The sequence below is a fragment of the Streptomyces sp. NPDC086077 genome, assembly GCF_040686175.1.
In the GTDB taxonomy this organism is placed as follows: Bacteria; Actinomycetota; Actinomycetes; order Streptomycetales; family Streptomycetaceae; genus Streptomyces.
Genome location: NZ_JBFBJT010000011.1, coordinates 1 through 57,320, shown reverse-complemented (window position 1 = coordinate 57,320; position 57,320 = coordinate 1). Strand labels below are relative to the sequence as shown.

The 57,320-nt window shown below is 72.8% G+C and carries 49 protein-coding genes and 2 pseudogenes (1 of these 51 running past the window's edge); 25 read left to right on the top strand and 26 right to left on the bottom strand.

The window, feature by feature from the left end:
* The 3 genes from AB0O67_RS05510 to zapE all read right to left on the bottom strand — a co-directional run.
* Window positions 1-714, bottom strand: the 5' portion of a protein-coding gene (locus AB0O67_RS05510; RefSeq protein WP_365446465.1) for a SulP family inorganic anion transporter. 741 nt of this gene lie to the left of the window's left edge; 714 of the gene's 1,455 nt are visible here — the first part of the coding sequence; its start codon is at window positions 712-714; the stop codon falls past the left edge of the window.
* An 8-nt stretch (window positions 715-722) separates the two neighbouring features.
* Window positions 723-1,304 (bottom strand): carbonic anhydrase, encoded by a 582-nt coding sequence (locus AB0O67_RS05505; RefSeq protein ID WP_365446463.1) that lies wholly within the window; start codon window positions 1,302-1,304, stop codon window positions 723-725.
* A gap of 412 nt (window positions 1,305-1,716) precedes the next feature.
* Window positions 1,717-2,817, bottom strand: a complete 1,101-nt coding sequence (gene zapE, locus AB0O67_RS05500; protein WP_365446461.1) for a cell division protein ZapE — start codon at window positions 2,815-2,817, stop codon at window positions 1,717-1,719.
* Window positions 2,818-2,924: 107 nt separating this feature from the next.
* Between zapE and AB0O67_RS05495 the strand changes: the two genes are divergently transcribed.
* The 4 genes from AB0O67_RS05495 (at window position 2,925) to msrB (ending at window position 6,290) form a co-directional block, all read left to right on the top strand.
* On the top strand, window positions 2,925-3,701 hold the full coding sequence (locus AB0O67_RS05495) for a pyrimidine reductase family protein (protein ID WP_365446459.1): 777 nt from the start codon (window positions 2,925-2,927) through the stop codon (window positions 3,699-3,701).
* Between the two features lie 152 nt (window positions 3,702-3,853).
* Window positions 3,854-4,327, top strand: coding sequence for an indole-3-glycerol phosphate synthase (locus AB0O67_RS05490; protein WP_365446457.1), 474 nt, complete (start codon window positions 3,854-3,856; stop codon window positions 4,325-4,327).
* Window positions 4,328-4,456: 129 nt separating this feature from the next.
* Window positions 4,457-5,848 (top strand): UDP-N-acetylmuramate--L-alanine ligase, encoded by a 1,392-nt coding sequence (murC, locus tag AB0O67_RS05485; RefSeq protein ID WP_365446455.1) that lies wholly within the window; start codon window positions 4,457-4,459, stop codon window positions 5,846-5,848.
* Between the two features lie 13 nt (window positions 5,849-5,861).
* A complete protein-coding gene (gene msrB, locus AB0O67_RS05480) occupies window positions 5,862-6,290 on the top strand; it encodes a peptide-methionine (R)-S-oxide reductase MsrB (protein WP_365446453.1) in 429 nt (142 codons plus the stop codon).
* 28 nt (window positions 6,291-6,318) lie between these two features.
* Here msrB and meaB read toward each other — a convergent pair whose 3' ends face one another.
* The 10 genes from meaB to AB0O67_RS05430 all read right to left on the bottom strand — a co-directional run bounded on the left by meaB (window position 6,319) and on the right by AB0O67_RS05430 (window position 18,069).
* Window positions 6,319-7,320, bottom strand: a complete 1,002-nt coding sequence (meaB, locus tag AB0O67_RS05475; protein WP_365446451.1) for a methylmalonyl Co-A mutase-associated GTPase MeaB — start codon at window positions 7,318-7,320, stop codon at window positions 6,319-6,321.
* Window positions 7,317-9,491 carry a methylmalonyl-CoA mutase gene (gene scpA, locus AB0O67_RS05470; protein WP_365446449.1) on the bottom strand — a complete coding sequence of 725 codons (2,175 nt, stop codon included), beginning with the start codon at window positions 9,489-9,491 and terminating at the stop codon, window positions 7,317-7,319. Before scpA ends, meaB begins: the two co-directional genes overlap by 4 nt.
* Entirely contained in the window at window positions 9,491-11,293 is a 1,803-nt protein-coding gene (locus AB0O67_RS05465; RefSeq protein ID WP_365446447.1) for a methylmalonyl-CoA mutase subunit beta, read from the bottom strand. The genes scpA and AB0O67_RS05465 overlap by 1 nt, the downstream gene beginning before the upstream one ends.
* Window positions 11,294-11,412: 119 nt before the next feature.
* Complete coding sequence (locus tag AB0O67_RS05460; protein WP_365446445.1) at window positions 11,413-12,099, bottom strand: GntR family transcriptional regulator; 687 nt, start codon at window positions 12,097-12,099, stop codon at window positions 11,413-11,415.
* A 47-nt stretch (window positions 12,100-12,146) separates the two neighbouring features.
* Window positions 12,147-13,148, bottom strand: a complete 1,002-nt coding sequence (locus tag AB0O67_RS05455; RefSeq protein WP_365446443.1) for a proline racemase family protein — start codon at window positions 13,146-13,148, stop codon at window positions 12,147-12,149.
* An 11-nt stretch (window positions 13,149-13,159) separates the two neighbouring features.
* A complete protein-coding gene (locus AB0O67_RS05450) occupies window positions 13,160-14,056 on the bottom strand; it encodes a dihydrodipicolinate synthase family protein (protein ID WP_365446441.1) in 897 nt (298 codons plus the stop codon).
* Window positions 14,046-15,491: an FAD-dependent oxidoreductase gene (locus AB0O67_RS05445; protein ID WP_365446439.1), complete on the bottom strand. Its 1,446-nt coding sequence runs from the start codon at window positions 15,489-15,491 to the stop codon at window positions 14,046-14,048. Before AB0O67_RS05445 ends, AB0O67_RS05450 begins: the two co-directional genes overlap by 11 nt.
* Window positions 15,484-15,834: a (2Fe-2S)-binding protein gene (locus AB0O67_RS05440; RefSeq protein ID WP_365446437.1), complete on the bottom strand. Its 351-nt coding sequence runs from the start codon at window positions 15,832-15,834 to the stop codon at window positions 15,484-15,486. Before AB0O67_RS05440 ends, AB0O67_RS05445 begins: the two co-directional genes overlap by 8 nt.
* The gene (locus AB0O67_RS05435; protein WP_365446435.1) at window positions 15,831-16,982 is read right to left on the bottom strand and encodes an FAD-binding oxidoreductase; all 1,152 of its coding nucleotides are present in this window, start codon (window positions 16,980-16,982) and stop codon (window positions 15,831-15,833) included. The genes AB0O67_RS05440 and AB0O67_RS05435 overlap by 4 nt, the downstream gene beginning before the upstream one ends.
* 94 nt (window positions 16,983-17,076) lie before the next feature.
* On the bottom strand, window positions 17,077-18,069 hold the full coding sequence (locus AB0O67_RS05430; RefSeq protein WP_365446433.1) for an undecaprenyl-diphosphate phosphatase: 993 nt from the start codon (window positions 18,067-18,069) through the stop codon (window positions 17,077-17,079).
* A gap of 168 nt (window positions 18,070-18,237) precedes the next feature.
* Between AB0O67_RS05430 and AB0O67_RS05425 the strand changes: the two genes are divergently transcribed.
* The 3 genes from AB0O67_RS05425 to AB0O67_RS05415 all read left to right on the top strand — a co-directional run bounded on the left by AB0O67_RS05425 (window position 18,238) and on the right by AB0O67_RS05415 (window position 21,346).
* Window positions 18,238-19,401, top strand: coding sequence for a SpoIIE family protein phosphatase (locus AB0O67_RS05425; RefSeq protein WP_365446431.1), 1,164 nt, complete (start codon window positions 18,238-18,240; stop codon window positions 19,399-19,401).
* Between the two features lie 118 nt (window positions 19,402-19,519).
* Window positions 19,520-20,230: a response regulator transcription factor gene (locus AB0O67_RS05420; RefSeq protein ID WP_365446429.1), complete on the top strand. Its 711-nt coding sequence runs from the start codon at window positions 19,520-19,522 to the stop codon at window positions 20,228-20,230.
* A 3-nt stretch (window positions 20,231-20,233) separates the two neighbouring features.
* Window positions 20,234-21,346 carry a HAMP domain-containing sensor histidine kinase gene (locus tag AB0O67_RS05415; protein WP_365446427.1) on the top strand — a complete coding sequence of 371 codons (1,113 nt, stop codon included), beginning with the start codon at window positions 20,234-20,236 and terminating at the stop codon, window positions 21,344-21,346.
* A 214-nt stretch (window positions 21,347-21,560) separates the two neighbouring features.
* Here the strand turns inward: AB0O67_RS05415 and AB0O67_RS05410 are convergent, their stop codons facing one another.
* Window positions 21,561-23,033 (bottom strand): HAMP domain-containing sensor histidine kinase, encoded by a 1,473-nt coding sequence (locus tag AB0O67_RS05410; RefSeq protein ID WP_365446529.1) that lies wholly within the window; start codon window positions 23,031-23,033, stop codon window positions 21,561-21,563.
* 14 nt (window positions 23,034-23,047) lie between these two features.
* Window positions 23,048-23,815, bottom strand: a complete 768-nt coding sequence (locus AB0O67_RS05405) for a response regulator transcription factor (RefSeq protein ID WP_365446425.1) — start codon at window positions 23,813-23,815, stop codon at window positions 23,048-23,050.
* A 92-nt stretch (window positions 23,816-23,907) separates the two neighbouring features.
* Between AB0O67_RS05405 and AB0O67_RS05400 the strand changes: the two genes are divergently transcribed.
* The 6 genes from AB0O67_RS05400 (at window position 23,908) to AB0O67_RS05375 (ending at window position 29,076) form a co-directional block, all read left to right on the top strand.
* Complete coding sequence (locus AB0O67_RS05400; protein ID WP_365446423.1) at window positions 23,908-25,245, top strand: ferredoxin reductase family protein; 1,338 nt, start codon at window positions 23,908-23,910, stop codon at window positions 25,243-25,245.
* 27 nt (window positions 25,246-25,272) lie between these two features.
* Window positions 25,273-25,671 (top strand): FMN-binding protein, encoded by a 399-nt coding sequence (locus tag AB0O67_RS05395; protein WP_365446421.1) that lies wholly within the window; start codon window positions 25,273-25,275, stop codon window positions 25,669-25,671.
* Between the two features lies 1 nt (window position 25,672).
* On the top strand, window positions 25,673-26,395 hold the full coding sequence (locus tag AB0O67_RS05390) for an FAD:protein FMN transferase (RefSeq protein ID WP_365446419.1): 723 nt from the start codon (window positions 25,673-25,675) through the stop codon (window positions 26,393-26,395).
* A 178-nt stretch (window positions 26,396-26,573) separates the two neighbouring features.
* Window positions 26,574-27,728, top strand: coding sequence for an ABC transporter ATP-binding protein (locus AB0O67_RS05385; RefSeq protein WP_365446527.1), 1,155 nt, complete (start codon window positions 26,574-26,576; stop codon window positions 27,726-27,728).
* The gene (locus tag AB0O67_RS05380; RefSeq protein WP_365446417.1) at window positions 27,725-28,411 is read left to right on the top strand and encodes an ABC transporter permease subunit; all 687 of its coding nucleotides are present in this window, start codon (window positions 27,725-27,727) and stop codon (window positions 28,409-28,411) included. Before AB0O67_RS05385 ends, AB0O67_RS05380 begins: the two co-directional genes overlap by 4 nt.
* On the top strand, window positions 28,408-29,076 hold the full coding sequence (locus tag AB0O67_RS05375) for an ABC transporter permease (protein ID WP_365446415.1): 669 nt from the start codon (window positions 28,408-28,410) through the stop codon (window positions 29,074-29,076). Before AB0O67_RS05380 ends, AB0O67_RS05375 begins: the two co-directional genes overlap by 4 nt.
* A gap of 7 nt (window positions 29,077-29,083) precedes the next feature.
* On the opposite strand, the gene AB0O67_RS05370 is transcribed toward AB0O67_RS05375, so the two are convergent.
* Genes AB0O67_RS05370 through AB0O67_RS05355 form a run of 4 tightly spaced genes read right to left on the bottom strand, consistent with a single transcriptional unit; the run spans window position 29,084 to window position 33,105 of the window.
* Window positions 29,084-29,683 (bottom strand): ATP/GTP-binding protein, encoded by a 600-nt coding sequence (locus AB0O67_RS05370; RefSeq protein WP_365446414.1) that lies wholly within the window; start codon window positions 29,681-29,683, stop codon window positions 29,084-29,086.
* A complete protein-coding gene (locus AB0O67_RS05365; RefSeq protein WP_365446412.1) occupies window positions 29,670-30,095 on the bottom strand; it encodes a DUF742 domain-containing protein in 426 nt (141 codons plus the stop codon). Before AB0O67_RS05365 ends, AB0O67_RS05370 begins: the two co-directional genes overlap by 14 nt.
* A gap of 35 nt (window positions 30,096-30,130) precedes the next feature.
* The gene (locus AB0O67_RS05360; protein WP_365446410.1) at window positions 30,131-30,607 is read right to left on the bottom strand and encodes a roadblock/LC7 domain-containing protein; all 477 of its coding nucleotides are present in this window, start codon (window positions 30,605-30,607) and stop codon (window positions 30,131-30,133) included.
* Window positions 30,604-33,105, bottom strand: a complete 2,502-nt coding sequence (locus AB0O67_RS05355) for an ATP-binding protein (RefSeq protein WP_365446525.1) — start codon at window positions 33,103-33,105, stop codon at window positions 30,604-30,606. The genes AB0O67_RS05360 and AB0O67_RS05355 overlap by 4 nt, the downstream gene beginning before the upstream one ends.
* Before the next feature lie 499 nt (window positions 33,106-33,604).
* On the opposite strand from AB0O67_RS05355, the gene AB0O67_RS05350 reads away from it, so the two are divergent.
* Window positions 33,605-34,564 carry an ABC transporter substrate-binding protein gene (locus tag AB0O67_RS05350; RefSeq protein ID WP_365446408.1) on the top strand — a complete coding sequence of 320 codons (960 nt, stop codon included), beginning with the start codon at window positions 33,605-33,607 and terminating at the stop codon, window positions 34,562-34,564.
* 387 nt (window positions 34,565-34,951) lie between these two features.
* On the top strand, window positions 34,952-36,751 hold the full coding sequence (locus AB0O67_RS05345) for a S8 family serine peptidase (RefSeq protein WP_365446406.1): 1,800 nt from the start codon (window positions 34,952-34,954) through the stop codon (window positions 36,749-36,751).
* Between the two features lie 106 nt (window positions 36,752-36,857).
* Here the strand turns inward: AB0O67_RS05345 and AB0O67_RS05340 are convergent, their stop codons facing one another.
* A complete protein-coding gene (locus AB0O67_RS05340; protein ID WP_365446404.1) occupies window positions 36,858-37,508 on the bottom strand; it encodes a ScbR family autoregulator-binding transcription factor in 651 nt (216 codons plus the stop codon).
* A gap of 191 nt (window positions 37,509-37,699) precedes the next feature.
* Here AB0O67_RS05340 and AB0O67_RS05335 point away from each other — a divergent pair, with 191 nt between their 5' ends.
* The 3 genes from AB0O67_RS05335 (at window position 37,700) to AB0O67_RS05325 (ending at window position 40,547) form a co-directional block, all read left to right on the top strand.
* Window positions 37,700-38,602, top strand: a complete 903-nt coding sequence (locus AB0O67_RS05335; RefSeq protein WP_365446403.1) for a ScbA/BarX family gamma-butyrolactone biosynthesis protein — start codon at window positions 37,700-37,702, stop codon at window positions 38,600-38,602.
* Between the two features lie 67 nt (window positions 38,603-38,669).
* Window positions 38,670-39,317 carry a ScbR family autoregulator-binding transcription factor gene (locus AB0O67_RS05330; protein ID WP_365446401.1) on the top strand — a complete coding sequence of 216 codons (648 nt, stop codon included), beginning with the start codon at window positions 38,670-38,672 and terminating at the stop codon, window positions 39,315-39,317.
* Window positions 39,318-39,341: 24 nt separating this feature from the next.
* The gene (locus AB0O67_RS05325) at window positions 39,342-40,547 is read left to right on the top strand and encodes a damage-control phosphatase ARMT1 family protein (RefSeq protein ID WP_365446399.1); all 1,206 of its coding nucleotides are present in this window, start codon (window positions 39,342-39,344) and stop codon (window positions 40,545-40,547) included.
* Here AB0O67_RS05325 and AB0O67_RS05320 read toward each other — a convergent pair.
* Together AB0O67_RS05320 and AB0O67_RS05315 are read right to left on the bottom strand one after the other, a co-directional pair.
* Window positions 40,507-41,785: pseudogene (locus tag AB0O67_RS05320) on the bottom strand (cytochrome P450). The gene AB0O67_RS05325 and the pseudogene AB0O67_RS05320 sit on opposite strands and share 41 nt — an antisense overlap.
* A complete protein-coding gene (locus tag AB0O67_RS05315; protein ID WP_365446397.1) occupies window positions 41,782-42,576 on the bottom strand; it encodes an alpha/beta hydrolase in 795 nt (264 codons plus the stop codon). Before AB0O67_RS05315 ends, AB0O67_RS05320 begins: the two are co-directional and overlap by 4 nt.
* A gap of 173 nt (window positions 42,577-42,749) precedes the next feature.
* On the opposite strand from AB0O67_RS05315, the gene cyc2 reads away from it, so the two are divergent.
* On the top strand, window positions 42,750-44,915 hold the full coding sequence (gene cyc2 / locus AB0O67_RS05310) for a germacradienol/geosmin synthase Cyc2 (protein ID WP_365446395.1): 2,166 nt from the start codon (window positions 42,750-42,752) through the stop codon (window positions 44,913-44,915).
* Window positions 44,916-45,105: 190 nt separating this feature from the next.
* Window positions 45,106-45,714, top strand: coding sequence for a PDZ domain-containing protein (locus AB0O67_RS05305; protein WP_365446393.1), 609 nt, complete (start codon window positions 45,106-45,108; stop codon window positions 45,712-45,714).
* On the opposite strand, the pseudogene AB0O67_RS05300 reads toward AB0O67_RS05305, so the two are convergent.
* A pseudogene (locus AB0O67_RS05300) lies at window positions 45,707-46,320 on the bottom strand (metallophosphoesterase); the annotation flags it as partial. The gene AB0O67_RS05305 and the pseudogene AB0O67_RS05300 sit on opposite strands and share 8 nt — an antisense overlap.
* 168 nt (window positions 46,321-46,488) lie before the next feature.
* On the opposite strand from AB0O67_RS05300, the gene AB0O67_RS05295 reads away from it, so the two are divergent.
* Together AB0O67_RS05295 and AB0O67_RS05290 are read left to right on the top strand one after the other, a co-directional pair.
* Window positions 46,489-47,616 (top strand): aminopeptidase P family protein, encoded by a 1,128-nt coding sequence (locus tag AB0O67_RS05295; RefSeq protein WP_365446391.1) that lies wholly within the window; start codon window positions 46,489-46,491, stop codon window positions 47,614-47,616.
* Between the two features lie 46 nt (window positions 47,617-47,662).
* A complete protein-coding gene (locus tag AB0O67_RS05290) occupies window positions 47,663-48,616 on the top strand; it encodes an aminoglycoside phosphotransferase family protein (protein ID WP_365446389.1) in 954 nt (317 codons plus the stop codon).
* Between the two features lie 95 nt (window positions 48,617-48,711).
* On the opposite strand, the gene treZ is transcribed toward AB0O67_RS05290, so the two are convergent.
* A complete protein-coding gene (gene treZ / locus AB0O67_RS05285) occupies window positions 48,712-50,457 on the bottom strand; it encodes a malto-oligosyltrehalose trehalohydrolase (protein WP_365446387.1) in 1,746 nt (581 codons plus the stop codon).
* A gap of 173 nt (window positions 50,458-50,630) precedes the next feature.
* On the opposite strand from treZ, the gene AB0O67_RS05280 reads away from it, so the two are divergent.
* From AB0O67_RS05280 to AB0O67_RS05270, 3 genes are all read left to right on the top strand, one after another.
* Complete coding sequence (locus AB0O67_RS05280) at window positions 50,631-51,182, top strand: FHA domain-containing protein (protein ID WP_365446385.1); 552 nt, start codon at window positions 50,631-50,633, stop codon at window positions 51,180-51,182.
* 194 nt (window positions 51,183-51,376) lie between these two features.
* A complete protein-coding gene (locus AB0O67_RS05275) occupies window positions 51,377-52,780 on the top strand; it encodes a M14 family zinc carboxypeptidase (protein WP_365446383.1) in 1,404 nt (467 codons plus the stop codon).
* Window positions 52,777-53,196, top strand: coding sequence for an SSI family serine proteinase inhibitor (locus tag AB0O67_RS05270; protein ID WP_365446381.1), 420 nt, complete (start codon window positions 52,777-52,779; stop codon window positions 53,194-53,196). The genes AB0O67_RS05275 and AB0O67_RS05270 overlap by 4 nt, the downstream gene beginning before the upstream one ends.
* Window positions 53,197-53,340: 144 nt before the next feature.
* On the opposite strand, the gene AB0O67_RS05265 is transcribed toward AB0O67_RS05270, so the two are convergent.
* Together AB0O67_RS05265 and treY are read right to left on the bottom strand one after the other, a co-directional pair.
* Complete coding sequence (locus AB0O67_RS05265; protein ID WP_365446379.1) at window positions 53,341-54,594, bottom strand: M14 family zinc carboxypeptidase; 1,254 nt, start codon at window positions 54,592-54,594, stop codon at window positions 53,341-53,343.
* Window positions 54,595-54,838: 244 nt separating this feature from the next.
* The gene (gene treY / locus AB0O67_RS05260) at window positions 54,839-57,190 is read right to left on the bottom strand and encodes a malto-oligosyltrehalose synthase (protein ID WP_365446377.1); all 2,352 of its coding nucleotides are present in this window, start codon (window positions 57,188-57,190) and stop codon (window positions 54,839-54,841) included.
* Between the last annotated feature and the right edge of the window lie 130 nt (window positions 57,191-57,320).

Here is a 57,320-nt window from a genome sequence, read left to right as displayed (position 1 = left end):
GACGGCCGGGCTCGCCAGCTCGGCGAAGGCGCCCGCGCCGGGCGGCTGGATCGAGTCGATCAGGCCGTTCACCTCGACGGTGGAGACCGGGGGGTCGAAGGCGAGGGTGGCGAGCGTGGCCAGGGCGACCGCGGCGAGGGCACCGGGCACCGCGCGCACCTTCTCCGGCAGCCGCTTCCACGACACCATGACGGCGATCGTCGCCGCTCCCATCGCCACGGAGGCCAGCGCCGTGGTGCTGCCCACGGCCAGCACGACGGCCTCGGGCAGACCGGCGATCTTCTCGATGCCGGACGTGGGGGCCTTCATGCCGGCCGCCGCGTACAGCTGGCCGGCGATGATCACCAGGCCGATGCCGGCCAGCATGCCCTCCACGACCGAGACCGAGATGGCCCGGAACCAGCGCCCCAGCTTCAGGGCGCCCATCACGAGCTGCAGCAGACCGGCCGCGAGCACGAGCGCCCCGAGCACGGGCAGCCCGAACTCGGTGACCGCCTCGTAGACCAGCACGGTCATGCCCGCCGCCGGGCCGGACACCTGGAGGCTGCTGCCCGGCAGCAGACCGGTGACGATGCCGCCGACGATGCCGGTGATCAGGCCGAGTTCGGCCGGGACACCGGAGGCGACGGCCACACCGACGCACAGCGGCACGGCGACGAGGAAGACGACGACGGAGGCTGCGAAGTCCTGCCTTAAGTAGGGGTACTTGGTCATTGCGGGCCTCACAGGGCCTCGAACGCGTCGTTGCCGGCGTGGTGTTCGCGGACGGCGCCGGTGTGCACCTCGTAGTACCAGCCGCGCAGCCGCAGCCGGCCGTCCGCCAGCCGCTGCTCGACGCACGGGTACGAGCGCAGCCGCAACAGCTGGGCCAGGACGTGGTTCTGCACGGCCTCGGCGACCGTCGGGTCGGTCGGGTCGGCGGCCTCGGGCTGGTCGGCGGCGTGCGCCAGCCAGTCCCGCACGGCCGGCACGGCGTCGAGGTCGTCGCCGCGCACCAGCGCGCCGACGGCACCGCAGTGCGAGTGGCCGCAGACCACGACGTCCCGGACGCCGAGCACCTCCACGGCGTACTCGATGGTGGCCGCCTCCCCGCTGGGGCGGCCGGAGGTGTACGGGGGAACGATGTTGCCCGCGGTGCGCAGCTCGAACAGCTGGCCGGGGCGGGCGCCGGTGATCAGGGCAGGAACGACCCTGGAGTCGGAGCAGGTGATGAACAGGACTTCAGGGGACTGGCCCTGAGCCAGCGGAGCGAACTCCTCAGGGCGCTGTCCGAACGTGCGGGCGTTGTCGATGAGGGGCTGCATGACGTGCTGATTCCTCCTGGCGCGCAGTGGGGGCGCGTCGGACGTGCATGACAGGGTGACGTGGGGGACCGCTTCTGCTCCAGGCGGCCGGCCTCGGCGACCGGTCTCAGCGGCCGAAGACCTGGAACGCGGTCGGGGAGGGGGCGGTCGAGGGTCTCGACACGTGGTCGTACGCGGCGCTGGGCGCGACCGCGTCGGATTCGGCCCACTCGCGTATTCGGAACATCGGGCCTCCCTCGGGTTCGGTCACACCTCTAGCCTGCACCAACGGTTGGTCAACAGCTGGTCAAGAAAGACATTAACCCTGCAAAGTTGCTTGCAGGGTTAACTTGGCGTTTCGAGCCGAAGAGAGCCTCAAAAGTGAGGTTGAGCTGGCGTGATCCGTCCCTCTGACACCGGCGACGGCGTGGCGTCAGAGGCCCGCTGTCAGGCGCTGGGCGTCCCGGGCCAGCGCGGTGAGCCGCGAGATGGCCCGGAAGTACTTCTTGCGGTAGCCGCCCCTCAGCATCTCCTCGCTGAACAGCTGGTCGAAGGGCAACCCCGAGGCCAGGACGGGAACTTCACGGTCGTAGAGCCGGTCCGCGAGCACCACGAGCCGCAGCGCCGTCGACTGGTCGGGAACGGGCCGCACGTCGGTCAGGCAGACCGCCCTGAGGCCGTCCGTCAACGCGCCGTACCGGCTGGGGTGGACGCGGGCGAGGTGGTCGAGCAACCGCGGGAACGCGTCGAGCGAGGCGCCCTCGGTGGCCTGCGCCACTCGTGTCACCTGCTCGTCGGTGAACGGCGCCGGGGCCTTCGGCAGGCCGCGGTGGCGGTAGTCCTCGCCGTCGATGCGCAGGGCGCGGAAGTGGGCCGACAGGCCCTGGATCTCGCGCAGGAAGTCGGCCGCCGCGAACCGGCCCTCGCCGAGCTTGCCCGGCAGGGTGTTCGAGGTGGCGGCGAGCGCGACGCCCGCGTCGACCAGCTTGCCGAGCAGGGTGGAGACCAGGACGGTGTCGCCGGGGTCGTCCAGCTCGAACTCGTCGATGCACAGGAGGCGGTGGCCGGAGAGCGTCTGGACGGTCTGCTGGAAGCCGAGGGCGCCGACCAGGTTGGTCAGCTCCACGAACGTGCCGAACGCCTTGTGGGCGGGTTCGGCGGGGGTCGCGTGCCACAGGGAGGCGAGGAGGTGGGTCTTGCCCACCCCGTAACCGCCGTCGAGGTAGACGCCCCGGGGCCCGGCGGGGGCCTTCGGCGCCTTGGCCCTGCCGAAGCCGAAGAATCCCCGCCTGTCGCTGCCGGGGGCCGCGCCGAGGCCGGCCGCGAAACCCTCCAGGACCCCTACCGCCTCGGTCTGGCTGGGCTGGTCGGGGTCCGGGATGTACGTGCTGAAGCGCACCGAGTCGAAGCGGGGCGGGGGCACCATCTCGGCCACCAGGCGGTCCGCGGGGACGTGCGGCTCCCGCGTGCAGAGGGAGAGAGTGGCGGCTTCGGCGGCTATGGGGCTTCGGCCGGCTGCGGTGGAGGAGGACACGCTTACCCATGCTAAAGGGTGGGGCGGGGGCGGTTCCGGCCCGGCCCCACGCGCGGGGCCCCCGGGGGGCCCGGATGGATCGCCGCCCGCGTGGAACACTTCTCGGCATGCGACGCCTCTTTCCTGTGACCGACACGACAGTGGACCCGGCCGACCGCGAGTGGGATCTCGCGGAGCTGGCGGAGGCGTACGCCTACCCCGCGCCGCCGGCGGGGGAGCCGGTTGCCTGGCTGCGGGCCAACATGGTCTCCACGCTCGACGGGGCCGCGCAGCACGACGGCAGGTCGCAGCCCATCTCCAACGCCACCGACATGCGGATCTTCGGCACCCTGCGGGCGCTCGCGGACGTCGTGATGGTCGGTGCCCAGACGGTCCGCCAGGAGGGATACCGCCCGGCACGCGTGCGTGCGGAGTTCACGGCGGCGCGCGAGGCGGCCGGACAGGAGCCCGTGCCCGCGATCGCGGTGGTCAGCGCCGGCCTGGACCTGGACTTCTCGCTGCCGCTGTTCACCGCGCCCGTGGTGCCCACGCTGATCCTCACGGGCGCGGCGGCGGCCCCGGAGCGGGTGGCCGCGGCCGAGAAGGCCGGCGCGCGGGTGGTGGTCGCCGGCGACGGCGTCGGCGTGGAGCCCGCACGGGCCGTACGGGCGCTCGCCGGGCTCGGTCACACCCGGCTGCTCACCGAGGGCGGGCCACGGCTGCTGGGGCAGCTGGTGGCGGCCGGGGTGCTGGACGAGCTGTGCCTGACCGTCTCCCCGATGCTCTCGGCCGGGGGCGCGCAGCGGATCGCCGGGGGTCCGGCGGTGACTGTCCCGCAGCGGTTCGAACTGGCGTCCCTGCTGGAAGAGGCCGGTTTTCTGTTCACCCGTTACCGTCGGTCATGAGACCGGCGGAACATGACGTTCCGCTTGGCTCGCGACGGGCACACTAAGACGCGCACTACCCGTGCGATCACGGGGCAGGATGGTTTCCGCAGGGCCGCACGGCCGACGGAGGACGGAGGGCCGACCGGCCCTCGGAGGAGAAGGGGCGCCTGGTGTTCACAAGCGTTTTGATGATCGAGAAGGCCCTCACGTCCGCCGACGTGGAGTTCGTCACCACCTTGCACGGGGACGAGCCGGTCGCCTTCCATGTGCTGCTCCAGCCGCGTGGTGAGCAGGCGGACCGGCTGCTGCGGGCCATCGACGACCTCGCGCTGGGGGAGCTCGACGAAGCGGCGCGGGAGGGGGAGACGCCGGAGGGGGAGGCGGCCAGGAGTGAGGGGCAGCGGGCGCTGGACGTGTCCCTGCAGGCCCTGCGGGCCTCCGGCAGCGCGGCGGAGGGCCGGCTGATCGAGGACCATCCGCTGGACGCGCTGAAGGGCGTGGTCGAGGAGGTGGGGGCCGACGAGGTGATCGTGCTGACGGATCCCCACTACGTGGAGGAGTTCTTCCATCGGGACTGGGCTTCTCGGGCCCGGCACAAGGTGGGGGTACCGGTGCTGAAGCTGTTCTCGCACAGCAAGGCCTAGGTGTGGAGGGCGGTGACGCGACGACTCCGCCCCCTTACAGGGCGCCCCGCGCCCTACGGAATAGGCTGGGGCCGCGCTCCCTCACCGGTGGCGCGCTGCTCGTCGTAACGGATCTTGGGGAGAACACGCATGGCACCCGGCCTTCCTACCGCCATGGACCGACCGCACTTCATCGGCATCGGTGGGGCCGGGATGTCCGGTATCGCGAAGATCCTGGCGCAGCGGGGGGCCAAGGTCGCCGGCAGTGACGCCAAGGAGTCGGCGACCGCGGAGGCGCTGCGGGCCCTGGGCGCCACCGTGCACATCGGGCACGCGGCGGAGCACCTCGCGGACGACGCCAGCTGTGTCGTGGTGTCCTCGGCGATCCGGTCCGACAACCCGGAGCTGGCCCGCGCGGCCGAGCTGGGCGTCCCGGTGGTGCACCGGTCCGACGCGCTGGCCGCCCTGATGGACGGGCTGCGGCCGATCGCCGTCGCCGGAACGCACGGCAAGACCACGACCACCTCGATGCTGGCCGTGTCGCTGTCCGCGCTCGGGCTGCGGCCGTCGTACGCGATCGGCGGTGACCTGGACGCGCCCGGATCCAACGCGCTGCACGGCGACGGCGACATCTTCGTGGCCGAGGCGGACGAGAGCGACCGCAGCTTCCACAAGTACGCTCCCGAGGTGGCGATCGTGCTCAACGTCGAGCTCGACCACCACGCCAACTACGCGTCGATGGACGAGATCTACGAGTCCTTCGAGACCTTCGCCGGGCGGATCGTGCCCGGCGGCACGCTGGTGATCTCGGCCGACCAGGAGGGCGCGCGGGAGCTGACGCGGCGGGTCGCGGCCTCGGGCGTCAAGGTCGTGACGTACGGCTCGGCGGACGACGCCGACGTGCGGGTGCTGTCGGTCCTGCCGCAGGGGCTGAAGAGCGAGGTCACCGTCCTGCTGGACGGCCGTGAGCTCACCTTCGCGGTCTCCGTCCCCGGCCGGCACTACGCGCACAACGCGGTCGCCGCCCTCGTGGCCGGCGTGGCCCTCGGCATCCCGGCGGCGGAGCTGGCGCCGGCGCTGGCCGCGTACACCGGGGTGAAGCGGCGGCTGCAGCTCAAGGGCGAGGCGGCCGGGGTGCAGGTGATCGACTCCTACGCCCACCACCCGACCGAGATGACCGCGGACCTGGAGGCGATGCGGGCGGCCGCCGGCGACGCGCGCATCCTGGTGGTCTTCCAGCCGCACCTGTTCTCGCGGACGCAGGAGCTGGGCAAGGAGATGGGCCAGGCCCTGGCCCTCGCGGACGCCTCCGTGGTGCTGGACATCTACCCGGCCCGTGAGGACCCGATCCCGGGCGTCACCAGCGAGCTGATCATCGAGGCGGCCCGGGCCGCGGGCGCGGACGTGACGCCCGTGCACGACAAGGGCGAGGTGCCCGAGGTGGTGGCGGGAATGTCCGGGCCGGGCGATCTGGTTCTCACCATGGGCGCGGGCGACGTCACCGACCTCGGACCGCGCATCTTGGACCGCCTGCCGAAGTGAGGGGCTGACACCCATGTCGTACGACGTCGAGAAGCCGGACGAGCAGTGGCGCGTGGAACTGACGCCGGCCGAGTACGCCGTGCTGCGCCAGGCCGCGACGGAACCCGCGTTCACCGGTGAGTACACCGACACCAAGACCAAGGGCGTGTACTCGTGCCGCGCCTGCGGTGCCGAGCTGTTCACCTCGAACACCAAGTTCGAGTCGCACTGTGGCTGGCCGTCCTTCTACGACCCCAAGGACAGCGACGCGGTGGAGCTGGTGCAGGACCGCTCGCACGGCATGCTGCGCACCGAGGTGCTGTGCGCGCGCTGCGGATCGCACCTCGGGCACGTGTTCGACGGTGAGGGCTATCCCACACCGACGGACCAGCGGTACTGCATCAACAGCATCTCGCTGCGGCTGGCCCCGGAGGACGAGGCCGAGAAGCCCGACGAGAGCTGACGAGAGCTGAGGGGGTACGGGCCCGTGCTCACGCAGGAGTGACCGGGTCCCCCGTGCCGCCCTCGAACGCCCGCAGGATCCGTTCCGCCGCCAGCGTCGCCGTCACCTCGCCGTCCCGGACCTGACGCTCCAGGTCCGGCGCGAGGGCGCGCACGGCCGGGTGGGCGTGCAGGCGGCCCAGCAGATCGTCGCGGACCATCGTCCAGGTCCAGTCGACCTGCTGGTCACGGCGTTTGGCGGCGAGCCGGCCGGTGGAGTCGAGCAGCGAGCGATGCTGTTCGAGGCGCTCCCAGACGGTGTCCAGACCGGTCGACTCGCGGGCGCTGCAGTGCAGCACCGGCGGCGTCCAGAAGGCGTCCCCGCCGTGCATCAGCCGCAGCGCGCCCGACAGTTCACGGGCGGCCGCCCGGGCGTCGCGCTCGTGCGGGCCGTCCGCCTTGTTGACGGCGAGCACGTCGGCCAGCTCCAGGACACCCTTCTTGATGCCCTGCAGCTGGTCGCCGGTGCGGGCGAGAGTGAGCAGCAGGAACGAGTCGACCATGTCGGCGACGGCGGTCTCGGACTGGCCCACGCCGACCGTCTCGACGAGGACCACGTCGTGGCCCGCCGCCTCCATCACCACGATCGACTCGCGGGTCGCCTTGGCGACGCCCCCGAGGGTGCCGGCCGTGGGGGAGGGGCGGACGAAGGCCGCGGGGTCCACGGCCAGCCGCTCCATCCGCGTCTTGTCGCCCAGGATCGAGCCGCCGGTCCGGGTCGACGACGGGTCGACGGCGAGCACGGCGACCCGGTGGCCGAGACCGGTCAGCATGGTGCCGAACGCGTCGATGAACGTCGACTTGCCGACTCCCGGCACCCCGCTGACGCCGATCCGCCGCGCCTTCCCGCTGTACGGCAGCAGCTCGGTCAGCAACTGCTGGGCCGACGCCCGGTGCTGCGGCCGGGTGGACTCGACGAGCGTGATTGCGCGTGCCACGATCGCCCGCTTCCCGTCGAGCACGCCCTTCACATACGCGTCGACGTCGATCACAGCTCGTGCCCGAGGCCGGCCGCCAGCCGCCGCACCAGGTCGTGGGCCGCGTCCGGGATCACCGTCCCGGGCGGGAAGACGGCCGCCGCACCCATCTCCAGCAGGGTCGGCACGTCCTGCGGCGGGATCACCCCGCCGACCACGATCATGATGTCCTCGCGGCCCTCCTCGGCGAGCTGCTCGCGCAGCGCCGGTACGAGGGTGAGGTGGCCGGCGGCCAGCGAGGACACCCCGACGATGTGCACGTCGGCCTCCACGGCCTGGCGGGCGACCTCGGCGGGCGTCTGGAACAGCGGGCCGACGTCCACGTCGAAACCGAGGTCGGCGAAGGCGGTCGCGATCACCTTCTGGCCGCGGTCGTGGCCGTCCTGGCCCATCTTGGCGACCAGGATGCGCGGGCGGCGGCCCTCGGCCTCCTCGAACCCGTCCACGAGGACGCGGGTACGGTCGACGGAGGGGGACTCGCCTGCTTCGTTGCGGTACACCCCGGAGATCGTACGGATCTGGCTCGCGTGCCGCCCGTACACCTTCTCCAGGGCGTCCGAGATCTCGCCGACGGTCGCCTTGGCGCGGGCCGCGTGCACCGCCAGCTCCAGCAGGTTGCCGTCGCCGCCGGCCGCGCGGGTGAGCGCGTCCAGCGCGTCCCGGCAGGCGGTCTCGTCACGCTCCGCGCGCAGCCGGCGCAGCTTCTCGATCTGCTGGGCGCGCACCGAGGAGTTGTCGACCTTGAGCACCTCGATCTGCTCGTCGGTCTCGACCCGGTACTTGTTCACGCCGATCACCGGCTGCCGGCCGGAGTCGATGCGGGCCTGCGTGCGTGCCGCGGCCTCCTCCACGCGCAGCTTCGGGATGCCGGCGTCGATGGCCTGCGCCATGCCGCCCGCCTGCTCGACCTCCTGGATGTGCTGCCAGGCGCGGCGCGCGAGGTCGTACGTCAGTTTCTCGACGTAGGCGCTGCCGCCCCACGGGTCGATCACGCGGGTGGTGCCGGACTCCTGCTGGATGAGCAGCTGCGTGTTGCGGGCGATCCGCGCCGAGAAGTCGGTGGGCAGCGCGAGGGCCTCGTCGAGCGCGTTGGTGTGCAGCGACTGGGTGTGGCCCTGCGTGGCGGCCATCGCCTCCACGCACGTACGCGTGACGTTGTTGAACACGTCCTGGGCGGTCAGCGACCAGCCGGAGGTCTGCGAATGCGTGCGCAGGGAGAGGGACTTGGCGTTCTGCGGGTCGAACTGCCGCACCAGCTTCGCCCACAACAGGCGGGCCGCGCGCATCTTGGCGATCTCCATGAAGAAGTTCATGCCGATCGCCCAGAAGAACGACAGCCGCGGCGCGAACGCGTCCACGTCCAGGCCCGCCTCCCGGCCCGCACGGATGTACTCCACGCCGTCCGCGAGGGTGTACGCGAGCTCCAGGTCGGCCGTCGCGCCCGCCTCCTGGATGTGGTAGCCGGAGATGGAGATGGAGTTGTAGCGGGGCATCCGCTGCGAGGTGAAGGCGAAGATGTCGGAGATGATCCGCATCGACGGCTTCGGCGGATAGATGTAGGTGTTGCGGACCATGAACTCCTTGAGGATGTCGTTCTGGATGGTCCCCGCGAGCTTTTCCGGCGGCACGCCCTGCTCCTCGGCCGCCACGATGTACAGCGCCAGCACCGGCAGCACGGCGCCGTTCATCGTCATCGACACCGTCATCCGGTCCAGCGGGATGCCGTCGAAGAGCTGGCGCATGTCGTAGATCGAGTCGATGGCCACGCCCGCCATGCCGACGTCACCGGTCACGCGCGGGTGGTCGCTGTCGTAGCCGCGGTGCGTGGGCAGGTCGAAGGCGACGGACAGGCCCTTCTGACCGGCCGCCAGGTTGCGCCGGTAGAACGCGTTGGACTCCTCGGCGGTGGAGAAGCCCGCGTACTGGCGGATGGTCCAGGGCTGGTTGACGTACATCGTCGGGTACGGGCCGCGCAGGTAGGGCGCGATGCCCGGGTAGGTGTCCAGGAAGTCCAGGCCCTCCAGGTCCTGCCCGGTGTAGAGCGGCTTGACCGCGATGCCCTCCGGGGTCTCCCAGAGCAGGTCGTCACCGCCCGCCGCCTTCTTCACCGCCGTGCGCCACTCGTCGGCCGCGCCGTCGGTGGCCGGGGTCCCCAGCTCGATCCCGGAGAAGTCGGGGAAGGACATCAGGACACTCCCATCCGGTCGAGGGTCGCGGAGAGCACGGCGATCGCGTCGCAGCCCGCGAAGACGTAACTGCCGACACCCGCGTACTGCCCCGGCCGTCCCGCGAGGGACACCTGCGCGGCGCCCGCCGCCGTCAGCTCCTGGGCGCGGGCCTCGGCCTGCTCCGCGTACAGCTCGTCGCTGGAGCAGAGGCAGGCCTCGCTCGCCCCGCTCTCCTCGAAGGTGCCCTCGCTGACGGGCTCGATGCCGCCCGCCTGGAAGAGGTTCGCGGCGAAGGCGGCGCGCGCGCTGTGGGCGGCGGCCGGGCCGAGGGTGGCCAGGTAGATCCGGGGGCGGGAGCCGGTCGCGGCGAGGTGGGCGTCGGAACGGGCGCGCAGTGCCTCGTACGCGTCGTCGCGGCGCACGCGGGGGAGGCCGCCGGTGGGCGGCTCGGGGGCCGGCTCGCGCACGACGGGCCTCTCGGCCAGGTGCGGGAACTCGCTGACGCCGGTGACGGGTTCACGCCGCTTGGCGAGCTTCGCGCTCCGGGCCGCCCAGGTCTCGGCCAGCCGCTCCCGGACGGTCCCGGACCGCAGGGCGGCGGCCTGGCCGCCCTCGCGCTCGATGCCGCGGAAGAACTCCCAGCCCGCGTGGGCGAGTTCGTCGGTGAGCCGCTCCACATACCAGGAACCGCCCGCCGGGTCGATCACCCGGGACAGATGCGACTCCTCGATCAGGATCGTGGAGGTGTTGCGGGCGATACGGCGCGCGAACGCGTCCGGCAGGCCGAGCGCGTGGTCGAACGGCAGTACGGTCACGGCGTCGGCGCCCGCGACGCCGGCCGCCAGCGTGGCCACCGTGGTGCGCAGCATGTTCACCCACGGGTCGCGGCGCGTCATCATCACCGGCGAGGTCACGACGTGCTGCACCTGGGCGCCCGGGCCCCCGCAGACCTCGGCGACCCGCGCCCACAACCTGCGCGCCGCGCGCAGTTTGGCGATCGTCAGGAACTGGTCGGCGGTGGCCGCGTACCGGAACTCCAGCTGTCCACAGGCCTGCTCGACGCTCAGGCCCGCCTCGGTCAGCGCCCGCAGATAGGCGACACCGGTCGCCAGCGAGCACCCCAGCTCCTGCGCGGCCGAGCCGCCGGCCTCGTGGTACGGCAGCGCGTCCACGGTCAGCGCCCGCAGTCCCGGGTACTCCTCGGCGCAGCGCCGCGCGAGCCCGGCCACGACCGGGAAGTCGTACGTCCGGCCCGTACGGGCCTCGAACCCCAGCGGGTCGGCGCCCAGGTTGCCGCGCGCCGCCTCGGGGGCGACGCCCCGCTCCTCGTACAGCCGCAGCAATTCCCGCGCCGCGTCCTCCACATCGCGCCCGGCGTCGAGGACGACGGGCGCCAGGTCGAGGTAGACGCCGTCGAGGACCTGGCCGAGCGCGGACACCGGGAGGCCGGCGTCGCCGGCGACCAGCCAGAGGGAGGTGACGCCGTTCTCCAGGTCGGCCAGCACCGCGCCGCCGTCGACGGTCGCGTGCCGCTGGCGCACGTCCCAGCCGCCGAGAGTGTTCCCCTCGGCCCGGGCGCTGCGCACAAAGGGCGCGAAACCGGGGAAGCCGGGCTCGGGCGCGGCGTCGTGGGCGGTGTACAGGGGGCGGACACGGAGTCCGTCCTCCAGCGTGGTGGCCAGGGCGTCCTCGGCGGCCGCGCCCTCGACGTCCTTGCCCGACTTGCGCAGTACGCCCGCCACAAGGCGCTGCCACTGCTCACGGGTCGCGTCGGAGAACTCGGCGGCCAGGGAAAGCCCGTCGTCGGGCAGGACCGTCATGCTCGGATGCTAGGCCAGGTGAACAAAGGAGCAGCAGAGGGCAGGGCTGTGACCTTGCCCTCTCCGGGTGAGCCTTGATGAGATGACGGATTCCGTACTACGCCGCAATGTGACGCCCTTCACCCGGATGTCGCCGGGTCCGGGGCTGCCCACAGGCCCCGGACGTGGCTCAGATGGCGGGTCATGACGGCGTGGACGGACCGTTCGTCGCGGGCGAGGAGGGCGTCGAGGAGTTCCAGGTGCTCCTCGGCCGACGCCTGGAGGCGGCCCTGTTCGGCGAGCGCGGTCAGGCCGTAGAGACGGGCGCGGCGGCGCAGGTCGCGGACCACCTCCACGAGGTGCTCGTTGCCCGCGAGGGCCAGCAGGCCCAGATGGAAGCGCAGATCGGCCTCGACGTAGGCGATCAGGTCGCCGGCCGCGGCGGCGGTGACGATCTCCTCGGCCACCGGTCGCAGCGCCGCCAGCGCCGCCGGGTCCGCGGTGCGGGCCAGTTGGGCCGTCGTGGGGATCTCGATCAGCGCGCGCACGTGCGTGTACTCGTCGAGCTGCTTCTCCGAGACGGCCGTGACCCGGAAGCCCTTGTTGGGGACCGTGTCGACCAGGCCCTCCTTGGCCAGGTCCAGCATCGCCTCGCGCACCGGCGTCGCGGAGACCCCGAAGCGGGCGGCGAGCGTGGGCGCCGAGTAGACCTCCCCGGTGCGCAGCTCACCGGCGACGAGCGCGGCCCGCAGGGCGTCGGCGACCCGCTCGCGGTAGCTGCTCCTCCTGCCGCCGAGCACGGGGAGGCTGGGGGGCGGCGCCGTCATGGGGTGGCTCCTCGGATTCCGTACGACGTGGTGCCTGCCATGGTCCCTCACAGCACGAATCCGGCCGGGAACGGGTCCTCGGGATCCAGCAGGTACTGGGCCGTGCCCGTGATCCAGGCCCGCCCGGTGAAGCTCGGCAGCACCGCGGGGAGCCCGGCCACCTCCGTCGTGCCGAGCAGACGGCCCGTGAAGTGGGTGCCGATGAAGGACTCGTTGACGAACTCGGTGCGCAGGGGCAGTTCCCCACGCGCGTGCAGTTGCGCCATGCGCGCGCTGGTGCCCGTACCGCAGGGCGAGCGGTCGAACCAGCCGGGATGGATCGCCATCGCGTGACGCGAGTGGCGGGCGGTGGCGTCCGGGGCGAGCAGGTGGACATGGTGCAGGCCGTGGATCGACGGGTCCTCGGGATGGACCGGCTCCTCCTCGGCGTTGACGGCCTCCATCAGCGCCAGGCCCGCCTTCAGGATGTCGTCCTTGCGGTCCCGCTCGAACGGCAGGCCGAACTCCGCGAGCGGCAGGACGGCGTAGAAGTTCCCGCCGTAGGCGAGGTCGTACGTCACCGTGCGCCCGTCGGCGAGCGTGGCCTTGCGGTCGAGGCCCACGGCGAAGGACGGCACGTTGCGCAGGGTGACGTTCCTGGCCGCGCCGCCCTCGACGGCGACCTCGGCGACCACGAGACCGGCGGGGGTGTCCAGGCGGATGGTGGTGACCGGCTCGGTGACCTCGACCATGCCGGTCTCCACGAGCACGGTCGCCACGCCGATCGTGCCGTGCCCGCACATCGGCAGATAGCCGGAGACCTCGATGAAGACGACACCCCAGTCGCAGTCGGGGCGGGTGGGCGGCTGGAGGATCGCGCCGCTCATCGCGGCGTGACCGCGCGGCTCGTTCATCAGCAACTGCTTGACGTCGTCGCGGTGTTCCCGGAAGTACAGCCGCCGCTCGTTCATCGTCGCGCCGGGGATGGTGCCGATCCCGCCGGTGATCACGCGGGTGGGCATGCCCTCGGTGTGCGAGTCGACGGCGTGCAGGACGAGTGTGCTGCGCATGGCCGGTCTCCTTATCCGAGCCCCGCGGCGAGGGCTTTCTCCGTCGCCGCCCGCACCGCCGCCTCCTGCTCCGGCGACAGCGGCACACGCGGGGGCCGGCACGGGCCGCCGTACCGCCCGGCGATGTCCATCGACAACTTGATGGCCTGCACGAACTCCACGCGCGAGTCCCAGCGCAGCAGCGGATGCAGCTGCCGGTACAGCGGCAGCGCGGTCTCCAGGTCACCGGCCACCGCGGCCCGGTACAGCTGGACCGACGCCTTCGGCAGCGCGTTCGGGTACCCGGCCACCCAGCCCTTGGCGCCCGCGATCGCCAGCTCCAGGGCGACGTCGTCGGCGCCGATCAGCAGGTCGAGCTCCGGGGCGAGTTCGGCGATGCGGTAGGCGCGCCGGACGTCACCGGAGAACTCCTTGACGCCCTGCACGTGTCCCTCCCCGTGCAGCCTCGCGAGCAGCTCCGGCACGAGGTCGACCTTGGTGTCGATCGGGTTGTTGTACGCCACCACCGGCAGGCCCGCCCGGGCCACCTCGGCGTAGTGGGCGAGGACCGAACGCTCGTCGGCGCGGTAGGCGTTGGGCGGCAGCAGCATCACCGCGCCGCAGCCCGCCTCGCCCGCCTGCTCGGCCCAGCGCCGGGCCTCCACCGCGCCGTAGGCGGCGACCCCGGGCATCACCCGCTCGCCGCCGACCGCGGCGACCGCCGTCTCCACGACCCTGGCGCGCTCCTCGGAGGTGAGCACCTGGTACTCGCCGAGCGAGCCGTTCGGTACCACGCCGTCGCAGCCGTTCGCCACGAGCCAGGCGCAGTGCTCGGCGAACGCGTCGTGATCGACGGACAGATCCGCGGTGAGCGGGAGCGCGGTGGCGACGAGGACGCCACGCCAGGGGCGGTGCCGGTCAGTCGTCATGAGGGTCCTTCCCGTCCGGAGGGTCGAGGGGCGGTGGTGCGGTCGGTGGCGCGGGGACCTGCCCGGCGAGCACCCCGAGGGGTACCGGCCGGGCGAACGGCGTGCGGGCCGGGGTCCGGGGGCAGCCGGTGAGCGCGGCGACGGCGGGCTCGCACATCCGGCCCTGGCACCAGCCCATTCCGGCACGGGTGAGCAGCTTCACGGTCCGCACGTCCCCGGCGCCGAGCTCGCCGACCGCTGCCCGCACGGCGGACGCCGGGACCTCCTCGCAGCGACAGACCAGGGTGTCGTCGGTGACTTGCTCGGCCCAGTGCGCGGGCGTCGCGTACACCGCGTCGAGCGCGGCGGAGAACGCGCGCAGCGCCGCCCGGCTCCGCGCCGCCGCGGCCCATGTCCGTGCGTCGGGCCGCCCGCCGGTCAGCCGCGCGGCGGCCGAGCGTCCGGCGATGTGTCCCTCGGCGAGCGCGAGGTCGGCGCCGCCGACGCCGGTGGCCTCGCCCGCCGCCCACACGCCGGGCACGTCGGTGCGCTGCTCGTCGTCCGCGTGCACGGAGACCCCGTCGAGGCGGCAGCCCAGGGCGGCGGCGAGGTCGGTGTGCGGCAGCATGCCGTGCCCGACGGCGAGCGTGTCGCACGCGATACGGCGCCGGGTGCCGGGCCGGATCCGGCCCCCGGCGTCGAGGGCCGCGACCGTCACGGCTTCCAGCCGCTGGTCGCCGTGCGCCTCGACCACCGTGTGGCGGGCCAGCACGGGGACCCGGTGGCGCAGGAGCCGGGCCGCGTACCCGGCGCCCTCGGCGAGCTTGGCCGGCCGCGCGGACAGCGCGCGGGAGTGACGCAGGAGGGTGCTCGGGCCGGTGGCCTCGACCAGCGCGGCGACCCGCGCGCCCGCCGCGGCCAGCCCGGTCGCGACGGGCAGCAGCAGCGGCCCGGTCCCGGCGACCACGGCGGTGCGCCCGGGCAGTACGAGCCCGCCCTTCAGCATGGCCTGGGCGCCGCCCGCGGTGACCACGCCGGGGAGGGTCCAGCCGGAGAAGGGCAGCACCGTCTCGTAGCCGCCGGTGGCAAGGAGGACCGCGTCGGCGTCCACCGTCACCCCCTCCTCCTGGAGTGGCCCGAGCAGCGCGTGGACGGTGAAACCGCCGGAGTGCCTTTCCACGTACCAGACGTGATGGTCCGGCAGATGGGTCACGGCACCCGCGGCGAGCTGCCGGTCGAGGCCCTCGCGCAGCCGCCGCCAGGTGCGCCAGTGGTGGTGCACCGCCTGTGGGCGGCGCGCGCCGAGCCCGGACGCGGGTTGCCGGTAGAACTGGCCGCCCGCGTCGGGCGCGGAGTCGACCAGGACCACCTGTACGCCCGCGGCGGCCGCCGCCGGCGCCGCCGCGAGCCCTGCCGGGCCCGCGCCGATCACGGCGAGGCGAGGAGGCTCAGTCACCGTGCCCCGTCCCTTCCTGTGTGCGGATCGCGTCGCCCGGCCGCGCCGGGACCAGGCAGGCGCGCTGGTTGGGGCGGTCGCCGACGGTCACCAGGCAGTCGAAGCAGACGCCGATCCCGCAGAACACCCCGCGCGGCCGCCCGGCACCCCGCGTGGCGCGCCAGGAGGTGACACCGGCCGCCCACAGCGCGGCGGCGAGCGTCTGCCCGGGCAACGCGGCGATCTCACGGCCGTCGAAGGTGAGCGTGAAGGCGGGACCGGGCCGGGCGTCGGTCAACTCCAGCGGATCCGCCGGGCGTTCCCCTCGCATGCTTCCTGGGGCGTTCTTCTTGAAGGGCGTCATGGGGCCTCCTCCTCGAAGCGGTCCGGGCGGAAGGGCGCCAGGTCCAGCTCCGGGGTCCGTCCGGTGAGCACCTGGGCGAGCAGATACCCGGTTCCCGTCGACAGCCCGATGCCCGCGCCCTCGTGCCCGCAGGCGTGCAGCAGTCCCGGCACGCGCGGATCGGGGCCGATGGCGGGCAGGTGGTCCGGGAGGTACGGGCGGAAACCGGCGTATCCCCGCACGGCCCGTACCCGCCCGAGGAACGGGAACAGCCGCACCGCGCCGGCCGCCAGCTCCCGCACCACCGGCAGCGAGAAGGACCGGTCGAACCCGACCCGTTCGCGGCTCGCGCCGATCAGCACCGGGCCGGCCGCCGTGCCCTCGACGACCGGCGACGTCTGCAGCGCCGCCGAGTCGCTGGCCACGTCGGCCACGTAGTCGGCGGCGTAGACCTTGTGCCGTACCAGGCGCGGCAGCGGCTCGGTGACCAGGACGAACCCGCGGCGGGGCAGGACGGGCAGGTGGACCCCCGCCAGCGCGGCGACCTCGCCGCCCCAGGTCCCGGCGGCGTTCACGACGGCAGGCGCGTGGATGTCGCCCCGGTCGGTCCGTACGCCGCGCACGGCGCCGTCGGTGCCGCGCAGCACACCGGTCACGGTCCGGCCGGTCTCGAGCCGCGCGCGGGAGGCCCGTACGAGATGCGCGGCGGCGAGGGCCGGCATGACCTGGGCGTCCTGCGGATAGTGCATGCCGCCCGGGAGGCCGGGCGCCAGGTGCGGTTCCAGTTCCTTGAGCCGCTGCTCGCCGACGGGGACGGCCTCGACACCGGCGGCGCGCTGAGCGGTGGCGAACTTCTCCAGGGCCGTGCGGCCCTTTGCCGACGAGGCGACGACCACGCCGCCCTTGCGCTCGTACTCGACCGCCGTGCCGAACTCTTCGGCGAGCCCCGCCCACAACCGGGCGGACAGCAGCGCGAGCCGGAGCTCGGGGCCGGGTTCCTTGTCGGAGACGAGGACGTTGCCCTCGCCGGCGCCGGTGGTGCCGCCGGACACCGGGCCCCGGTCGACGAGCGTCACGGACAGGCCGGCCCGGGCCGCGTGGAAGGCGCAGGCAGCGCCCACCATTCCGGCCCCCACAACCACGACATCGCAGGTCAGCGACTTGGTCACCTCAGTAATATGTCACATATCGCAGGGTCTCGGAATACCCCCGACCTGCATTCCCGCGGGTCTCACGGGGCAGGCCGGCCGCGACCCGAAGGGCTCACCCGGCCGATTCGGCGGCGTGCGGGCTGATCACCCCGAAGGTCACCAGGGCGATGATCACCAGGCCGAGGGCGATCCGGTAGTGGACGAAGGGCATGAAGCTCCTGGTCTCGATGAACTTCATGAACCAGGCGATCACCGCGTACCCCACGCCGAAAGCGATCAGGGTGGCCAGCGCCGTGGGCCCCCAGCTGACCTGGCCGCCCTTGCCGGCGTCCTGCAACTCGAACAGCCCCGAGGCGAGGACGGCCGGGATGGCGAGCAGGAAGCAGTAGCGGGCGGCGGCCGCGCGGGTGTAGCCCATGAACAGGCCGCCGCTGGTGGTGGCGCCGGAGCGGGAGACGCCCGGGATGAGCGCCAGCGCCTGGCACAGGCCGTAGATCAGGCCGTCCCTGACGGTGAGGTCGTTAAGGGTCTTGCCTGAGGTGCGTGGGGTGTTCTGGGTGCTTACGGTGACCGGTGTGGCTGGAGTGCTCAGGGCGACCGGTGAGACCGGCGTGGTGGGAGTGCTGAGAGCAAGGGGGGCGCCTGGAGTGGCTGTTGCGGCGGCCTGGACGCCGCTCTCCCGCTCGGCGCGGGCGGCGCGGCGGTCGGCGAGGCCCAGCACCACGCCCATGACGATGAGCATGGTCGCGGTCAGCCGGAGATCGCGGAACGGCCCCTCGATCTGGTCCTTGAACGTGACGCCGAGGACGCCGATCGGGATGGAGCCGATGATCAGCATCCAGCCCAGCCGGGCGTCCGGGTCCGCGCGCCGCGTGCGGTCCGTCAGGGAGCGGCACCAGGAAGTGACGATGCGGGCGATGTCCGACCGGAAATAGATCAGTACCGCCGTCTCCGTGCCGATCTGTGTGATCGCGGTGAAGGCGGCGCCGGGGTCCTGCCAGCCGGAGAAGGCGGCCACCAGGCGCAGATGCGCACTCGACGAGATCGGCAGGAACTCGGTCAATCCCTGGACCAGACCGAGAATGATGGATTCGAACCAGCTCATGGAAGCGCAAGGGTATCCAAGGAGGAGCCCCGGGCAGCCGATGCGTGGTCGGTGTCGCTTTACATCCCATTTAAGGTGTTCTGTGTGGCGCGATGGCTCCGGTCCTTCCGAAAACCTCCGACATCCGGCTCCGTCGGCCGTACGGACCTGCCTGCGGCGGGACCCGGCGTGTCGTCGCGGCTGATGACGCTGCGGTCGACCGTGGCCGGGATCGGGACGACGCTCGACGAGGAGACCACCTGCGCCGAGCTCACCACGGTGGTGGCCGAGCGCGGTGGGTGCGCCGCGGCCGTCGTGCGGCGCGTCACGGAGGACGGCGAGGCGGCGTACGAGGCGATCAACGGCGACCGCACCCTGCTGCCCGACCTGCGGTGGCCCGCGGCGATCGCGCGCCGGACGGACAGCCGGACCGGCTACGAAAGGAACGGCTCCGCGCTCTGCGTGCCCCTCGTCACCGGCGACGACCGCTACGGCGTCCTGGTGTGCGTCCGGGACGCGGGGCCGTTCACCCCGCCGGAGGCGGACGTGCTGGCGCTGCTCGCCGAGCGGGCCGCCTCCCACATCCGGCACGCCCGGGAGCACGACCGCATGAGCCGGATCGTCGGTGACCTCCAGCGCGCGCTCCTCGCCGAGCCCGGCCGGCCGCACCCGAACCTGGACGTCGCCATCCGCCATCTGCCGGTGGGACAGCGCGCCCTGGTCGGCGGCGACTGGTGCGAGACCGTTCGCCTGCACTTCGGGCGCACCCTGCTCGTGGTCGGTGACGTGATGGGCCACGGCCTGGAGGCGGCCGTGGACATGACCGCCTACCGCTCAGCCCTGCGCTACATCGCGTCCGCCGACCTCCCGCCCCACCGCGTGCTGCGCCAGCTCGACGACATCGCCTCCAGCGAGGCCGAACGCCGGCCCGCCACCTGCCTGATCGCCCGCGTCGACCCCGTGCGCGGCCAGATCACGCTGGCCAGCGCCGGCCATCTGCCGCCCGCCGTGATCGACGGCAAGGGCGACACCTCGCTGCTGCCGGTGCCCGTCGGACCGCCGCTGGGCACGGGGCTGGGCGGCTACGAGCCGGCGACGTACCGGCTGGACGGCGCGGAGACCCTGCTGCTGTTCACCGACGGGCTCGTCGAGCATCGCGGCGAGGACATCGACGACTCCCTGAACCGGCTGGCCGGGCTGCGCTTCCACGCCTCGGAAGGGGTGGAGGCGATCCTCGACACCGTCCTCGCCGACCTCGACGCCGGCCACGCGGAGGACGACGTGGCCATCCTGGCGTCCCGGCTGCGGCCCCGGCCGCAGCAGGACGTCGAGGGGGTGGCCTTCGCCACCTGACCGCGCACCGCCGGCCGGAGCGCATCGAGGAGATCCCGTGTCGGCCGTCTTCTTACGGAACCAGGACGTCGGGGGCCGCCGGTCCCGTCGCCGCGGGCGGGATGCGAGGCTGACCGGCATGGAACAGCAGTCGTACGGGGCCCGGGTCCTGGTCGTCGACGACGACCCGACCGTCGCCGAGGTGGTCTCCGGGTATCTCGACCGGGCCGGCTACGTCGTGGACCGGGCCGGTGACGGCCCCGACGCGCTGGCCCGGGCCACCGCGCACTGGCCCGACCTGGTCGTGCTGGACCTCATGCTGCCCGGCATGGACGGGCTGGAGGTGTGCCGGCGGATGCGGGTGCGCGGCCCGGTGCCGGTGATCATGCTGACCGCGCGCGGGGACGAGGACGACCGGATCCTCGGCCTGGAGGTGGGCGCCGACGACTACGTCACCAAGCCCTTCAGTCCTCGCGAGCTGGTCCTGCGGGTGGAGTCCGTGCTGCGCCGGACCCGGCCCGCCCCGCAGCAGTCCACGGACGTGCTGGGCGTCGCCGGGCTCACGGTCGATCCGGCCGGCCGGCGCGCCGCCAAGAACGGGGGTGAACTCGCCCTGACCATCAGGGAGTTCGATCTGCTCGCGTTCTTCCTTCGGCACCCGGGGCGGGCGTTCAGCCGGGAGGAGTTGATGCGTGAGGTGTGGGGGTGGGACTTCGGTGACCTGTCGACGGTGACCGTCCACGTGCGGCGGCTGCGCGGCAAGGTGGAGGACGACCCGGCCCGGCCGCGGTACATCCAGACGGTGTGGGGCGTCGGTTACCGCTTCGACGCGGGCGACGGGGAGGTGTGAGCCGTGCGCGACACCCTTCTCATCGCCCTGTTCGCCTTCCTCGGCGCCGCCGCGGCCGGGCTGCTCGGCGCCGGTGTGCTGCTGCTGATCCGGCGGCGCTCGCTCACCGAGCACATCACCGTGGTCGCCGCCGTCGCCGTGGGCGCGATGTTCGCGGGCACGCTCGCGGTCGCGCAGGCGATGTTCCTGTCCGCACACGACCTGACCGTCGTGACCACGGTGGTTGCGATGGCCGCCGTGGTCTCCCTGGTCACCGCGCTGCTGCTGGGCCGCTGGGTCGCGGCCCGGAGCCGTGCCCTCACCCTCGCCGCCCGCTCCTTCGGCGACGGCGGCGACTTCACCAGCCCCGACGGCCCCGCCGCCTACGAACTCGCCGCGCTCAGCAGCGAGTTTGAGGCGACCAGCCGCAAGCTCGCCGAGTCCCGGAACCGGGAGCGCGCCCTGGAGAGCTCCCGGCGCGAGCTGGTCGCCTGGATCTCGCACGATCTGCGCACCCCGCTCGCCGGACTGCGGGCGATGTCCGAGGCGCTGGAGGACGGCGTCGCCGCCGACCCCGACCGCTATCTCCGCCAGATCCGCGCCGAGGCCGAGCGCCTCGACGACATGGTCGGCGACCTCTTCGAGCTCTCCCGCATCCACGCGGGCACGCTGGCCCTGAGCCCCAGCCGGATGTCGGTGTACGACCTGGTCGGCGACGCCCTCGCGGGCGCCGACCCGCTCGCCCGGGAACACGGCGTACGCCTCGTCGGTGACCGGATCGAGTCCGTGCCGGTCGAGGTGGACGGCAAGGAGATGAGCCGCGTGCTGGGGAACCTGCTCGTCAACGCGATCCGGCGGACACCGTCCGACGGCACGGTGGCGGTGGCCGCCGAGCGCTCGCCGGACGGTGTCGTCCTGTCCGTGACGGACGGCTGCGGCGGGATCGCGGAGGAGGACCTGCCGCGCGTCTTCGACACCGGCTGGCGCGGCACCGACGCCCGTACGCCACCGGCCGGCGCAGGGCTGGGGCTCGCCATCGTGCGGGGCATCGTGGAGGCCCACCAGGGACGGGCCGCCGTGCGCAACGTCACCGGCGGCTGCCGCTTCGAGGTGACACTGCCGACAGCGGACGCCTGAGCCGCGAGCACCCACCCGTCCGAGGCGGCGCCGCCCCCGCGCCCCCTGCGGCGCGGCCGCCTCCTGCTCTCGCGCCGCCTGCTCCTGGGCCACCGGCCCCGCCGGCACTCGCCCGCGCGAGGCAGCGACGCCACCGCCGACGATCCCGCGCCGCCGCGTCCCTCGGCCGTGCGAGGTCGTCACGTCGTGGCCGCCTGCGCCGCGTCACCGCCGCCTACGGCGATGGCGTCGCCTCCTGCTCCCGGGGCGCCGTGCCTGCCGGGAGGTGGACCGTGAACACCGTCGCCCCCGGTTCACCGGTCAGCTCGATCGTGCCGCCGTGGGCCCGCACCAGTGAACTGGCCACCGACAGACCGAGCCCGCTGCCGCCGCGGTCGCGGCTGCGGGCCTTGTCGACCCGGTAGAAGCGGTCGAAGACGCGTTCCCGGTCGGCGGCCGGTATCCCGGGCCCCGTGTCGGAGACCCGCACCAGCGCGGCTCCGGCCGTGACCGAGACCGCCACGCACACCTCGGTCCCGGGCGGGGTGTGCACGGCCGCGTTGGTGAGCAGGTTGTCCAGCACCTGCCGGATGCGCTGGGCGTCCAGCCGCAGTCGAACCGGCCGGTCCCCGGTGCTCACCGTCAGCGGATGGCCGGGGCGCGCGGCACGGAAGGCGTCGGCGGCCCGCTCGACCAGCTGCACCAGATCCGCGTCCGCGAGCCGCAACGGTGCCTCCACCTCGGCGGCGTCGAGCCGGGCGAGCAGCAGCAGGTCGTCCAGGAGGAAGCCCATCCGGGCGGCCTCGGCGCGCAGCCGCGCCAGATGCCGGTCCCGTTCCCCGGGCGCGTTCGCGGCCGCGTACTGGAAGAGGTCCGCGTATCCGCGTACCGACATCAGCGGGGTGCGCAGCTCGTGCGAGGCGTCCGCGACGAACCGGCGCAGCCGCTGCTCGGCCTCGGCGCGCACGGCGAGGGAGTCGTCGATGTGCTCCAGCATCGTGTTGAACGCCGTCCGCAGCTCCTCCACCTCCGGGCCGCCGCCCCGGCGGTCGGCACGCAGCGGCAGCCGGGCCGCCGACTCGGTCAGGTCGTGCGAGGCGATGCCGTGCGCGGTGTGCGCCATGTCGCTCAGTGGCTGCAGCCCGCGCCGCAGCATCTTCCGGCCCAACACGACCAGCGCCAGCAGTGCCAGCCCGAACGTGACCGCCTGGATCGTGACCAGTTGGCGGACGGTGTTCTCGATGTCGTCCATGGGCGCGGCGCTCACCAGGACGACGCCGGGCTCGACCTCGCAGGCGCGCAGCCGGTAGGTGCCCGCGTCCTTGAGGTGCTCGGTGCGCAGGAGTTCCGTGTGCGAGGCGACCTGGGCCCGGGCCAGGGAGGTGAAGTCGCCGACGTCCGCGGGCAGGTCGGCCGCCGTCTCCGGCTTGCGCAGCTCGGCGGTGCCGTCCGACACGTCGTACACGGCGTAGTACCAGCGGTAGTACTTCTTGCCCTGCAGCGTGCCGTGATCCGCGATGCCCTTGGACTGGGCGAGCTGGCCGATCTGCAACTGCTCGTCCAGCTGGGCCGACAGATAGTCCCGCATGTACGTCGTGAGCGCGGTGCCCACGACGGCGAACACGACCAGCGACAGCGCGCCCAGTCCCAGCGCCAGCCGGGTGCCCAGGCGCAGCCTGCCGTAGCTCTGCCGCAGCCGTCGCAGCACCCGGGTCACTCGCGTCACTCGGCGGCCTGCCGGATCACGTAACCGAAGCCGCGCACGGTGTGGATCAGCTCCGCGCCGCCGTCACCGCCTTCGACGGAGCCGTCGAGCTTGCGGCGCAGCCGGCTGACGACCAGCTCCACCACGTTGGAACGGCCGCCGAAGCCGTACTCCCACACGTGATCGAGGATCTGCGCCTTGGTGAGCACGGTCGGCGACTTGCGCATGAGGTAGCGCAGCACCTCGTACTCGGTCGGCGTCAGCGTCAGCAGCCGCTCGCCGCGCCGCACCTCACGGGTGTCCTCCTCCATGGTCAGGTCCCCCACCCGCAGCACCGACCGCTGGAACCCGGGCCCCGCTGCGCGCCGCAGCACGGTGCGCAGCCGGGCCATCAGCTCCTCGACGGCGAACGGTTTCACCAGGTAGTCGTCCCCGCCCCGGGTCAGCCCCGCCACCCGGTCGGACACCGCGTCGCGCGCGGTGAGGAAGACGACCGGCACCATCGTCCCCGAGGCGCGCAGCCGGTCGAGGACGCCGAAGCCGTCCACGTCCGGCAGCATCAGATCGAGCACGACGATGTCCGGACGGAACGCGGCGGCCCGGCGCAGCGCCTCGTCGCCGGAGTTCGCGGTGATCGCCTCCCAGCCCTCGTAGCGGGCGACCGTCGCGACGAGGTCGGCGATGGGCGGGTCGTCGTCCACGACCAGCAGCCGTACTTTTTCCACCCGTTCATAGTGCGGGAACGGCCGCCCGCCACCAGACCCGGTCACCTCGCGGGCGCACATCGATATCCACTTGAAAGTCGTACGACAGGAGATCGACAGCTGCGGCCAGCCAAGCTCGGTGTCCCAAGGCCCCGACCGAGGAGTTGCCGTCCGTGACGACCGTCCAGTCACCAGCCGCGCCCGTCGCGGCGAGACGCCCCAGGGTGGTGGCCCGTACCGGCCTGTACGCCGTGCTCGCCGCGAACGTGGCCGTGGTCACCTACTTCTTCGTGCAGGCCGGGTTCGCCTCCAACGCGCTGATCGTCGCCGGTCGCCTCACCGGGCTGTACGCCGCGCTGCTCATGGCCTTCCAGCTGCTGCTGGTGGCCCGGCTGCCGTGGCTCGACCGCCGGATCGGCATGGACCGGCTCACGCTGTGGCACCGCCGGCTCGGGTTCTCGCTGCTGTGGACGCTGCTCGCGCACGCGGTGTTCATCACCTTCGGCTACGCCGACTCCTCCGGTCTGGACCCGGTCGACCAGCTCGTCGACCTCGCCGAGACCGTAGAGGGCGTGCTGCGGGCGGTGGTCGCGCTGGCGCTGATCATCGTCGTCGGCACGGTCTCGGGGCGGTTCGCCCGGCGCCGGCTGGCCTACGAGACGTGGCACTTCATCCACCTCTACACCTATGTCGCCGTCGTGCTGGCCTTCTCCCACCAGGTCGCGGTCGGTACGACCTTCGTCGCCTCGCCCGTGGCCACCGCCTACTGGTGGGCCCTGTGGACCGTCGCCCTCGGCTCGGTGCTCGTGGGCCGCCTGGTACTGCCGTTGTGGCGGAACTGGCGCCACCAGTTGCGCGTCTCGGCCGTCGTCCCCGAGAACGACGACGTCGTCTCCGTCTACGTCACCGGCCGCGACCTCGACCGGCTGCCCGCCCGCGCCGGCCAGTTCTTCCTGTGGCGCTTCATGACCCGTGGCCGCTGGTGGCAGGCCAACCCCTGGTCGCTTTCGGCCGCGCCGGACGGCCGCTCCCTGCGCCTGACCGCCAAGGCCGTCGGCGAGGGCAGCGCCGGCCTGCGCCACCTCGAGGCCGGGACCCGCGTCTTCGCCGAGGGCCCCTACGGCGCCTTCACCACCCTGCACCGCACCCGGCCGGACGCCCTGCTGATCGCCGGCGGCGTCGGCATCACCCCGATGCGGGCCCTGCTGGAGGAACTACACGGGCACGCCGTCCTCATCTACCGGGTGGCCACCGACCAGGACGCGGTGCTCTACGACGAGCTGCGCGAACTCGCCCACGCCAAGGGCGCAGAGCTGTACCTGGTCACCGGCCCCGCCCGGCCGGACCGCCTCTCCCGGAGCGAACTCGCCCGGCTGGTGCCCGACATCGCCGAGCGCGACGTCTATCTGTGCGGGCCGCCCGGAATGAACCGCGGGGTGCTGCGCAGCCTGCGCGAGCTGGGCGTGCCCAAGGCGCAGATCCACCACGAGCGCTTCAGCCTGGCCGGCTGACGGACCCGACGGGAACGAGGGAATCACGTGAAACGAGCACTGCCTGTCCTGGTCCTGACGGTCGCGGGCCTGATCCCGGTCTGGCGCCACGCGCCGTCCACCGGCGCGCCGACCGCCGAGGCGGCCCGGCCGGCCGCACCGCCCGCCTCGCCGGGGACCTCCACCTCCCGCGTCGTCGCGGGGCCCACGGTCGACACCGAGAAGGGTCCCGTGCAGGTGGAGGTGACCTTCGAGGGTGACGAGATCACGGCCGTTCGGATGCTCCGGCAGCCGGACCACCCGCAGACGACGGCCGCCGTGCCGACCCTGATCGAGGAGACGCTGCGGGCGCAGGGCGCGGACATCGACTCGGTGTCGGGCGCGACCGTCACCAGCGAGGGCTACCGGGAGTCGTTGCAGGCCGCCCTCGACGCGAAGGGTGTCTGACATGCGCCGCGTCGAGCACGCCATGGGCTTCCCCGTCTCGCTGCGGATCGACGACGAGCACGTGCCCGAGGGGCTCGTGGACGCCGTGTACGACTGGCTGCGCGAAGTGGACGACCGGTTCAGCCCGTTCAAGGCGGACAGCGAGGTGTCCCGGCTGGACCGGGGCGAGATCGGCACCGGCGAGGTCAGCGCCGACCTCGCCGAGGTCCTCGGCGTGTGCGAGCGGTACCGGGTCGCGACCGGCGGCGCCTTCGACGCCCGGCTGCCCGGCCGTGGACTCGACCCCTGCGCGGTGGTCAAGGGCTGGTCGGTGCAGCGGGCGGCCGAGCTGCTGACGGCCGCCGGGGTGCGGCGGTTCTGTCTCAACGCCGGGGGAGACGTGGTCGTCGCCGGCGGCCCGTGGCGCGTGGGGGTACGGCACCCCGAACACGCCGACCAGGTGTGCACGGTCCTGGAGCTGACCGAGGGCGCGGTCGCGACGTCCGCCCTCTACGAGCGCGGCGAGCACATCGTCGACGGCCGCACCGGGCGCCCGGCGACCGGCCTGCTCAGCGTCACGGTCGTCGCGCCGACCCTGACGGAGGCGGACACCGCGGCCACGGCCGCGTTCGCGATGGGCCGCGAGGGCGTCACCTGGGCGGCCGCCCGGGAGGGCTGCGAGGTGTACGCCGTGGACGCGGCGCGCCGGGTGCGGCGTACGGCGGGACTGCCGGTCGCGGCGTAGGCCGGCCTGCGGCGCGGGGCTGCCTGCCCGCCGCGAACGCGTTGCCCGGGTGTTCGGGAAGGAACCGGACGTGGGTCGCCGAATTGCGGCAACACCACGGGTCTAGACTCGTGCGGCAATGGCCCGCCACCAGGGGAGAGCGGGCGGCGACTGCCACACCCGAAGGGCGTTCGGCGTTTTGATACGGATAGATTCAGTCACCAAGCGGTATCCCGACGGCACGGTGGCGGTCGACCGGCTGTCACTGGAGATACCCGACCGTTCGATAACCGTCCTCGTCGGACCTTCGGGGTGCGGCAAGACGACCACCCTGCGCATGATCAACCGGATGGTCGAGCCCAGCGAGGGCAGGATACTGCTCGACGGCACCGACATCATGCAGCAGCCGGTCAACACGCTGCGCCGGTCCATGGGTTACGTCATCCAGAACGCCGGCCTCTTCCAGCACCGCACGATCGTCGACAACATCGCCACCGTGCCCCGCATGCTCGGCTGGGGCAAGGACAAGGCCCGCGCCCGCGCCCGGGAGCTGATGGAGCGCGTCGGTCTCGACGCCGCCCTCGCCAGGCGCTACCCCTACCAGCTCTCCGGCGGACAGCAGCAGCGCGTCGGCGTGGCCCGGGCGCTCGCCGCCGATCCGCCCGTGCTGCTGATGGACGAGCCGTTCTCCGCCGTCGACCCGGTCGTCCGCAAGGGCCTCCAGGACGAACTGCTGCGCATACAGGACGAGCTGGGCAAGACCATCGTCTTCGTCACGCACGACATCGACGAGGCCGTCAAGCTCGGCACGATGGTCGCCGTGATGCGCACCGGCGGCCGGCTCGCCCAGTTCGCCCCGCCCGCCGAACTGCTCTCCAGCCCCGCCGACGAGTTCGTCGAGGACTTCCTCGGCGCCGACCGTGGCATCCGGCGGCTGTCCTTCTTCCCGTCGGCCGGACTGGAACTGCTCACCACGCCGATCGTCGCCGTCGACGCCACCGCCGAGCAGATCGCCGCACGCGGCTCGGCCGACGTCCCCTATCTCCTCGTCACCGACCTGGACGGCAGGCCGCTCGGCTGGAGCGTGCCGCGCGACCTCACCGCCGGGCGGATCGAACGGGACGGACTGCTGCCGTTCGGGCGGCCGTTCGTCGCCGAGCGGGACTCGCTGCGGGCCGCGCTCGACTGCGCCGTCCTGTCGCCCACCGGCTGGGCCGTCGCCGTGGACGGCGAGGGCCGGGCGGCCGGCGTCGTGCCGCAGCACACCATCGCCGAGGCGATCCGCGGCGCGCACGCGGCGGCACCGGCACCGGCCGCGGACACCTCGGCCGCCCCCACGAAGGCCGCCGAGTGAACGCCCTCTTCGACATGCCCAGCGACCTCCAGCACACCTACTGGGGCCTGGTCGGACTGCATCTGCGCGAGGCACTGATCCCGGTGCTGGCGGGACTGCTCGTGGCGCTGCCCATCGCGCAACTGTGCGTACGGCTGCGCTGGCTGTACCCGCCCGTGCTGTGGGTGACGACCGTGCTGTACGCGATCCCGTCGCTCGCCTTCTTCGTCGTGCTGATCGACTACACCGGCCTCAGCGAGACCACGGTGATGATCCCGCTCGCCGTCTACAGCCTGGTGGTGTTCGTCCCGGCGATCGTGGACGGCGTCCGCTCGGTGCCGCGCGAGACCCTCGACGCCGCCACCGCCATGGGCTTCGGCCCCGTACGCCGCTATGTCCAGGTGCAGTTGCCGATCGCCGCGCCCGCGATCATCGCCGGGCTGCGGGTGGCGTCGGTGTCGAGCATCTCCCTGGTCAGCGTCGGCATGCTGATCGGCAACCAGGGAGCACTCGGCAACCTGCTCAACAGCGGCATGATCTACAACCAGCCGCGCCTGGTGTGGCTGTCCGTGATCGGCACGGCCGTCCTCGCCATCCTGGTGGACGCCGTGCTGATCGGCCTGCGGATCCTGGTGACGCCCTGGATGCCGCGTGACACCCGCAGGACCCCGCGCACGACCGCCCTGAAGGACACCGCCCGGTGAACGTACTGAACTTCATCAACGCCTTCTTCAGCGACAGCGCCCACTGGCGGGGCTACGACGGCATCCCCACGCGTCTGCTGGAACACCTCCAGTACACGCTCATGGCGCTCGGCATCGCCGCCGCGGTCGGGCTGCCCGTCGGCCTGCTGACCGGGCACACCGGACGCGGCGGCAACACGCTCGCCCTGATCGCCACCGCGGGCCGCGCGCTGCCCAGCTTCGGCCTGATGGTGCTGATGTTCGTGCTGCTCGGACTCGGTCTGGCCCCGGTGATGATCCCGCTCGTCGTGCTGGCGATCCCGCCGATCCTCGTCACCACCTACGAGGCGATGCGCTCGGTCGACCCCGCCCCCGTGGACGCCGCGCGGGGCATGGGCATGGGCGAGGCCGAGGTCATGTTCCGGGTCGAGATCCCGGTCGCGCTGCCGCTGATCCTCAGCGGTCTGCGCTCGGCGGCCATCCAGATCGTCTCGACGGCCACCATCGCCGCCTACGTCAGCTTCGGCGGCCTCGGCCGCTACATCGTCGACGGGCTCTACCAGCGGAACTACGAGAAGGTCGTCGGCGGCGCCACGCTGGTCGCCGTGCTGGCGCTGGCCACGCTCGGCGTGTTCTGGGCCGCCGGGCGCCTCGCGGTGTCGCGCGGGGTCCGGCGCGGCGGCTGACCCCGCGTCAGCCCTCGGTGCGGGCCAGCGCCAGCTCCAGTACGACGAGCAGCGCGTCCCGCACCGAGCCGCGCTCCCGTGCGTCGAACACGACCACCGGGACGTGCTCGGCGACGTCCAGCGCCCAGCGGACCTCCTCCAGCGCGTGCTCGACCTGCCCGTCGAAGGCGTTGATCGCCACCGCGAACGGGATCTGCCGGTGCTCGAAGTAGTCCACGGCCGCGTAGCAGTCGTCCAGCCGGCGGGTGTCGACGATGACCAGCGCGCCGATCGCGCCCTCGACGATGTCGTCCCACATGAAGCCGAACCGGTCCTGCCCCGGCGTACCGAAGAGGTACAGCTTCAGCGTCGGGTCGATGGTGATGCAGCCGAAGTCCATCGCGACCGTGGTCGTCGTCTTGCGTGGGGTGTGCGACAGGTCGTCCACCCCCGCCGCCACCTCCGTGATGGCGGCCTCGGTGGTCAGCGGCTCGATCTCGGAGATGGCGCCGACCGCGGTGGTCTTGCCCACGCCGAAGCCGCCCGCGATCACCAGCTTCACCGGCAGCGGCGGCCGTACGGCACTCTGCGCGGCCGTGCCGACGGCGAGTGGTTCAGTCGGTGTCACGGAGTACCCCCCGGGAGTCGGGGATGGCGCGGAGGCCATCGATAACCCTGCGCAGGACGGACGCGTCATGGGTGACGGCCGCGTTCGGCACGTACACCGCCAGATGCCCGGCGGTGCGCAGGTCCTCGGCGAGGACCCGGACGACGTTGAGGTGCAGCCGCAGCAACGCGGCGATCTCCGCGATGGACTGGGGCTGCTTGCAGGCGGCGACGATGTCGTGCCGCTCGAAGGAGAGCAGGTCGAGGGCGTCGAGCCCCTCGGCGGTCGCCACCACCTGGGTCTCGACGGGAATGGTCCGGGCGGACGCGGCCTCACCCGCGCCCGCCACCCGGCCGGCGGTGACGAGGAACGGCCGTACGGCGGGGACGGGGCCGGCCGGGTCCGGGCCCGGGGGCGTCGGGTCGTCCGCCATGGGGGTGTCTTCCTCCTCGACCGGGCGGTGACCGGTCAGCCCGCAGAACCGGCGCCGACGCTGTTCTTCAGTTCGAGCACGAGCTGTGGGCTGAGCGCGGCACCCGCGCGGTTGGCGAACAGAGTCATCTCGTAGGCGATGTTGCCCAGCTTGGCCTCCTTGTCGGCGACCACGCCGAGCACGGCGCCGCTGCCGATCGCGGAGACGAGGACGTGACCGCCCTCCAGGTCGATGATGACCTTGTTGAGCGCGCCCAGGCCGTAGTTGCCTGAGGCCCCGGCGGCCAGGCTGGTGAGGCCTGAGACGATCGCCGCGAGCCGCTCGGAGTGCGCACGCTCCCGCAGCTGGGCCACGGCGATCAGCAGTCCGTCGGAGGACACCGCGATGGCGTCCACGACGCCGGCGGTCTCGGTCGCGAAACGGTTCAGCAGCCAGGTGAAGTCGGCTGCGGCGGCCCGCAGTTCGTCCGGTGTGGTGCCTCCCGTCGGAGTACCACCTGTCGACGTGCTCACTGCTCCGCTCCTTCCGGGAGGTGCCTGGGGTCTTGCGAGTCGCTGTCGTGCGTGCCGCGGGATTCACCCGCGCTGCTGTCGTCGCCGTCGTACGGCGGTCGTGCGCCGTCGGCCGTGTCCTCGTCGCGCCGGGCGTCGCGCCGGGCGCGTTCCACGGCCGCCTCGAACTCCTCCAGGGCGTCGCGGACGGCCTCGGCGTCGGCGGGCGCGGCGGCCTGGCTGGTGGCCAGGCGGTCGGACTCGGCGGCGGTGGTCCGCAGCGTCGCGCCACGGACGCGGCGGCGCAGCGGCCGTGCACCGCCGGCGGTGGTTTCGGTGCGGGCCCGGGGGATGAGCGGGGAGGCGTCGTCGGCCGCGGGACCACGCCGGGGGACCCGGCGGGGGAGCGGGGTGGAGTCGTCTGCGGGCGCGGCCGGTTCGGCGGCGGAGGGGCGGGGCCCGGATCCGGACGCCGCAGCGTCCGAGGCCGCCGTCTCGTCACCCGTGACGGAACCGGTGCCGGCATCCGTGCCGTCCCCGTCGGCGCCGTACTCCGTCATCCCGCCGGAGGCCACCGCGCTCATCGTGAGCAGCAGCGTGGACGGGATGCCGATCTCGGCCGTCACACCGCCGCCGGGCGTACGGGAGAGGGTCACGCCGATCTCCCAGCGGCGGGCCAGGTTGCCGACCACGAACAGGCCCAGCACCTTGGTCGGGACCAGGTCGAGGCGTTCGCGGCGGACCAGGCGGCCGTTCTCCTCGGTCAGCCGCTCGGCGCTCATACCGAGGCCGTGGTCGGCGATGGTGATCGTCGCTCCCGCGTCGCCGGTCCGGACGGTCACCTCGACGGGACTGCCGGCCGGAGAGAATGACACGGCGTTCTCCAGGAGTTCGGCCAGCATCAGTGTGAGGTCGCCGATGATGTCCGGCTCGACCATGATCTCGGTACCGGCGTGCAGCTCGACCCGCTGGTAGCCCTCGATCTGGCCGAGCGCGGCCCGTACGACGTTGGTGAGCGCGGTAGGGCCGCCGTCCAGGACGGTCTCGCGGATGCCGGCGAGCAGCATCAGGCTGTCGGCGTTGCGGCGCAGCCGCACCGCGATGTGGTCGATGCGGTAGAGGCGTTCGAGCAGCGCGGGGTCGGTCTCGCCGCGCTCGACGGCGTCGATGAGGGCGAGCTGGCGGGTGGTGAGGTTGCTGACCCGGCGGCCGACGTTGCCGAACATCTCGGCGACGTTGCGGCGGCTGAGCACCTGCCGCTCCAGCAGTGCCGCCGCGGTGGTCTGCACCTGGTTGAAGGCGTCGGCGAGGTCGCCGATCTCGTCCTTGGCGGTGACGGGGATCTCCCGCAGCCGCGGCGGGGCGTCGTCCTCGGTGTCGTCGTCCGCCACACGCGCGAGTTCGCGGCCCGCCACGTCGGCGACCTGCCGGGCCGCACCGGTGAGCGCCTGCACCGGCCGGACCACGGAGCGCCGTACCGCCACCGAGAGGGCACCCCACAGCAGGAAGCCGAAGAGGGCGAGGCCGAGCAGCCAGGCGGCGTTCCACCAGGCGTCCTGGGAGGCTTCCTCGGCCCGGTCCGCGATCTGGTCGATCAGCGAGCCGGTGATCGCCAGCCGGGCGTCGGACTGCCGGCCGTAGGTGGGGTAGCTGGACAGGGCGAGCGTGAACTTCGCGCGGGTCACGCTCGGCGTCGCGGCCTGCAGCGCGCTCGGGTCGATCTGGAGCTCGGCGTACTGCCGCAGGATGATCGCCTGGGCGGGGTTGTGCTCGATGCCGCGCAGCTCGGCCGTCTGCTCCTCGGTGGCGAAGCGGCCGAAGCGTTCCGCCTGGTGCTGGTACAGCTCGTAGGCGCCGACCGCGCTGACGAACTCGATGAGCGCGTTGGAGTCGCCGGTCGTGGCCGAGAAGACGCTCGTCTCGAAGGAGCTGTGGGCGGCGTCGGCGCGCAGCAGGGAGTCCAGCAGATTGCCGGTGAAGGTGGCCGCGAGGGCGGGGTTGTGGTCCAGGCCGAGGCCGTCGATCAGGCCCTTGGCGGCGTTGTGGTAGGCCGGGTCGATGTTGTCGGCGGGCAGATAGCCCTGCTCGATGGTGCTGCGCAGGCCGCCGAGGCCGTCGACCTCCCGCAGCGCCTGCCACTCGGTCTGCGGCAGCCGGTCGCCGAACGTGCCGCGCACCATGTCGACCTGGGCGTCGGTCGCGCGTTGCGCGGCGCGGTAGTCGGTCAGGGAGGGCTTGGCGCCGCTGCCTCCGGCCTCGTACCGCACGGACAGCAGGATGGCCTGCCGGTGCTCGGTCTCCACCCGGTCGACGAGTTCGGCGACCTGCGCGCTGTCCCGGACCAGGGTGGCGGCCTGCGCCGCGCTGCGGGCCAGCGTCACCTGGCTAAAGATGACATAGGTGAGGAGCACCGCGACTCCGGCCAGCGGCACGCCGACCAGGATGTTGAGCTTCTGGCGGAACGGCAGGCGGTCGGCGAAGCCGCGCAGTCCGCCCCGGGACGGCGGCGGTGCCGGCAGTGGGGGTTCCCCCTGTCCCGGCGAGGCCGAGAGCCCGGGGGAGGGCGCGCCCACCTCGTTCGTGGACACCGAGCCTCCTTCGTGGGGTGTCGCACCGCGCGGAGAAGCTACGCGCGTGTCCGTTCGCGTGTCGATTCCGATCAACTTTCGTCCGGTGTGCGACGACACCGGTGCGGTTTGGGTCACCGCTGTGACCGGAGGGGAACTCCGGTGAGACTATCGCCTCTTGGGAGGGCGGATCGCGACACTCCAAGTCAAGAATCCGTTACAACCTGCTCCTCGGAGGCCGGAACTCGTGCGCATCTCCTTCACAATCCGCCTCGCAAGCGGTCACTCATCGAAGCCAATTGGTGACCTGAATTCTCTTGACCGAGTGAGAACCGGCTGGATTGGATCAGTAGGTGCTGTGTGCGTGCCACGTCCGCGGCGGGCTCTTGGTGCCCGCATGTCACGTCACCGCCATGCCCCACGCCACATCCCCCATCCCGGAACGGGAATCGTGACTTCAACCGTGAAGAGCACCTGGTCCAGTACGAGACACCGCGGCGCGGCCGCCGTCGCCTTCGCCGTCGCGGCGGCGCTGGTCGCCGGTTGTGGATCGTCCTCCGACGACACGTCCGACCCGCTCTCCGAGGGCACGTCCGACGGCAAGACCGTCGTCGTCGGCTCCAACAACTTCGCCGAGAGCATCCTTCTCGCCGACATCTACGGCGAGGCCCTGAAGGCCAAGGGCATAGAGGTCGAGTACAAGCCCAACATCGGCAGCCGCGAGACCACCTACGGGCTGCTGAAGAACGGCTCCATCACCGTTCTGCCCGAGTACAACGGCTCGCTGCTGGCGTACCTCGACCCCGACGCCGAGCAGAAGTCGGCCGAGGCGGTCAACGCCGACGCCAAGGCCAAGCTGGACAGCAAGCTGACGCTGCTGGACTCGGCACCGGCCGAGGACAAGGACTCGGTGTCCATCAACGCCGAGACGGCCGAGAAGTACAAGCTCAGCGCCCAGTCCACGCTCGCCGACCTCAAGGACATCGCGCCGGAACTGGTCATCGGCGGCTCGCCGGAGTTCCAGACCCGGCACCAGGGGCTGATCGGGCTGGAGAAGGAGTACGGCCTGAAGTTCAAGTCCTTCAAGGCCCTCGACGCCGGTGGCCCGCTGACCCAGGCGGCGCTGACGAAGAACACCGTGCAGGCCGCGGACATCTTCACCACCGACCCGACCATCATCAAGGAGAAGTTCGTCGTCCTGCAGGACCCGAAGAACCTCTTCGGTTTCGCGAACGTGACCCCGCTGGTGCACAAGAGCGGCCTCTCGCAGGAGGGCATCGACGCCCTCAACGCGGTCTCCGCCAAGCTCGACACCAAGACGCTGCTCGACCTGGACTCGCAGGTCCAGCTGGAGAACAAGGACCCGCTGGACGTGGCCAAGGACTGGCTGAAGTCGGTCGGCCTGAGCTGAGCCGTCCCGCCGCACCCGGCGGACTCGCAGTTCCCGACGTGCCCCGCACCGCCCTGGAGCGTGCGGGGCACGCCTGTTTTCCTGCCTTGTTGCGCCAATGCGCAACAAGGCAGGCGCGATGTGAACCGGAAGTGGACGCCCGCGGTCAACCCTCGGACAACGAGGGTGAGTTTCCAGCCGGACAAAGGGTTTCCCCTGTATCCGCACAGCCGTTCCGTTGCCTATCGTTCCAGCACTGCTGACCCATAGGTAACCCCTGACGGGTCGGCGTCGCGCCAGGTCGGCCTCCGCACGCCGCTTTTCGGTTTCACCCCCCTCCGCTTCGACGACGAAGCGCACAGACCGCCGCTCCGCGCTGTCCGGAGCACGGCCACGAAAGGCAAGCTCTTGCGAACCTCCCCTGCCGTCAGACGCAAGCTGATATCCGTCGCCGCGGTTACCGCGGCGCTGCTCACCGCCGCCACCGCCCAGGTAGCGGTGGCGCAGGACACCTCCCCCGGCGCGGCCGCCGTCCCCACCGCCCAGACCGAGGCCGCCCCGGGCGCCCCCGCCGAACGCCTCATCGTCGGCTACAAGGCAGACGCCGCCGAGGCCAGGTCCGACAAGGCCGCCGAGGCCGACGCCGAGGCCAAGGGCGAGGAGGCCGGCGAGAGCCTCGACTTCCGGCGCCGCCTCGGCACCGGCGCCGCCCTTGTCGACCTGGGCGACCGCCTCACCAGGTCGGACGTCGCCGACGTCGTCGCCGAGTACCAGGCGGACCCGCAGGTCGCCTACGTCGTACCGGACCGCCTCAACACCCCGCAGGCCGATCCGAACGACACCGACTACGCCAAGCAGTGGGACCTCTTCGAGGCCACCGCCGGCATGAACGTCCCGGGCGCCTGGCCGACCTCCACCGGCAGCGGTGTGACGGTCGCCGTCATCGACACCGGCTACGTGGCGCACTCCGACCTCGCCGCGAACATCGTCGGCGGTTACGACTTCATCGCCGACACCGCGGTCTCGGTGGACGGCGACGGCCGTGACAGCAACCCGGCCGACCCGGGCGACTGGTACCTCGCCAACGAATGCGGCTCCGGCATCCCGGCCAGCAACTCCTCCTGGCACGGCACCCACGTGGCCGGCACCATCGCCGCGGCCACCCACAACGGCAAGGGCATGGCGGGCATCGCCTACGGCGCCAAGATCTCCCCGGTGCGGGTGCTCGGCAAGTGCGGCGGCTACGACAGCGACATCATCGACGCGATCACCTGGGCCTCCGGCGGCACCGTCTCCGGCGTGCCCGCCAACTCCAACGTCGCCAAGGTCATCAACATGAGCCTCGGCGGCGACGGGGCCTGCACCTCCGCCACCCAGAACGCCGTCAACGCCGCCGTGAGCCGGGGCACGACGGTCGTCGTGGCCGCCGGAAACGCCAACGACAACGTGGCGAACCACTCGCCGGGCAACTGCAACAACGTCATCTCGGTGGCCGCCACCAACCGCTCGGGCGCCAAGGCGTCCTACTCCAACTACGGCTCCTTGGTGGACATCTCGGCGCCGGGCGGCCAGACCAGCACCGGCACCGTGAACGGCATCTACTCGACACTGAACTCCGGCACCCGGACGCCGTCCTCCGAGTCGTACGCCTACTACCAGGGCACCAGCATGGCCACCCCGCACATCGCCGGCCTCGCCGCCCTGATGAAGGCGGCCAAGCCGGCGCTGACCCCGGCCCAGATCGAGTCGGCGATCAAGTCCAACGCCCGTGCGCTGCCCGGGGCCTGCTCCGGCGGCTGCGGCGCGGGCCTCGCGGACGCCGCGAAGACGGTCCAGGCCGTGGCGGGCGGCACTCCCACCGGTACGACGTTCTCCAGCAGCACCGCCGTCACCGTCCCGGACGCCGGATCGGCCGTCGAGTCCCCGATCACCGTCAGTGGCCGCACCGGCAACGCGCCCTCGGCCCTCCAGGTCGCGGTGGACATCACCCACACCTACCGTGGTGACCTGGTCATCGACCTGGTGGCCCCGGACGGGTCGACGTACCGCCTGAAGGCCGCCAGCAGCTCGGACTCCGCGGACAACGTCCGGACCACCTACACGGTCAACGCCTCCACGGAGCCCGCCAACGGCACCTGGAAGCTCCGGGTCCAGGACACGGTCGCCCAGGACACGGGCCGCCTGAACAACTGGAGCCTGACCTTCTGAGGCGGCTACGGACAACGGCCGCAGGCCGGTCGGGGCGCTAGCCCTGGCCGGCCTGCGGCCGTGCGCATGGTCTGCACGCTGTCTCCAGGCCTCGATTCCGGTGCCGTCACGAGGCGACGCGGGTGTCCAGCGACGCCAGTACCCGGGCCCCCCGGTCGGCGCGGCTGTCCACGCCCAGCAGCAGGCCGGGCACCGCGATGCTCGGCAGCATGTGGGACCAGAGCACCGACAGCCGGCGCCCGAGGTCGTCACGTCCTGTCAGGGCCCGAGACATCAGCTGTATGCCGGTGAAGGAGCCGATCAGCAGTTCCACCGTGTCCCGGGGATCCACCGTCGGCAGCAGCTCCCCCTGCGCCTGCGCCTGTTCCAGCAGCGGCGTCAGGTGGTCCGCCCACTGCCGGAACGGCCCGGTGTGGTCCACCCCCGGGGGCGCGCACTGGTCCACCGCCAGCCGCACGCTCCCGCGGAGCAGGGCGTTGCTCAGCAGCCGCTGGCCGACGACGAACGTGATGTCGACGACCTCCTGCAGCTTGCACGCGCGGGGCGGAATCGCACCGAAGGGCACCTGCTCGTCGAGGACCGCCTGGGCGAGGGACTCCTTGGAGGGGAAGTGGAAGTACAGCGCCCCTTTGGTGACTTCTGCTCGTTCCAGCACCATGGCGATGGTGGTGGAGGTGTAACCGTGTTCGTCGAAGACCGCACCGGCGGCTTCCAGGATCGCCCTGCGTGTCCTGATGGCGCGTTCCTGTTTCGCCATGAGTGACCCTCTCCGGCGCCCAGTTGGCCGGTTCATACCGCTGGCGCCACGATCGTGCCGGAACTGCCCTGATCATAGGGTGTAACGGAGTGATCGCATTGAAAACAAACCGGTCACCTCGTATTCTGACGCCCACCCACGGCGGACGCCCCACCGTCCGCAGAACCCTTCGGGGGACCGCAGGGAGAAACATGCCACAAGCGCGGCAACTTGCCGAAGCCCCGATCCTGACGGCGACTGTGCCCCGGCAGTTCGTGCATCGTGCGGCCGTCGCCGAAACCTTTCTCACCGGCTGGGAACAGACCGGAACCGACCGCTTCGCCGTCTCGGCCCAGTGGCCCCGGGCCCACGGGTTACACGTGTCGCGCGATCGTTCCGCGTACGAACCCCTGCTCGTCGTGGAAACCGTCCGCCAGAGCGGAACCCTCCTCGCGCACACCGAGTACGACGTCCCGCTGGGCCACCACTTCGTGCTCCAGGAGTTCGAAGTCGACACCTTTCCCGCGCACCTGGCCGTCGGTCCGGTACCCGCCGAACCGTCCGTCGACGTCCACTTCGCCGAGGTGCGCCGCCGGGCAGGCCGCCCGGCCGGCGCCCGCTACACCGCCGAAGTCGTGTTGGACGGCGCCCGCGTGGCGACCGCCCGGGTCGCCTTCACCTGCGTCGCCGCGTCGGTCTACGACAGGCTCCGCGGCGGCCGCACCCCGGCCACCGTGGCCGTCCCTCCCCCACCGCCCGGTCTGCCGCCCCAGGCGGTGGGCCGTGCACTGCCCGCGGATGTCGTCCTGGCGCCGTCCGAGCGCGATGACCGCTGGCGCCTCAGAATTGATACCGCGCATCCCGTTTTCTTCGACCATCCGCTCGACCACGTCCCCGGCATGCTCCTGCTGGAGTCCGCCCGCCAGGCGGCCTGGGCCCTGACCCCCGGAGGCGGGACGCCCGCATCCTTCCGTTCCGTCTTTCATCGCTACGCCGAACTGGACGAACCTGTATGGATCGAGGTGTTCGACCGCGGTGGTACGGACATCCGAATCGTCGCCGCACAGGGGGAGTTGACGGTCTTCGAGTGCTGGGTCGGCCTGGCCGAGGAGTGAGATATCGTGTGCGGGGGGTAAGAAACAAACGGCATAACCCGTTTTGATTCCCAGGAGAGTTCAGCCGATGGCGAGGCAGTTACGAGCCGAGCAGACCCGCGCCACGATCATCAGGGCCGCCGCCGACCTGTTCGACCGTCACGGCTACGAGTCGACCAGCCTCAGCGACATCGTCGAGCACGCCCAAGTCACCAAGGGCGCCCTGTACTTCCACTTCGCCGCCAAGGAGGACCTGGCGCACGCCATCATGGAGATCCAGTCGCACCACTCGCGACGGCTGACCCGTGAGGTGGACGACCGGGAGTGCTCGTCGCTCGAAGGCCTGATCCGCATCACCTTCGGTCTCGTGCGGCTCACGGTGGAGGGACCCGTCGCCCGCGCCGGACTCCGGCTCGCCACCGGCGGGGTCGGGGTGCGGCCGCCCCTGCCGCACCCCTTCGCCGAGTGGTTCGACATCGTCTCCAGAAAGCTCGTCGGTGCCGTCAAGGAGTGCGACATCCACCCGGACGTCGATGTCGACGCCGTCGCCCACTCCCTCCTCAGCTTCTTCATCGGGATACGCGTCACCGGCCGCACCCTCGAGCCCGTCCTGCGGCTGCCCCGACGGCTCACGGAGATGTGGTACGTCCTGATCCGCGGCCTGGTGCCTGTGACCAGACGCCCGCGCTACCTCGGACTCGCCACGCAGCTGGAACGGGAGATGAGGGCCGTCTGAGCGGCGCGGGGTACGGTGAGCCGCATGCCCGACACCGCGCCCGCGCCCGTGATCCGCGGCAACGAAACCGGTTCCTTCCCGCACAGCGTGCTGGCCGAACGCCATCCCGCGATCATCCGGCAGGTGCGCGAGTCCCTGCCGTACGGCCCCGATCGCCGGCGCGCGCTCGACGCCCTGCTCGCCAGTTGCACCGAGGGCGTGATCGAACCGCTCCCGGCCGACGCGCCCGACCGGGACCGGTGGGCCGCGTGGGGACTGCGCACCTACGCCGGGCAGTCCTGGTTCGACGTGCCGTGGCTGTGGTCGGAGAGCTACTTCTATCGCGCGCTCCTCGAAGCCGTCGGCTACTTCGGCCCGGGACCCGAAATGGGCATCGACCCCTTCCGCCCCGTCAAGCTCGCCGAGCTCGACGCACCCGCGACCGACGAGGAACTCGCCGCGCTCGACGACCTGGAGTCCCGCCCCGCGGCGGAGCGCGCCCAGGCGCTGCTGCACGGTTCCCTCTGGGGCAACCGCGCCGACCTCGGCTTCCGGCTGTCGGCCGGCGGCGAGACCCCGCAGGTCGCCCCTGGCCTGGTCGCCGACGACAGTGAGACCCTGTGGTCCCTGCTGCCGTACTCCGGCACCGGCACCCTCTGCCTGATCGCCGACAACGCCGGCCGTGAACTCGTCCCCGATCTGCTCCTCATCGCCCACCTCCTCGCCGAGGGCCGCGTCGAGCGGGCCGTGCTCCACGTCAAGCCCCACCCGTACTACGTCTCCGACGCCACCCCGGCCGACGTAGTGGACGCGCTGCACCGGCTGACCTCCGCGCCGGGCGTGGCCCGTGCGTACGGGCGGCGGCTGTGGTCGGCGGCGACCGACGGCCGGCTGACCGTGCGGACCCACCCCTTCTCCTGCGGGCCGCTGCCGTACGCGGAGATGCCCGGCGACCTGCGCGCCGAGTTCGCCGAGGCGACGGTGACCGTCGTCAAGGGCGACCTCAACTACCGTCGCCTCGTCGGCGACCGCCGCCTGCCCCCGACCACTGCTTTCGCCGACGTCACCGACTACTTCCCCGGCCCGGTCGCCGCCCTGCGCACCCTGAAGTCCGACGTGATCTGCGGTCTCGACGCCGGCACCGAGGCCGCGCTGGTCGCGGCGGAGGGGCAGCGCTGGCGGACCGCCGGCACGCACGCGCTGATCCAGGTCAACTCGGCTCCGGGTGGAGGTCGAGGCGCAGGTGCTTGATGCCGTTGATGAAGTTCGACAACAGGCGTTCGGGCGGCTCGACCGTCCGGAGCGTCGGGGGCAGTGCCCGTAGCGCCTCCTGGTACAGCACCCGCAGTTGCAGCCGGGCGAAGTGAGCGCCCAGGCAGACGTGCGGGCCGTCCCCGAAGGAGACGTGCGGATTGGGCGTGCGCAGCAGGTCCAGCCGGTCCGGCTCGGCGAAGACCCGCTCGTCGTGGTTGGCGGCCGCGTGGAAGACGACCACCTTGTCCCCGGCCCGGACCGTCCGCCCGGCCAGCACCGTGTCCCGCACGGCGGTCCTGCGGAAACTGAGCACGGGCGGGTGCCGGCGGAGCAACTCCTCCACGGCCGGAGCGAGATCGGCCGTGCCCGCACGCAGCCGCTGGTACGCGTACGGGTGCTCCGCCAGCGTCAGCAGCCCGCCGGGTGCCGCGCTGCGTACGGTGTCGTTCCCGGCCACGGTGAGCAGGAAGAAGAACATCTCCAACTCGGCGTCGTCGAGTCCGGTCTCGTGGGCGAGCGTGGTCAGGACGTCGTCGGCCCGGGTGGCGGCGCTTGTGCGCGGCGAGGTGCTGCGCGTACGCGAACATGTCGCGCAGCGCCGCCGGGGACCGCGGATCGAGCGGTCTGCCCGTCGCGTCCAGGGCCGGAGGGCCGGCCTCGTCGGGGTCCTGGTAGCCGATCACCCGCTGGGTCCAGTGCAGCAGCAGCTTGCGGTCGCCCTCCGGGACGCCGAGCAGGTCCGCGAGGTTGAGCAGGGCATAGTCGTCGGTGACGGCGGTGACGACGTCGACCGTGCCGTCGCCGGACCGGGCCTCGGCCACGGCATCCGCGAACAGTGCCCGCGCGCGCTCCCGCGCGACCGCGGCGAAGCGCTCGATCCGCCCGGGGGTGAACGCGCGGCTCACCAGCCGCCTCAGCCGGTTGTGCTCCGGTGGGTCCTGATTGAGCATCATGCGGCGGATGAACGGCAGATCGTCCGGGTCCGGGTCACGGATCTGGGTCGCGCCGAGAGACGACGAGAAGGCCGCCGAGTCCTTGAGGACGCGGACGACGTCGGCGTGCCGGGTCACTGCCCAGAACCCGGGCCCGGCGGGCCAGCCCAGCACCTCGGGCTCGTCCTGCCAGGCCACGGGGTGGTGGTCCCGCAGGACGCGGTAGGCGTCGTAGGGCACCCCGGCGGCGTACCGGCGCGGGTCGAAGACGTCGGGGACGGGCGGGACCGCGTGCGTCGTCACGCCGGGTCGCCGCCGTCCGCCTCGCTGTCCCGGCCCAGGAAGTCCTCGACCACGCGGACGAGTTCGAGCGGGGTCTCGTCCATCGCGTAGTGGCCGGCGCACGGCAGTTCGTGGAGCTCGGCCCGTGCGTACCAGGTGAGCCAGGTGTCGCGGAGCAGGTCGGCCGACAGGGCGGGGTCGAGCGCTCCGGCGACGGCGAGCGCGGGCACCGTGGTGCCCTCGACCTGCTCGTGGAAGTCCTCCCGGGCCCAGGAGTCCAGCCAGGCACGGAACGCCTTCGGGTCACTGCGGGCGAGGGAGCGGGCGACCATGCGGTCCAGCCAGGCGGCGGGGCGCCGCCCGCCCGTGGTGATGTCGATGATGGCCCGCCGGTTCTCCGGCCGGTGGGCGGCGTCCGCGAACAGCTCCCACTGATCCGGCGGCAGGGCGAGCCCCGAGGCGGGGACCGGGGAGACCCCCACCACCGCGCGCAGCCGGTGCGGGGCGACGCCGAGCAGCCGCTGGGCGATCGCGCCGCCCATGGAGTGTCCGACGACGGAGAAGCGCCCCCAGCCCAGCCGGTCGGCCAGCGCCACCAGGTCCAGCGCCGCCTCCCCGGTCGTGTACGCGCCGTGCGCGTCCCTGGCCTCGCCGTAGCCGCGCAGATCGACGAGCGCGTACTGGAACCTCGTACGGTCCAGATCCGGCAGGACGGGGGCGAACGCGGACCGGTCGGCGAACCAGCCGTGCACCGCGAACACCTTGTGGGCGCCGTCGCCGTGCAGCTCATGGGGGAGCACGAAGGAGGTCATGCGAACACCGTGGCCGGTGGTCGGGGGCTCGGCAAGAGCGCGTGATGCGTGCACGAGGAGTCGAAGGTCCCGAAGTCCGGTGAGAACGCCCGGATTCGGCCTCGATTCACGCGATGGTGTGATCAGATCCCCGCTCGCGGATGCCCCCGACGGGCCGCGGGTAGGGCCCGGCCATGACGCAGCAGCCGTTCGAACTCCCGCACTTCTACATGCCGTATCCCGCGCGGCTGAACCCGCATGTCGACGAGGCCCGTGCCCATTCGACCGTGTGGGCGCGCGAGATGGGCATGCTGGAGGGGTCCGGGATCTGGGAGCAGGCCGACCTCGAAGCGCACGACTACGGCCTGCTCTGCGCCTATACGCACCCCGACTGCGACGCCGAAGCGCTCGCGCTCATCACCGACTGGTACGTGTGGGTCTTCTTCTTCGACGACCACTTCCTGGAGACGTTCAAGCGCAGCCAGGACCGCGCCGGCGGCAAGGCCTATCTGGACCGGCTGCCGCTGTTCATGCCCCTGGACCTGTCGACGCCCGTACCGGAGCCGGAGAATCCGGTCGAGGCGGGCCTCGCCGACCTGTGGGCGCGCACGGTGCCCTCGATGTCCATGGACTGGCGGCGCAGGTTCTCCGTCGCCACCGAGCACCTGCTGAACGAGTCCCTGTGGGAGCTGTCCAACATCAACGAGGGGCGGATCGCCAACCCCGTCGAGTACATCGAGATGCGCCGCAAGGTGGGCGGCGCTCCCTGGTCCGCCGGTCTCGTCGAGTACGCGACCGCCGAGGTGCCCGCGTCCGTGGCCGGTTCCCGGCCGCTCAGGGTGCTGATGGAGACCTTCTCCGACGGCGTCCATCTGCGCAACGACCTGTTCTCCTACCAGCGGGAGGTGGAGGACGAGGGTGAGCTCAGCAACGGGGTGCTCGTCCTGGAGACCTTCTTCGGCTGCACGACGCAGGAGGCCGCGGAGGCCGTGAACGACATCCTGACCTCCCGGCTGCACCAGTTCGAGCACACCGCGTTCACCGAAGTCCCCGCGCTGGCCCTGGAGAAGGGCCTCACCCCGGACGCGCTGGCCGCGATCGCCGCCTACACCAAGGGCCTCCAGGACTGGCAGTCCGGCGGCCACGAGTGGCACATGCGCTCCAGCCGCTACATGAACGAGAACGCGACGGCCGGCAGCCCGTGGACCATCGGCGCCACCGGGATCGGCACCTCGGGCACCGACATCCGCTCGCTGCTCGCCTCGGCGGGCGCCGAGCGGATGCGCGCGTACACGCACGTGCCGTTCCAGAAGGTCGGGCCGTCCCGGATCCCCGACATCCACATGCCGTTCCAGTTGCGCCTCAACCCCGACCTGGACGGTGCCCGCGCCCGCCTGCTGCCCTGGGTCCAGGGCGTCGGCATGCTCAGCGAGGGCGTCTGGGACGAGGACAAACTCGCGGCGAACGACCTGCCGTTGTGCTCCGCCGGCCTCGACCCGGACGGCACGCCGGAGGCTCTCGACCTCAGCGCGTGCTGGCTGGCCTGGGGCACCTACGGCGACGACTACTACCCGCTGGTCTTCGGGCACCGCCGCGACCTCGCCGCCGCCAGGCTGTCCACGGAACGCCTCTCGGCGTGCATGCCCCTCGACGGCCCGGTGCCGATCGTGCCGGCGAACGCCATGGAACTCGGCCTCGCCGACCTGTGGCGGCGCACCACGGCGAACATGGACGAGGAAGCCCGGCGCCGGATGAAGGCCGCGATCGACGTGATGACCGAGAGCTGGGTGTGGGAGGTGGCGAACCAGGTCCACAACCGCATCCCCGACCCCGTCGACTACCTGGAGATGCGCCGCGCCACCTTCGGCTCGGACCTGACCATCAGCCTCTGCCGGATGGGCCACGGCCCCCACATCCCGCCGGAGGTCTACCGCAGCGGACCCGTCCGCTCGCTGGAGAACGCCGCCATCGACTACGCGTGCCTCCTCAACGACGTCTTCTCCTACCAGAAGGAGATCGAGTACGAGGGGGAGATCCACAACGCGGTCCTGGTGGTGCAGAACTTCTTCGGCACCGACTACCCGACCGCCCTCACCGTCGTCAACGACCTGATGACGCAGCGCATGCAGCAGTTCGAGCATGTGGCGGCGTCCGAACTGCCCGTCGTGTACGACGACTTCGATCTGTCGGCGGAGGACCGCGAGAGCATGGGCGGGTACGTGGCCGCGCTGCAGAACTGGATGGCGGGCATCCTGAACTGGCACCGGCACGTCGCCCGCTACAAGGCGGACTGGCTGGAGAGTCGGGCCCATGGCTTCCTGCCCGACCGTGCCCCGTCCCCGCCCCTGACGGTCAGCTGATCCCGCGCGGTCCGTCCAGCTGTGCGGCCGTCTCCTCGGCGAGGGAACGGCCGCGCTCCGGCACGCCTGCGTGCTCGGCGCTGGAGGGCTGCGCCAAAGGGTGCCTTCCAGCCTGACCGTCGGTCAGTCTCACTCTTTCGTGGCTCGTCGTGCGCCGGTGCGCCGGGTAGTGCACCAGCGGAGGCGAACCATGGAACAGACTGCGCTGCGTCCCAAGCCGATCCCCGGGCAGGAGCCCGCCGGCCCTGGCCCCGGCCCCGGCTCCGACCCCGTCCGGCGCCCGCATGCCGCACGGAGACGCGGTCGGCGGCTCACGACCCTGCTCCTCGGGCTGCTCGTCGGGACGGTGCTGGTGCTGTCCGGCGTCGGACTGGGCACCGTGGCCGCCACGGTGATCGGCATGAGCAAGCTCGCCGAACTCCGGAGCCAGCCCGGTCGGCCGGGGCCCTCCGCCCCGGCGTCGTCGGGCCAGCCGTCCGCCTCGTCCGGCCCGGACTCCTCGGGGCCGTCGGCCACCGGACCGGCCCCCGCGGCGGACATGGTCATGGGCGTCGAGGTCACCGACGCCGAGAGGTCCGGCGCCCTTGTCGTGGGCGTGCACATCCCGGGCCCCGGCTACGCCGCGGGCCTGGTGCGGGGCGACGTACTGCTCACGTTCGACGGCATGCCCGTCGAGTCCGCGGCGGACCTCGTCCGGGCGGTCGACAAGGCGCGTCCCGGGGCGGGCGTCCTGGTGACGGTGCGCCACGAGAGCGGTGAACAACAGCAGTTGTCGGTGGCGCCGGGTGTCCTCACGTGACCACGCGGAAGTGGCTGGTGAGCCGTCCCCCGTCGTCCAGCACGTGAAAGGCGAGCCCGACCGGCGCCTCCCGGTCGGCGGCACCCTCGCCTTCCCAGGGCAGTCGCAGCGTCCACGTCACGCCGGGGCCGACGGCGAGCGGGCGCCCGGCGAACGTGGTGGAGGTCGCGCTGTGCGCGTGCCCCGTGATCAGCCCGGCGACCTCGGGGCGGCGCTCCATGAGTGCGGCCAGCCGGTGCGGCGCCCGCAGCCGGCACGAGTCGGGCAAGGGGTGGTGCAGCGCGACGGGCGGGTGGTGCAGGGCGAGCAGGCCGGGAGACCCTCGTCGAGTCCGTCGAGCGTCGCCTCGATCCACTCGTACGTCTCGTCGTCCAGGAGCCCTTCGTCGCTTCCCGGGATGCTGGAGTCGCACATCAGTACGGCGGCGTCGTCGAAGAGGTGCACCTCGTTGACCGGGCCCTCGGCCGCGGGCCAGCCCAGCAGGGCCTTGCGGTAGGGGGCGCGGCTGTCGTGGTTGCCCGGGCAGGTCAGCACCGGGAACGGTGTGTCGCCGGACCGCAGGCCGAGGATGCGGGCCGCCTCCTCGTACTCCGCCTCCGTCCCGTGGGAGCACGACGGGGCTCCCGTGGACGGTGCTAATGGAATGTCTGCATCTAAGCATTGGATTCGGTGCTCGGGCCAGCTTTGTCGCGAACCGCGCTTACCGGCTCGCGTCGCCCTCTTCGGGCAGGCAGGATGCTGCCCGTGGTTCCTGAACGGCTCAAGGAGGCTGGAATGACCGGCAGTACGGCCGCGCCCTTCACGGCAGACGACTACCGGGCCCGGATGCGGCGCGCCTCGCGGGCGGCCGCCGACGCGGGACTCGCCGGGCTGCTGGTCGCGCCGGGGCCGGACCTGGTGTGGCTCACCGGCTACGCGCCCACCGCCGCCACCGAACGGCTCACCTTGCTGGTCCTCGCCCCGGACCGGGAACCCGTCCTCGTCGTCCCGGCCCTGGAGGCCCCCGACGCCGCGCACGCGGCCGGAGCGGCCGCCCTGACGCTGCGGGACTGGACCGACGGCAAGGACCCCTACGCCCTCACCGCGGGCCTTCTCGGTGCCTCCGGGCACTTCGGCATCAGCGACAACGCCTGGGCCATGCATCTGCTGGGCCTGCAGCAGACGCTGCCCGGCACGTCGTACGCCTCGCTGACGCAGGCACTGCCGATGCTGCGAGCCGTCAAGGACGCGGCGGAGCTGGAACTCCTGGCCGCCGCGGGGGCGGCCGCGGACGCCGCGTTCGAGGAGCTCCGACACGTCCCCTTCGGCGGCCGCAGGGAGTCCGACGTGGCCGCCGACCTCGCCGCCCTGCTGCGCCGGTTCGGCCACTCCCAGGTCGACTTCACCATCGTCGCGTCCGGCCCGAACGGGGCCGACCCGCACCACGAGGCCGGCGACCGTGTCATCGAGCGCGGCGACATGGTCGTCCTCGACTTCGGCGGCCTCAAGGACGGCTACGGCTCCGACACCTCCCGCACGGTCCACGTCGGCGAACCCACCGGCGAGGAGCGCGAGGTGCACGACCTCGTGCGCGAGGCGCAGGAGGCGGGCTTCCGGGCGGTGCGCCCCGGTGTGCCCTGTCAGGAGGTCGACCGGGCCGCCCGCGCGGTCATCGCCGACGCCGGGTACGGCGAGTACTTCATCCACCGCACGGGGCACGGCATCGGCGTCACCACCCATGAACCGCCCTACATGATCGAGGGCGAGGAACAGCCCCTGGTCCCCGGCATGTGCTTCTCCGTGGAGCCCGGGATCTACCTGCCGGGCCGGTTCGGGGTACGCATCGAGGACATCGTCACCGTGACCGAGGACGGCGGCCGTCGCCTCAACAACACGTCCCGGGAGATGCTGATAGTGGAGTGACCCACCCAGGAGCCCCTGTACGCACCCGAGCGACGACGGTCCCACCATGACCCAGGCACCGACACCCACCGAGGACACCGTCCGCGGACTGGTCCGTTCCCTGCTCAAGGAAGGTGCGGGGGGTCCCGACGTCCGGCCCGTCGCCGGGAGCGGCGGGCGCACCACGTGGTGGGTCGGCACCCGGCACGTGCTGCGTCTCGCCCCCGACCGCGAGGCGGCCCTGCGCCAGCGCCGCGAACTGCGGCTGCGCGACCTCGTCCGCCCGCACCTCCCGGTCGCCGTCCCGGTCAGCGTGGCGCACGGCGAGTGGGCGCCAGGCCTCACCTACACGCTGGACGCCAAGGTGCCCGGCGGCTCGGCGCCCGAGCACGACGTCTCCGCCCTCGGCGAGGCGGACCTGGCGGGGCTGCTCACGGGGCTGCGCGAGGTGCCCGTACGGCAGGCGGAGGCACTCGGCGTGCCGCGTGCCGCCCCTCGCTCCCTGGAGGAGCTGCGCGCCGCTGCCCAGGACGCCGCCGAACGGCTCGACGCGGCCGACGAGTTCGACGCCGCCCGCCTGCACCCGTTCACCGCGCCCGCGGCCGTGCAGCTCGCCGCGCAGAGCGGGGGCGCGGTCCTCGTCCACCACGGCCTCACCGGCGCGCACCTGGTGGTAAGCACCGACGGCCGGGTCCGCGGCGTCCTCGGCTGGGCCGACGTGGTCCTCGGCGACCCCGCCGAGGACGTCGCCGCCCTCGCCCTCGCCGTCGGCGCCCCAGCCGCCGTCCGCGCCGCCACCCTCGCCGGTTACGGCGCCCGGCCCTGTCTGCGCGGCCTGTGGCTGGCCCGCTGCGACAGCGTCGTCCACCTGGCCGACCGGCTTGCCGGCCGGGGCGAAGGGTCCCTGCCCGACCTGAGAAAGGGGCTCCGTCACGCGTGGGAGGCGATCCTCCTGGAACGCGTGACGGAATGCAGGGGCGAGGACGCGGACGACGGCGACGACACGGACGACGCCCTGTAGCGCTCCAGGGGCGGGCGGCGTGCCCCCGCGCGGGTGAGGGTGAGCGGGGCGGGCGTCACCCCGAGTGGGCACCCACCCGCGCGCGCGTGCCACCCCTACGGCTGCGCCACCATCACACAGCACTCCCCGGGGACCTGAAGCACGCCCTCCTCGTCCGGTGGCGTGACCGGCTCCCACGCGGCGAGGATCTCGGCCGGCCGGGAGCCCAGGGGAATCCCGACGGTGGTCTTGGCGAGGTTCACGGCCACGCAGATGTCCCCGCGCCGGAAGGCGAGCCAGCGGGCCTCCTCGTCGTGGGCCACCTTGATGTCGGCGAGGTCCGGGTCCGTGAGGTCCGGCTGTTCGTGGCGCAGGGCGATGAGCCGGCGGTACCAGGCCAGCACGCGCGCGTGGTGCTCGTTGTCGGGCTCGGTCCAGTCGAGGCAGGAACGGTCCCGGGTCGCCGGGTCCTGCGGGTCGGGCACATCCTCCTCGGCCCAGCCGTGCGCCGCGAACTCCCGCCGCCTGCCCCGGCGTACCGCCTCCGCGAGCTCGGGGTCGGTGTGGTCGGTGAAGAACTGCCAGGGCGTACCTGCCGCCCACTCCTCGCCCATGAACAGCATCGGCGTGCACGGGCCCGTCAGCACCAGCGCGGCGGCGCAGGCCAGCAGGCCGGGGGAGAGGCCGGCGGAGAGACGGTCTCCCTGGGCGCGGTTGCCCACCTGGTCATGGGTCTGGCTGTAACCGAGGAGCCGGTGCGCGGCGATCCGTGCACGGTCCAGCGGCCGTCCGTGCCGCCTGCCCCGGAAGCTGGAGTAGGTGCCGTCGTGGAAGAAGCCTCCGGCGAGCGTCTTGGCGAGCGCGCCGACGGGGGCGCGCGCGAAGTCCGCGTAGTAGCCCTGCGACTCACCCGTCAGCGCCGCGTGCAGGGCGTGATGGAAGTCGTCGTTCCACTGCGCCTGGAGCCCCAGGCCGCCCGCCTCTCGGCCGGTGACGAGCCGGGGGTCGTTCCGGTCGGACTCGGCGATCAGGAACAGCGGCCGGCCCGTATCCGTGGCGAGGGCGTCCACCGCGGCCGACAGCTCCTCCAGGAAGTGCACCGCCCGCGTGTCCACCAGCGCGTGCACGGCGTCCAGCCGCAGCCCGTCGAGCCGGTAGTCGCGCAGCCACGCCAGCGCGCTGTCGATCAGGAACGCCCGCACCTCGTCCGACCCGGGCGCGTCCAGGTTGACGGCCGTGCCCCAGGGGGTGTGGTGCCGGTCGGTGAAGTACGGGCCGAACTCGGGCAGGTAGTTGCCGGACGGGCCGAGGTGGTTGTGCACCACGTCCAGGACCACGCCGAGACCGAGTTCGTGGGCGCGGTCGACGAAGCGTTTCAGCGCGGCGGGCCCGCCGTACGGCTCGTGCACCGCCCAGAGCGAGACGCCCTCGTAACCCCAGCCGTGGCGCCCGGGAAACGGGCACAGCGGCATCAACTCGACATGGGAGACGCCCAGTTCGGCGAGATGCCCGAGTCGCTCCGCCGCCGCGTCCAGCGTGCCCTCACGCGTGTACGTGCCCACGTGCAGCTCGTACAGGACCGCGCCCGGCAGCGGGCGGCCGGGCCACTCGGCACGCCATGGGTGGAGCCCGTGGTCCACCACCGCGCTCAGCCCGTCCGGTCCGTCCGGCTGCCGCCGCGAGCGCGGATCGGGCCGCACCGGGCCCTCGTCCACCGCGAAGCCGTAGCGCGTGCCGTCACGGGCTTCCGCGTCGATCGCCCACCACCCCGCTCGCTCCGGGTCCTGCTCCATCGCGCGCGTGGCTCCGTCGCAATGGAGCGTCACACGGCCGGCCTGCGGTGCCCACACCTCGAACTGCACGGACGGTTCCCCTTCGTCTGCTCACCGTGATGTAGCTCGACCATCGTGCTTCACACGAGATCAATCCGCTTGTGCATACCCCCTTTTGCACCCGGTGTCGTCCGGTACGCGCGCGTGGTGTCCGTTTCCCCGATTTCTGGACACCCGGGGTTCACTGCCCGACAATCACCCGTGTGACGTCGTCCTTCGAGTTCTCCACCTACCCCGCGCGGCTGTCCGACGCGGAGCGCGACAAAGCGCTGAAGGTGCTGCGTGACGGCGTCGCCATGGGCCGTCTCTCGCACGACACGTTCGTCCGGCGGATGGAACTGGCGCTCGCCGCCCGCCGGTCCGACGAGCTCGCCGTGCTCACCGCCGACCTGCCCACCGAGAGCCGGGTGGCGCGCATGGTGTTCGGCACGGTCGAGGCGGTGTCGGGCTTCACCGAGCGGCTGCGCAGGGCCTGGCGGGCCGAACGGCTGCCGAAGTTGCTGCTGCCCCACCCCGCCGCCGGACACCCCCTGCGCATAGGCCGTGATCCCGCCAACGGGCTCCGGCTCAACCACGAGACGGTGTCCCGGGTGCACGCCGAACTCACCCGCCAGGGCGGCATGTGGGTCCTGCGCGACCTCGGCTCCACCAACGGCACCACCGTGAACGGGCGGCGCGTCACCGGTGCCACCGTGGTCCGCGAGGGCGACCAGGTCGGCTTCGGGCAGACAACGTTCCGGCTCGCCGCCAACTGAGCGGCCGACTGAGCGGCCGGCCGGGCGGCGGCCGGGGCAGTGAACGGAGCGGCGCCCGAGCGGCCGATCGACCGAAACGCCGACGTGAGCCCCGGGCGCGCCGAAGCCCGGGGATCGCCCCGCGTCCGTGGTTCCGGACCCCAAATAGCCCTGGCCATGGTGGTGTTGACGTACACCTGAACTCGTGACTGACTGTGCGTACACCGCACACATCAGGTGAACCGACGGCACCACGGAGGTGTGCCCTGCCGCCACTCCTCCGCTATCCGACCGTCGACGAGCTGGGCGCGCGAGCGGCCGCCCTCGTCGCCCGCCACCCCCGTGCCGCACGGCTGCGCCGCGTCGGCGCCTCGCGCGCGGGCACGCCCCTGTGGTTGCTGTCCGTCGGCCACGGCAGCCGTCAGGCCCTGGTCGTCGCCGGGCCGCACGCCAACGAACCCGTCGGCGGCGCCACCGTCCTGCTGCTGGCCGAGCGCGCCCTCGCCGACCCGCGCCTGACCGAGGGCGCCGACACGACCTGGAACCTGCTGCTGTGCCTCGACCCCGACGGCCTGCGGCACAACGAGGGCTGGCTGACGGGGCCGTACAGCCTCGACAGGTACTTCCGGCGGTTCTTCCGCCCCGGCTTCCTCGAACAGCCCGAGTGGCTGCCCGACGGGGCGGCCGGTGCCGCCCTGCCGGAGACGCGTGCCCTGCTCGCCCTCCAGGACGAACTGAAACCTTTCTTCCAGTGCTCCCTGCACGGTGTGGACGTCGGCGGCGGCTTCGTCGAACTCACCCGTGACCTGCCCGGACTCCCGCAGGCGGTGGCCCGGACTTCGGCCCGCCTCGGCATCCCGCGCGAACTCGGCGCGTACGACGCCCTGTACTGGCCCGTGCTCGGTCCCGCCGTCTACCGGATACCGCCGCCGCGCCGGGGTGACCTGGTCGCGGCGATCACCGAGGCGGCCGTCGAGTCGACGTGGTACCACCCGCACCGGCACGGCACCGTGACGGCCGTCGTGGAGGCGCCCATGTGGGGCGTGGACGGCGTGGGGGACGGTTCCGCGCCCGCCGACGCCGAGGCGGCGCTGCGGGCGCTCAGCCGGGCACTGCGCCACGACACGCGGCTGCTGCGGGGCATCCTCGCGCGCGTGCGCCCGCATGCCGCCACGGTCCCCGAGGCGGCCCGGCTGCTGGCCCCCGTCGACGACTACCTGCTCGTGAGTCCGGGGCTCGCCGACGACTGGGACCCCGACCTCGGCGACCGGCCGCGCCGCACCCTGCCGCCGCTGACCACCGCCCATCTGACCGCCCTGCGCGTCTCGGGACGGCGGCTGGCGCTGCGCACGGCGGGGCTGCTGCACCAGCTCGTCACGCGCGCGGGGCGCGATCCCGCCGGGGTGCTGCCCGAGCTGGACGCGCTGGTCGACCAGTGGTGCGCGGACTACCGGGACGGTTGCGGGGCCCACTGGATCCCCGTCGCGCGCCAGGCCGAGTACCAGTCCCAGGTGATCCTCGCCGCGTTCGACCTGGCCCGGCGGCACGCGCCCCGGGACTTCCGTTCGGGTGAGTCGGACTGGGGCTGCGAACCGGTCGTGCCGATGCACCGGGAATGACGCACACCCTCACCACCAAAGCCGTACGGGGCGGTCTGCTGGCCGTGGCCGCCCTCCTCCTCGTCGGTGCCGCACCGGCGCGGGCGACGGTCCCGGAGTCCCGTGTGAGTGACTGGCTCTACCTCACGGTCACCCGGGGCGGGGGCGGGTCCGGCGACACACGGGGCACCCTGCTGCTGTGCGACCCGCCCCAGGGGCACGGCCGGGCCGTCGAGGCCTGCGCACAGCTCGACTCCGTGAGCGGTGACATCAGCCGCCTCCCGCTGAAGCACGCCTACTGCCCGATGGTCCACGCGCCGGTGACGGTCCACGCGCGCGGGCAGTGGCGCGGACAGGCCGTCGACTACCGGCAGACGTTCGGCAACGCCTGCGAGACGGAGGCGCGTACGGGGGCGGTCTTCGCGCTGGACGGCTGACCACCGGCCGGCCGGTGACGGCTGCCGGGCGGCACGCGCGCGCCGGCCGGCCGGTGACGGCTGCCGGGCGGCACGCGCGCGTGGGGTGCCTCCTCACGCGCGTGGCTCCGGGGCACGCCGCTCCGTCACGCACGTGGCTCCTGGTCACGCCGCTCGGTCACGCGCGTGGAGGGCCGCCGTGACGACGGTGCGGGCCTGGTGCTCGACCTGGTTCTCCAAGGGCACCCAGCGGGCAGCGAAGCGGTCGGCGAAGGACTCGCTCCAGGTCGCGACGAGCCGTTCGAGGCGCGGGGCAGCCCGGTCGTCGGTCTCCTGAAGGACCCGCAACAGCATCGCCGCCGCCCGCAGAGGCAGGCGGCGGGCGAAGGCGTCGACGCTCCCGACGTACGCCATCGTGTGCCCGGCGGGCGGCGTGCACGTCCAGTCGGCGGCCAGCCCGGGCACCAGCTCCAGCGCCCATCTGGCGGCCCGCAGCAGGGGCCCGTCGAGGCCCTCCAGACGCGGTGCCGCGTCCGACAGCACCCGCTCCACCCGAAGCGCGTCCCGCAGCAGCCGGCTCGCCAGGCGCCGCATCGCCGTGGCCGGCGCCGGATGCGGGGCCGGGTCGTCCACCAGGTCGCTGGCCCACATCGGCACCTCCACGACCGCTGTCAGACCGCCGTACCGGTGCACGTGGTACCAGGTGCTGTGGCGCGCGTCGTCCGAGGGCATGCTCGGGTACGCCAGCCCCGCTCCGGCGGCCGGCATCACATGCACCCCGGGTCCGGCCGCGGGCCAGCCCGCGGCGTCCGAGGCGCCCGTCTCCACCGGGATGTGCAGCTCCGCCGCGGACTTGGCGAACGGCTCGGCCAGGCCGGGTATCTCCTTCGTCAACTGCACCCAGCTGCCGCCCAGATCGGTGCCGTGCAGGGTCACCTGGAGGTAGGGCCGCAGCTCGTCGATGACGCCGGTCAGGGCCCGCGTCTCGGGCGGCAGCCGGTCCGGCGGCAGTACGGCCGGCGACCACTCCGGCTGCTCGGGGCCCGCGGGCCGGAAGAATCCGAGGTGGTAGTCGAACAGGCTGCGCGGCGCCGGCGTGATGTGCAGGCTCGCCCCGTCGGGGTCCGCGCACAGCAGGAAGTGCCATGAGATGCCGGCCCGTAACTGCCATTCCCGCAGCACCCTTTCGGCCACCGCGAGCAGCGTCGAACCCCCCGTCGGTTCGTTCGCGTGGGCGCCCGCGACGACCAGGACGGCGTGCCGGGAGCGCCCCACGGACAGCAGGTGAAGAGGTCGGCCGGCGCGGGAGACGCCGATCTGCCGGAGGGCACACAAGCCGGGATGCTGAGCGGCCAACGCCCGTGCGGACGACACGATTTCGGTCACGGTGGGGTAGCGCAGCTCCGGCAGAAGACTCACCCCCCGACTTGCCCACCCGGCTTCGCACCCGCAGTACCGCACGGTCCAGGGGCAGTGTCAAGGAGAGGGCGGGGGAGCCCCCAAGGGGCGCCCGGATGCACGCAGGGCCGCGCGCAGAAACGTGCACGCCAGGGCACGGCACGCACGCCCCCACCGATCCCCGGCCGACCCGCCACCGGTACCAGCCCGGTGGCCCGCCGGAATGCACGCCGGCGGGCGGGGGCTGCCCGAGACCGCCCGCCTCTCAGCCGACCCTCTCCAGCAGCACCACCGGCAGCGGCTCCAACAACTCGCCCACGCGCGCGTGCCCGCTGAACTCCCGCTCCGGGTCCAGCACATCCACCCAGCGCCCCGGGGGCAGCGGCAGCGCCGTGTCCCGCCAGCCGCCCGCCTCCGCCAGCCGCAGCGACAGCCGGGTGACGGCCGCGACGACCTCGCCGGAGCGGGCGTACGCCAGGCAGTGCGGGGCCGCCGCGCCCTCGGCCGCCAGCGGCACGTACGTCGCGGCGTCCCCGAACACCTCGGGCCGTCGCGCCCGCAGCAGCAGCGCCGCCGCGGTCAGCGCCCCCTTGGCGCCGAGGTCCCCGACCGGCGGGAACGCGGCCGGCCGGCGGTTGTCCGGGTCGACCAGCGCCCGGTACTCGCCCTCCGTGCCCTGGTACAGGTCCGGCACCCCGGGCATCGTCAGATGCACCAGCGCCGTGCCCAGCACGTTGGCCCGGATGTGGGGCTCCAGCTCCGCGCGCAGCGCGGCCACGGGCTCCCCCGGGGGACCGCACGGCCCCGCGTCCACGAACGCCGTCACCGCCTCCTCGTACGGCGGCTCCTGCTCGGTCCAGCTGGTGTACAGGCCGGCCTCGCGCACATGCTTCAGCAGCGCCTGCCGTACCCGGTCCGCGTCGGCCGTGCCGAGGCCGAACACCGTCTGCCAGGCCGCCCACGCCAGCTGCGCGTCCGGCACGCCCTCATCGGTGCGGGTCGCCTCCGTCAGTACGTCCGCCCAGCGCTGCGGGCACTCGGTGAGCACCGCCAGCGCCGCCCGCACGTCCGCGCTGCGCTTGGTGTCGTGCGTCGAGACCACCGTCCCGGTGAGCGGCCAGTCGCGCTGCACGCGCGCGCAGTACGCGTGGAAGTCCTCCGGAGCCAGTGCGGGTACCCCCGGGTTCCCGCCCACCTCGGTCGCCGACAGCAGCGGCACATAGCGGTAGAACGCCGTGTCCTCCACGGACTTCGCCCGCAGCGCCGACGCGGTCTGCGCGAACCGCGCCCGGAACTCCAACTGGTCCGGCGCGTCGCCGTACCGACCCAGCACCAGTCCGCGCACGACGTCGACCGCGCCGCCCTCCTCGGGCACGACGAAGGCCGTTTCGGCCTCCGCCGCGGCCTCCGCCGTGACGACGGCCGCCGCGTCCCCGGAGCTGTAGGGCCGGTAGACGTCCATCCGCACCAGCAGCTCCCGCAGCGCCGTGTGCAGCGCCCAGGGCGCCCGGTCGCGCAGCTCCGGCTCCGGCGACGCCGCACACAGGCGGCTCGCCGTCCGGGTCAGGCGGTCCACCTCGGCGGCCAGCTCGTGCTCCAGCACGCGGTACGCCGCCCGCCGTACCGTCGCCTCCCAGTGCCCGCCCCGGTCCGTCTGGGGCGCCGCGAAGCGCCGGTACTGACCCAGGAGTTCACCGGCGCCCGCGGGGTCCGCGAACACGCCGTCGACGTGCCGCAGGGCGTCGTAGCCCGTGGTGCCCGCGACGGGCCAGGAGGCCGGCAGGCTCTCGCCGTCGGACAGGATCTTCTCCACGACCGTCCAGCGGCCGCCGGTCGCCTCGTGCAGCCGCCGGAGGTAGGCGTCGGGGTCGGCGAGCCCGTCGGGGTGGTCGATGCGCAGCCCGTCGATCACGCCGTCGTGCAGCAGCTGAAGGATCTTGGCGTGCGTCGCCTCGAACACCTCCGGGTCCTCCACGCGCACCCCGATGAGCTCCGAGATGCTGAAGAAACGCCGGTAGTTGAGCTCGGTACGGGCCAGCCGCCACCACACCGGGCGGTACCACTGCGCGTCCAGAAGCTGCGGCAGGGGCAGCTGCCCGGTGCCCTCGCGCAGCGGGAACGCGTGGTCGTGGTAGCGCAGGACGTCGCCGTCGGCCTTCAGGTGCTCGATCGCGTCGCCGAGAGGCTGCCCGAGCACCGGCACCAGCAACTGGCCGCCCTGCGCCTCCCAGTCGATGTCGAACCAGCGCGCGTACGGGGACGTGGGCCCCTCCCGCAGCACCTCCCACAGGGCGTGGTTGTGGCGCGGCGCCATCGCCATGTGGTTCGGCACGATGTCCAGCACCAGGCCCAGGCCGTGCTCGCGCGCGGTGTGCGCGAGCGCCCGCAGCCCGTCCTCGCCGCCCAGTTCCGCTCGCACGCGCGCGTGGTCCACGACGTCGTAGCCGTGCAGCGAGCCCGGCACGGCCTCCAGGACGGGCGACAGGTGCAGATGGGAAACGCCGAGCGAGGCCAGGTACGGCACGGCCGCCGCCGCGGCACCGAACGGGAACTCGGGCTGCAGCTGCAGCCGGTAGGTGGCCGTGGGCACCACCGGGTCAGGACGCTCAGGTGTCATGGAGAGCTACGTACCCGCCCCGCCGGGTTTCGTGTCATCGCCCGCTGCCCGTCCGCCCACACGCGCGGCCATGGGAGTGACGGGCGTCACCGTCCCAGGTTCCCCAGGGCCGCCGCACCGGACGGCGCGC

Bases quoted from the DNA above. Each gene is read 5' to 3' on its own strand.
- AB0O67_RS05305 (WP_365446393.1), top strand. From the start codon at position 45,106: ATGGAACAGACTGCGCTGCGTCCCAAGCCGATCCCCGGGCAGGAGCCC.
- AB0O67_RS05270 (WP_365446381.1), top strand. From the start codon at position 52,777: ATGACGCACACCCTCACCACCAAAGCCGTACGGGGCGGTCTGCTGGCC.
- AB0O67_RS05340 (WP_365446404.1), bottom strand. From the start codon at position 37,508: ATGGCGAAACAGGAACGCGCCATCAGGACACGCAGGGCGATCCTGGAA.
- AB0O67_RS05325 (WP_365446399.1), top strand. From the start codon at position 39,342: ATGCCCGACACCGCGCCCGCGCCCGTGATCCGCGGCAACGAAACCGGT.
- treY (WP_365446377.1), bottom strand. From the start codon at position 57,190: ATGACACCTGAGCGTCCTGACCCGGTGGTGCCCACGGCCACCTACCGG.
- AB0O67_RS05430 (WP_365446433.1), bottom strand. From the start codon at position 18,069: ATGAGCTGGTTCGAATCCATCATTCTCGGTCTGGTCCAGGGATTGACC.
- AB0O67_RS05505 (WP_365446463.1), bottom strand. From the start codon at position 1,304: ATGCAGCCCCTCATCGACAACGCCCGCACGTTCGGACAGCGCCCTGAG.
- AB0O67_RS05450 (WP_365446441.1), bottom strand. From the start codon at position 14,056: ATGACGACTGACCGGCACCGCCCCTGGCGTGGCGTCCTCGTCGCCACC.
- AB0O67_RS05455 (WP_365446443.1), bottom strand. From the start codon at position 13,148: ATGCGCAGCACACTCGTCCTGCACGCCGTCGACTCGCACACCGAGGGC.
- msrB (WP_365446453.1), top strand. From the start codon at position 5,862: ATGTCGTACGACGTCGAGAAGCCGGACGAGCAGTGGCGCGTGGAACTG.
- AB0O67_RS05330 (WP_365446401.1), top strand. From the start codon at position 38,670: ATGGCGAGGCAGTTACGAGCCGAGCAGACCCGCGCCACGATCATCAGG.
- AB0O67_RS05440 (WP_365446437.1), bottom strand. From the start codon at position 15,834: ATGACGCCCTTCAAGAAGAACGCCCCAGGAAGCATGCGAGGGGAACGC.
- AB0O67_RS05290 (WP_365446389.1), top strand. From the start codon at position 47,663: ATGACCCAGGCACCGACACCCACCGAGGACACCGTCCGCGGACTGGTC.
- AB0O67_RS05420 (WP_365446429.1), top strand. From the start codon at position 19,520: ATGGAACAGCAGTCGTACGGGGCCCGGGTCCTGGTCGTCGACGACGAC.
- AB0O67_RS05295 (WP_365446391.1), top strand. From the start codon at position 46,489: ATGACCGGCAGTACGGCCGCGCCCTTCACGGCAGACGACTACCGGGCC.
- AB0O67_RS05365 (WP_365446412.1), bottom strand. From the start codon at position 30,095: ATGGCGGACGACCCGACGCCCCCGGGCCCGGACCCGGCCGGCCCCGTC.
- AB0O67_RS05315 (WP_365446397.1), bottom strand. From the start codon at position 42,576: ATGACCTCCTTCGTGCTCCCCCATGAGCTGCACGGCGACGGCGCCCAC.
- AB0O67_RS05465 (WP_365446447.1), bottom strand. From the start codon at position 11,293: ATGACGGTCCTGCCCGACGACGGGCTTTCCCTGGCCGCCGAGTTCTCC.
- murC (WP_365446455.1), top strand. From the start codon at position 4,457: ATGGCACCCGGCCTTCCTACCGCCATGGACCGACCGCACTTCATCGGC.
- AB0O67_RS05335 (WP_365446403.1), top strand. From the start codon at position 37,700: ATGCCACAAGCGCGGCAACTTGCCGAAGCCCCGATCCTGACGGCGACT.
- AB0O67_RS05460 (WP_365446445.1), bottom strand. From the start codon at position 12,099: ATGACGGCGCCGCCCCCCAGCCTCCCCGTGCTCGGCGGCAGGAGGAGC.
- AB0O67_RS05405 (WP_365446425.1), bottom strand. From the start codon at position 23,815: ATGTGCGCCCGCGAGGTGACCGGGTCTGGTGGCGGGCGGCCGTTCCCG.
- cyc2 (WP_365446395.1), top strand. From the start codon at position 42,750: ATGACGCAGCAGCCGTTCGAACTCCCGCACTTCTACATGCCGTATCCC.
- scpA (WP_365446449.1), bottom strand. From the start codon at position 9,491: ATGTCCTTCCCCGACTTCTCCGGGATCGAGCTGGGGACCCCGGCCACC.
- AB0O67_RS05495 (WP_365446459.1), top strand. From the start codon at position 2,925: ATGCGACGCCTCTTTCCTGTGACCGACACGACAGTGGACCCGGCCGAC.
- AB0O67_RS05390 (WP_365446419.1), top strand. From the start codon at position 25,673: ATGCGCCGCGTCGAGCACGCCATGGGCTTCCCCGTCTCGCTGCGGATC.